This window comes from Kitasatospora sp. NPDC033851 (genome assembly GCF_055576085.1).
The window spans coordinates 42,558-98,993 of record NZ_JBVIRL010000025.1 but is presented as its reverse complement, the minus strand read 5'-3'; the positions used below and the strand labels follow the sequence as shown (position 1 = coordinate 98,993).

At 70.6% G+C, this 56,436-nt stretch carries 55 protein-coding genes and 2 pseudogenes; 45 read left to right on the top strand and 12 right to left on the bottom strand.

Annotated features, from left to right (window positions below; all coding sequences use genetic code 11):
- Nucleotides 1–102 precede the first annotated feature (102 nt).
- The 3 genes from ACZ51D_RS34450 to ACZ51D_RS34440 all read left to right on the top strand — a co-directional run bounded on the left by ACZ51D_RS34450 (nt 103) and on the right by ACZ51D_RS34440 (nt 2,512).
- Nucleotides 103–522 (top strand): hypothetical protein, encoded by a 420-nt coding sequence (locus ACZ51D_RS34450; protein WP_465664503.1) that lies wholly within the window; start codon nt 103–105, stop codon nt 520–522.
- A gap of 158 nt (nt 523–680) precedes the next feature.
- Complete coding sequence (locus ACZ51D_RS34445) at nt 681–1,373, top strand: hypothetical protein (protein WP_465664502.1); 693 nt, start codon at nt 681–683, stop codon at nt 1,371–1,373.
- 83 nt (nt 1,374–1,456) lie between these two features.
- A complete protein-coding gene (locus ACZ51D_RS34440) occupies nt 1,457–2,512 on the top strand; it encodes a hypothetical protein (RefSeq protein ID WP_465664501.1) in 1,056 nt (351 codons plus the stop codon).
- Nucleotides 2,513–2,755: 243 nt separating this feature from the next.
- On the opposite strand, the gene ACZ51D_RS34435 is transcribed toward ACZ51D_RS34440, so the two are convergent.
- Entirely contained in the window at nt 2,756–3,337 is a 582-nt protein-coding gene (locus ACZ51D_RS34435) for a hypothetical protein (protein WP_465664500.1), read from the bottom strand.
- Between the two features lie 168 nt (nt 3,338–3,505).
- On the opposite strand from ACZ51D_RS34435, the gene ACZ51D_RS34430 reads away from it, so the two are divergent.
- The 14 genes from ACZ51D_RS34430 (at nt 3,506) to ACZ51D_RS34365 (ending at nt 14,897) form a co-directional block, all read left to right on the top strand.
- Nucleotides 3,506–3,976, top strand: a complete 471-nt coding sequence (locus tag ACZ51D_RS34430; protein WP_465664499.1) for a hypothetical protein — start codon at nt 3,506–3,508, stop codon at nt 3,974–3,976.
- Between the two features lie 81 nt (nt 3,977–4,057).
- Nucleotides 4,058–4,441: a hypothetical protein gene (locus ACZ51D_RS34425; protein WP_465664498.1), complete on the top strand. Its 384-nt coding sequence runs from the start codon at nt 4,058–4,060 to the stop codon at nt 4,439–4,441.
- A 106-nt stretch (nt 4,442–4,547) separates the two neighbouring features.
- Complete coding sequence (locus tag ACZ51D_RS34420) at nt 4,548–5,078, top strand: hypothetical protein (protein ID WP_465664497.1); 531 nt, start codon at nt 4,548–4,550, stop codon at nt 5,076–5,078.
- A complete protein-coding gene (locus tag ACZ51D_RS34415) occupies nt 5,075–5,578 on the top strand; it encodes a hypothetical protein (protein WP_465664496.1) in 504 nt (167 codons plus the stop codon). Before ACZ51D_RS34420 ends, ACZ51D_RS34415 begins: the two co-directional genes overlap by 4 nt.
- Before the next feature lie 138 nt (nt 5,579–5,716).
- The gene (locus tag ACZ51D_RS34410; RefSeq protein ID WP_465664495.1) at nt 5,717–7,153 is read left to right on the top strand and encodes a DNA cytosine methyltransferase; all 1,437 of its coding nucleotides are present in this window, start codon (nt 5,717–5,719) and stop codon (nt 7,151–7,153) included.
- 141 nt (nt 7,154–7,294) lie between these two features.
- A complete protein-coding gene (locus tag ACZ51D_RS34405) occupies nt 7,295–7,507 on the top strand; it encodes a hypothetical protein (protein WP_465664494.1) in 213 nt (70 codons plus the stop codon).
- A complete protein-coding gene (locus tag ACZ51D_RS34400; RefSeq protein ID WP_465664493.1) occupies nt 7,504–7,932 on the top strand; it encodes a hypothetical protein in 429 nt (142 codons plus the stop codon). Before ACZ51D_RS34405 ends, ACZ51D_RS34400 begins: the two co-directional genes overlap by 4 nt.
- Nucleotides 7,933–8,013: 81 nt before the next feature.
- Nucleotides 8,014–8,832, top strand: a complete 819-nt coding sequence (locus ACZ51D_RS34395) for a hypothetical protein (RefSeq protein ID WP_465664492.1) — start codon at nt 8,014–8,016, stop codon at nt 8,830–8,832.
- A 210-nt stretch (nt 8,833–9,042) separates the two neighbouring features.
- Complete coding sequence (locus tag ACZ51D_RS34390) at nt 9,043–10,458, top strand: hypothetical protein (RefSeq protein WP_465664491.1); 1,416 nt, start codon at nt 9,043–9,045, stop codon at nt 10,456–10,458.
- 312 nt (nt 10,459–10,770) lie between these two features.
- The gene (locus ACZ51D_RS34385) at nt 10,771–11,751 is read left to right on the top strand and encodes a hypothetical protein (protein WP_465664490.1); all 981 of its coding nucleotides are present in this window, start codon (nt 10,771–10,773) and stop codon (nt 11,749–11,751) included.
- A gap of 199 nt (nt 11,752–11,950) precedes the next feature.
- Nucleotides 11,951–12,865, top strand: a complete 915-nt coding sequence (locus tag ACZ51D_RS34380) for a replication-relaxation family protein (protein WP_465664489.1) — start codon at nt 11,951–11,953, stop codon at nt 12,863–12,865.
- 23 nt (nt 12,866–12,888) lie between these two features.
- Entirely contained in the window at nt 12,889–13,131 is a 243-nt protein-coding gene (locus ACZ51D_RS34375) for a hypothetical protein (protein WP_465664488.1), read from the top strand.
- Nucleotides 13,112–13,567 carry a hypothetical protein gene (locus ACZ51D_RS34370; protein ID WP_465664487.1) on the top strand — a complete coding sequence of 152 codons (456 nt, stop codon included), beginning with the start codon at nt 13,112–13,114 and terminating at the stop codon, nt 13,565–13,567. The genes ACZ51D_RS34375 and ACZ51D_RS34370 overlap by 20 nt, the downstream gene beginning before the upstream one ends.
- A 79-nt stretch (nt 13,568–13,646) precedes the next feature.
- On the top strand, nt 13,647–14,897 hold the full coding sequence (locus ACZ51D_RS34365) for an IS701 family transposase (RefSeq protein ID WP_465664486.1): 1,251 nt from the start codon (nt 13,647–13,649) through the stop codon (nt 14,895–14,897).
- A 311-nt stretch (nt 14,898–15,208) separates the two neighbouring features.
- Here the strand turns inward: ACZ51D_RS34365 and ACZ51D_RS34360 are convergent, their stop codons facing one another.
- Together ACZ51D_RS34360 and ACZ51D_RS34355 are read right to left on the bottom strand one after the other, a co-directional pair.
- Complete coding sequence (locus tag ACZ51D_RS34360) at nt 15,209–16,933, bottom strand: hypothetical protein (RefSeq protein ID WP_465664485.1); 1,725 nt, start codon at nt 16,931–16,933, stop codon at nt 15,209–15,211.
- Entirely contained in the window at nt 16,930–17,652 is a 723-nt protein-coding gene (locus tag ACZ51D_RS34355) for a hypothetical protein (RefSeq protein WP_465664484.1), read from the bottom strand. Before ACZ51D_RS34355 ends, ACZ51D_RS34360 begins: the two co-directional genes overlap by 4 nt.
- Before the next feature lie 453 nt (nt 17,653–18,105).
- On the opposite strand from ACZ51D_RS34355, the pseudogene ACZ51D_RS34350 reads away from it, so the two are divergent.
- The 3 genes and pseudogenes from ACZ51D_RS34350 to ACZ51D_RS34340 form a co-directional block, all read left to right on the top strand.
- Nucleotides 18,106–18,393 (top strand): annotated as a pseudogene (locus tag ACZ51D_RS34350) (helix-turn-helix domain-containing protein); the annotation flags it as partial.
- 110 nt (nt 18,394–18,503) lie between these two features.
- Nucleotides 18,504–18,920, top strand: coding sequence for a hypothetical protein (locus ACZ51D_RS34345; protein ID WP_465664483.1), 417 nt, complete (start codon nt 18,504–18,506; stop codon nt 18,918–18,920).
- Nucleotides 18,917–19,621 carry a hypothetical protein gene (locus ACZ51D_RS34340; protein ID WP_465664482.1) on the top strand — a complete coding sequence of 235 codons (705 nt, stop codon included), beginning with the start codon at nt 18,917–18,919 and terminating at the stop codon, nt 19,619–19,621. The genes ACZ51D_RS34345 and ACZ51D_RS34340 overlap by 4 nt, the downstream gene beginning before the upstream one ends.
- Before the next feature lie 234 nt (nt 19,622–19,855).
- On the opposite strand, the gene ACZ51D_RS34335 is transcribed toward ACZ51D_RS34340, so the two are convergent.
- Nucleotides 19,856–20,386, bottom strand: coding sequence for a YrhB domain-containing protein (locus tag ACZ51D_RS34335; RefSeq protein ID WP_465664481.1), 531 nt, complete (start codon nt 20,384–20,386; stop codon nt 19,856–19,858).
- Nucleotides 20,387–20,632: 246 nt separating this feature from the next.
- The gene (locus ACZ51D_RS34330; RefSeq protein WP_465664480.1) at nt 20,633–21,031 is read right to left on the bottom strand and encodes a hypothetical protein; all 399 of its coding nucleotides are present in this window, start codon (nt 21,029–21,031) and stop codon (nt 20,633–20,635) included.
- A gap of 210 nt (nt 21,032–21,241) precedes the next feature.
- On the opposite strand from ACZ51D_RS34330, the gene istA reads away from it, so the two are divergent.
- Nucleotides 21,242–22,882 (top strand): IS21 family transposase, encoded by a 1,641-nt coding sequence (istA, locus tag ACZ51D_RS34325; protein WP_465664525.1) that lies wholly within the window; start codon nt 21,242–21,244, stop codon nt 22,880–22,882.
- Nucleotides 22,883–22,887: 5 nt separating this feature from the next.
- Entirely contained in the window at nt 22,888–23,643 is a 756-nt protein-coding gene (istB, locus tag ACZ51D_RS34320; protein ID WP_465664524.1) for an IS21-like element helper ATPase IstB, read from the top strand.
- On the opposite strand, the gene ACZ51D_RS34315 is transcribed toward istB, so the two are convergent.
- Genes ACZ51D_RS34315 through ACZ51D_RS34300 form a run of 4 tightly spaced genes read right to left on the bottom strand, consistent with a single transcriptional unit; the run spans nt 23,579 to nt 26,996 of the window.
- Nucleotides 23,579–23,959, bottom strand: a complete 381-nt coding sequence (locus ACZ51D_RS34315; RefSeq protein ID WP_465664479.1) for a hypothetical protein — start codon at nt 23,957–23,959, stop codon at nt 23,579–23,581. The two genes, istB and ACZ51D_RS34315, sit on opposite strands and share 65 nt — an antisense overlap.
- A 1-nt stretch (nt 23,960) precedes the next feature.
- Nucleotides 23,961–25,598, bottom strand: a complete 1,638-nt coding sequence (locus ACZ51D_RS34310) for a tyrosine-type recombinase/integrase (RefSeq protein WP_465664478.1) — start codon at nt 25,596–25,598, stop codon at nt 23,961–23,963.
- Between the two features lie 22 nt (nt 25,599–25,620).
- Entirely contained in the window at nt 25,621–25,935 is a 315-nt protein-coding gene (locus ACZ51D_RS34305; protein WP_359225639.1) for a helix-turn-helix domain-containing protein, read from the bottom strand.
- On the bottom strand, nt 25,932–26,996 hold the full coding sequence (locus ACZ51D_RS34300) for a tyrosine-type recombinase/integrase (protein ID WP_465664477.1): 1,065 nt from the start codon (nt 26,994–26,996) through the stop codon (nt 25,932–25,934). Before ACZ51D_RS34300 ends, ACZ51D_RS34305 begins: the two co-directional genes overlap by 4 nt.
- Before the next feature lie 146 nt (nt 26,997–27,142).
- Here ACZ51D_RS34300 and ACZ51D_RS34295 point away from each other — a divergent pair.
- The 23 genes and pseudogenes from ACZ51D_RS34295 to ACZ51D_RS34185 all read left to right on the top strand — a co-directional run.
- A pseudogene (locus tag ACZ51D_RS34295) lies at nt 27,143–27,292 on the top strand (ATP-binding protein); the annotation flags it as partial.
- Between the two features lie 116 nt (nt 27,293–27,408).
- Nucleotides 27,409–27,906 (top strand): hypothetical protein, encoded by a 498-nt coding sequence (locus tag ACZ51D_RS34290; RefSeq protein ID WP_465664476.1) that lies wholly within the window; start codon nt 27,409–27,411, stop codon nt 27,904–27,906.
- A 130-nt stretch (nt 27,907–28,036) separates the two neighbouring features.
- Nucleotides 28,037–28,669 (top strand): hypothetical protein, encoded by a 633-nt coding sequence (locus ACZ51D_RS34285; RefSeq protein ID WP_465664523.1) that lies wholly within the window; start codon nt 28,037–28,039, stop codon nt 28,667–28,669.
- A gap of 1,784 nt (nt 28,670–30,453) precedes the next feature.
- Nucleotides 30,454–31,548: a hypothetical protein gene (locus ACZ51D_RS34280; protein ID WP_465664475.1), complete on the top strand. Its 1,095-nt coding sequence runs from the start codon at nt 30,454–30,456 to the stop codon at nt 31,546–31,548.
- On the top strand, nt 31,548–31,880 hold the full coding sequence (locus ACZ51D_RS34275) for a hypothetical protein (protein ID WP_465664474.1): 333 nt from the start codon (nt 31,548–31,550) through the stop codon (nt 31,878–31,880). Before ACZ51D_RS34280 ends, ACZ51D_RS34275 begins: the two co-directional genes overlap by 1 nt.
- 59 nt (nt 31,881–31,939) lie before the next feature.
- Nucleotides 31,940–32,488, top strand: coding sequence for a hypothetical protein (locus ACZ51D_RS34270; RefSeq protein WP_465664473.1), 549 nt, complete (start codon nt 31,940–31,942; stop codon nt 32,486–32,488).
- Nucleotides 32,485–35,085: an ATP-binding protein gene (locus tag ACZ51D_RS34265; protein WP_465664472.1), complete on the top strand. Its 2,601-nt coding sequence runs from the start codon at nt 32,485–32,487 to the stop codon at nt 35,083–35,085. The genes ACZ51D_RS34270 and ACZ51D_RS34265 overlap by 4 nt, the downstream gene beginning before the upstream one ends.
- Nucleotides 35,082–37,874, top strand: a complete 2,793-nt coding sequence (locus tag ACZ51D_RS34260; RefSeq protein WP_465664471.1) for a hypothetical protein — start codon at nt 35,082–35,084, stop codon at nt 37,872–37,874. The genes ACZ51D_RS34265 and ACZ51D_RS34260 overlap by 4 nt, the downstream gene beginning before the upstream one ends.
- 29 nt (nt 37,875–37,903) lie before the next feature.
- Nucleotides 37,904–38,980 carry a C40 family peptidase gene (locus ACZ51D_RS34255; RefSeq protein WP_465664470.1) on the top strand — a complete coding sequence of 359 codons (1,077 nt, stop codon included), beginning with the start codon at nt 37,904–37,906 and terminating at the stop codon, nt 38,978–38,980.
- Nucleotides 38,981–39,413: 433 nt separating this feature from the next.
- Entirely contained in the window at nt 39,414–39,650 is a 237-nt protein-coding gene (locus ACZ51D_RS34250) for a hypothetical protein (RefSeq protein WP_465664469.1), read from the top strand.
- Nucleotides 39,647–42,535, top strand: coding sequence for a type IV secretory system conjugative DNA transfer family protein (locus tag ACZ51D_RS34245; RefSeq protein ID WP_465664468.1), 2,889 nt, complete (start codon nt 39,647–39,649; stop codon nt 42,533–42,535). Before ACZ51D_RS34250 ends, ACZ51D_RS34245 begins: the two co-directional genes overlap by 4 nt.
- Nucleotides 42,536–43,155: 620 nt before the next feature.
- Nucleotides 43,156–43,680: a hypothetical protein gene (locus tag ACZ51D_RS34240; RefSeq protein WP_465664467.1), complete on the top strand. Its 525-nt coding sequence runs from the start codon at nt 43,156–43,158 to the stop codon at nt 43,678–43,680.
- A gap of 38 nt (nt 43,681–43,718) precedes the next feature.
- Entirely contained in the window at nt 43,719–44,615 is an 897-nt protein-coding gene (locus tag ACZ51D_RS34235; RefSeq protein WP_465664466.1) for a hypothetical protein, read from the top strand.
- Between the two features lie 53 nt (nt 44,616–44,668).
- Nucleotides 44,669–45,361 (top strand): SAF domain-containing protein, encoded by a 693-nt coding sequence (locus ACZ51D_RS34230; protein ID WP_465664465.1) that lies wholly within the window; start codon nt 44,669–44,671, stop codon nt 45,359–45,361.
- An 11-nt stretch (nt 45,362–45,372) separates the two neighbouring features.
- Nucleotides 45,373–46,176: a MinD/ParA family ATP-binding protein gene (locus ACZ51D_RS34225; RefSeq protein WP_465664464.1), complete on the top strand. Its 804-nt coding sequence runs from the start codon at nt 45,373–45,375 to the stop codon at nt 46,174–46,176.
- Entirely contained in the window at nt 46,169–47,746 is a 1,578-nt protein-coding gene (locus ACZ51D_RS34220; RefSeq protein WP_360500848.1) for a CpaF family protein, read from the top strand. Before ACZ51D_RS34225 ends, ACZ51D_RS34220 begins: the two co-directional genes overlap by 8 nt.
- Complete coding sequence (locus ACZ51D_RS34215; RefSeq protein WP_465664463.1) at nt 47,743–48,639, top strand: type II secretion system F family protein; 897 nt, start codon at nt 47,743–47,745, stop codon at nt 48,637–48,639. Before ACZ51D_RS34220 ends, ACZ51D_RS34215 begins: the two co-directional genes overlap by 4 nt.
- Nucleotides 48,636–49,535 (top strand): type II secretion system F family protein, encoded by a 900-nt coding sequence (locus ACZ51D_RS34210; RefSeq protein ID WP_360500853.1) that lies wholly within the window; start codon nt 48,636–48,638, stop codon nt 49,533–49,535. Before ACZ51D_RS34215 ends, ACZ51D_RS34210 begins: the two co-directional genes overlap by 4 nt.
- A 37-nt stretch (nt 49,536–49,572) precedes the next feature.
- Nucleotides 49,573–49,794, top strand: a complete 222-nt coding sequence (locus tag ACZ51D_RS34205; RefSeq protein ID WP_360500856.1) for a hypothetical protein — start codon at nt 49,573–49,575, stop codon at nt 49,792–49,794.
- Between the two features lie 37 nt (nt 49,795–49,831).
- Nucleotides 49,832–50,251, top strand: coding sequence for a TadE family protein (locus ACZ51D_RS34200; RefSeq protein WP_465664462.1), 420 nt, complete (start codon nt 49,832–49,834; stop codon nt 50,249–50,251).
- Nucleotides 50,248–50,709, top strand: a complete 462-nt coding sequence (locus tag ACZ51D_RS34195) for a TadE/TadG family type IV pilus assembly protein (protein WP_465664461.1) — start codon at nt 50,248–50,250, stop codon at nt 50,707–50,709. The genes ACZ51D_RS34200 and ACZ51D_RS34195 overlap by 4 nt, the downstream gene beginning before the upstream one ends.
- Nucleotides 50,706–51,149, top strand: a complete 444-nt coding sequence (locus ACZ51D_RS34190; RefSeq protein WP_465664460.1) for a pilus assembly protein TadG-related protein — start codon at nt 50,706–50,708, stop codon at nt 51,147–51,149. The genes ACZ51D_RS34195 and ACZ51D_RS34190 overlap by 4 nt, the downstream gene beginning before the upstream one ends.
- A 5-nt stretch (nt 51,150–51,154) precedes the next feature.
- Nucleotides 51,155–54,463 (top strand): LysM peptidoglycan-binding domain-containing protein, encoded by a 3,309-nt coding sequence (locus ACZ51D_RS34185; protein WP_465664459.1) that lies wholly within the window; start codon nt 51,155–51,157, stop codon nt 54,461–54,463.
- Nucleotides 54,464–54,622: 159 nt separating this feature from the next.
- Here ACZ51D_RS34185 and ACZ51D_RS34180 read toward each other — a convergent pair whose 3' ends face one another.
- The 3 genes from ACZ51D_RS34180 to ACZ51D_RS34170 all read right to left on the bottom strand — a co-directional run.
- Nucleotides 54,623–54,985 (bottom strand): MucR family transcriptional regulator, encoded by a 363-nt coding sequence (locus ACZ51D_RS34180; protein WP_465664458.1) that lies wholly within the window; start codon nt 54,983–54,985, stop codon nt 54,623–54,625.
- Entirely contained in the window at nt 54,982–55,494 is a 513-nt protein-coding gene (locus ACZ51D_RS34175) for a hypothetical protein (RefSeq protein ID WP_465664457.1), read from the bottom strand. Before ACZ51D_RS34175 ends, ACZ51D_RS34180 begins: the two co-directional genes overlap by 4 nt.
- A gap of 559 nt (nt 55,495–56,053) precedes the next feature.
- Nucleotides 56,054–56,436, bottom strand: a 383-nt coding sequence (locus tag ACZ51D_RS34170; protein WP_465664456.1) for a hypothetical protein, incomplete at its 5' end; no start/stop codon positions are given.

Sequence of the window (56,436 nt, the reverse complement as noted above, 5' to 3'; positions counted from 1 at the left end):
GTGATATAGTTCTCTTGTTGGCGGGCGGAGGGGGCGGCTCCCCCTCCGCCCGCCAACACCCCTTCGAACCAGCAGCGGCCCCGGCCGCAGAACGGAGCCCCCGTGAACCAGCCCATCCCCGCCGAAGCCACCGCGGCCCCCTCCCACCTGAGCGTCTTCCCTCCGAGGATGATCAACGGCTGCGAGGTCATCGCCGTCGTCGCCGGAGCCAGCATCATCGAGCACCCGCAGGGGTTCATGGTGTACCGGGGCTTCCGGATCGGAACCCGCAAGACCATCGAGGGCGCCACCGCGCTGGCGAAGAGGGACGCCCCGGCCGCGACGGCGACGGAGGCCGAGACCCTGGCCTGGTGCCAGCAGCGCGCACACGCGCTGATCACCTATCACCCGCAGCTCGACATGTCGTACTGCCGCTGCGGCAAGCGCCAGGTGCCCGGCGAGCAACCGATGGACTGGCGAGCGAAGCGGGAGGTCTTCCACTCCTGCCCGCCGGACGGGCCGTGCCGCTGCTACCTGACGTGAGACCGGTTCAGCCCCCGGCCGCGCCCCTCCCCGGGGATGCGGCCGGGGGCCGACCACCGGCCACGGACTTTCGTCGACGAAACCGGCCGGGGCACCACCGCCCCACCCCTCCCCCTTCGAACCAGCCGGCGGCCGAGCGGCCCCGGAGAGGAGCACCCATGTCCGAATTCCCGCGCGCCCGGATCGCGGAACTCGTCGCCCTGCTGGGCGCACCGTGGCGAATGGACAACTGTCCGTACAACATGGACGACGAGCGACAGTTCGTCACGGACGGCCGCGGCCGGGGCTTCTGGCTGCGTATCGACCGCAGGCAGCTGGAGCGTGGGCCGGCAAAGCCGCACGGCTACCGCGTGAACGCCTGGGGCCGCTACCCGCAGATCCCGGGCCACTTCTTCACCGACAAGGGTCGCCCCGAGATCGGGTTCGACCTGTCGCGCCCGCTGACGACCCTGGCCAAGGACATGCGGCGGCGGTTCCTGCCGCAGTTCGAGGCGGCGTACTCCCGGGCCGTGGACGAGCTCCACGCCCGGACCTCCGCCGCCGAGAAGCGCGCGGCGGTGGCCAGGGCCCTACTGGACCGCTTCCCGCAAAAGGGCTGGGAGGGGGAGGTGCGCCCCGGCGTGCACCGGGTGTGCGTCGACCTGGAGCCACACCCGGGGGCGAGCGCCGATCTGGAGATCAGGCAGGCCGGCGAGCTGGTGGACGTCCAGCTGCGCAACGTCGACCCGAGAGACCTCGACGTGCTGTGGGCGCTGTTCGAGCGGCGGCAGCAGGCCGAGCGGATCGCCGCGGCGTACGGCTCGCCCGCCTCCGTGGATCTGACCACGCTCGAAATCGTGAGCGCGACATGATATAGTTCTCTTATTGGGCCGGGGGCGGCGGCACCGCCCCCGGCACCACACCCTTCGAGCCAGTCCGATCCGAGGAGCTGACCATGTCGCGCAGCACCGCCTCCGCCGCCGAGCCCACGACCACCCCCGCCGAGAAGGCTCCCGAGCAACCCCGGCCGACGTACGCGGTGCTGAACGCGGTGATCGCCGACGGCGAGGGCGGGGAGGAGGTGCTGCGCCTGGCGATGCCGTCCGAGCCGTTCGGCACCGCCGCCTGGCAGATGTGGACCGTCGGCCTCTACCTCGCCCGCCTGCACCGCCACCAGGTGCAGCCCAGCGCGGCGACCCTGCGCGCCCATTTGACGTCGGATGTGGTGCCGTTCCCCACCCCGACGATCCGCTTCCCGTACGGGCCGATGCACGACTCCCGCCCGACGCTGATCCTCGACCTGGAGCTCGGCCCGCTGGACGCCAGCGGCTGGCCGAAGACCTCCCTGGTCGTGGTCGAGCAGGAGGTCAAGCCCCTCGGTTGGACCCGCGTCCGGCGCTTCCGCACCCTGCGGGCCACCACACAGGCCGTCTGGGAGGAGCTCGACGACGAGTGCTCGCGGCTGGCCGGGCAGAAGGAGCAGCGGGAGCTGTTCGAGCTGGCGTCCCGGCTCTGCGAGCAGGCCGACACGATCCACCGGCGGGCGTTGTTGAACGCCTCCCCAGTACTCCGCGGCGCCGTCCGGGAGGGCATGCACGCCGAAGGGGAGGAACGGGAACGGCTGCTGCTGGAGCTGGAGGAGCTCTGCGGGCAGGACGCCCCGCTGCCCGACGACGCGGCCTCGACGTCCCCGGTGCAGACCGTCACCGGGAACCTTGAGCGGCCCGCGGAGGCGCTGGCGGACGGTACCGCCCGGCTGTACGTCCGGCTGGCCGGAGCGTGCGGCACCGCGTCCTGGCGCGCGGACCGGCCCTCCGTGGTGATCTGCACCGCCCGGGGCGCGGCGGCCCGAGGGGCGCTGGCTCTGAAGCCCCGGACCGCCGTGGTCGTGGTCGGCCGGGCCGGCGCGGCCGTCTACCAACACGAGGGGGACGTCCGGCGCCGGGCCGACACCTTCGAGGTGCTCCACATCGGCGTGGACCTCGCGGCCGACACCCCGACTGGGGCCTGACACCCACCGCCCCACCCGGCCGGTGCGGCACCCACCCGCACCGGCCCTTCTCCGCGCTCCGACCTAGTTTTCTTGTTGGCCGGGCTGGTGACACCGCCCGGCCGCCCACCCCCCAACCGATCCATCCCGGAGGACGCCATGGAAGCGAAACTGATCACCTTCGATTCCTACGCCTACACCCGCCGGCGGGGCGGCTGCGGCTCACTCGCCGCCAGACTGCTCACCGTCACGTTCGCTCTTCCCTCACTTCGTCTCCTCCGTGACCTGGTTGGCGAGCAGGAAGGCACCAGCCCGCCCCACCGCCTCCTCCTTGGTGTCGTACGTCTCCGCGGCCTCGTCCACCTGCCGGTTCGCCGCCGTGGCGATCCACCACCAACCGCTCTCGGTGGCGTGGTAGCTCACCCGGGCCTCCCCGCCAGCCATCTGAAAGTCGATCGGCTCCGGCACCGGCACCATGACCCGGGTAACCCCAGGCCAGCGGCTGCGGGCGGACTGGCGGGTGATCCCCCACGCCTCTCCGAGCTGCACGTAGGTCGCGCCCTGGCTCCCGGCCCGGGCCGCCATGTCGGCCGCGACGGCGTCAGCAGCCGAACCGAACTCCCGCAGCATCCGCAGCACGGCCAGCGTGTAGTCCTGCGTGCTCCGCAGGGCCTCCTGGCTGTGCTTCTTCGCCCCCTCGGGCCACTGGGTCACCCTGCAGGAGATCCGCTCCGCGTGGTTCCACGCCAGCGAGTAGATCTCCTGCCGCAGCTGTTCCAGCTGCTCCTCGTCGGGCTCCACATACGCCGGGCTGATGGGGGCCCAGAACCCCTCGTCGTTCTCCATGCGTTAAGACTACCTGTCGCCGACAGCTTTGCCTGTCGAATAGTGGATCTGTCGACGACAGTTCCATCTGTCACGCATCGACGCACTCGCAGGGTGGACGGCCGCAACGCCCGCAACGGGGGCGGCCGACGTCGCACACAACGCCCACCGACCCGAAACGGGAGCACCGTGAACACCACCGACGCCGTCGACCTCGACGGCCGCGACACCGAGTACCTCGCCGCGTTCTGCTCCGGCGCCCTGATGGAGGCCGTGTGGTGGGAGGCGCTGCCTACCTCCGACGATCCGGACATCCCGGGCCGGGAGTGGGAGGAGGTCGACGCCCTCGACCTCACTCTGGAAAGCCTCCCCGACGAGCAGGGCCGGCAGCTGCTCACCGCCGCCGTCCGGTTCGTCGACACCCACCCCGAACTCGCCGCCCTCGGCCTCGACCCTGTGGACGTCGGCAGCGCGTGGTGGATGGCCCACCGCGGACCCGAGGGCATGCCCGGGCTGGACTTCCGGACCTTCAAGGCCATCCCCCCGGAACTGCGGGACCGCATGAACGACCACGCCCACCGCCACCCGCGCCAGTTCGGCTCGACGAGGCCACCAGCAAGGTGCGCTTCACCTGATCAACACGCTTGCATGCGTGAGTGAGAGCTGATATAGTTCTCTCATTGGGCGGATGGCTCCGCCCGAGCCCTTCGAACCACTACGACCTCCACAGGAGCACTGACCATGTCCGACCAGACCTTCGAGGCCACCCGCGCCTTCATCTCCACCGCCACGACCGAGCAGGTGGAGCTCATCGCGGCGGCGCTCCGCTCGCGGCGCCTCGCTCTGCGCCCCGCCCCCGCCGACGCGGCGGCCACCCGCACGTCGTCCATGGTGGAGATCGCCAGCCCCGGGGACCGGGTGAAGATCGACCGGATTCGTCCGCAGTACCTCTCGGGCCTGACCGGCATGGTGATCAACACCCGCGTGAGCCGCGTGGACATCGAGCTCGACGCCGAGTCCACCCGGAAGCTGGCCCGCACGAAGCAGACCCGCTTCGCGGTCCCGGTGGGTGCGACCTCGTTCGTGATCCACGGCGTCCACCCGAGCACCTACGACATCCTCTGACGGCACGCCGGGCCCGGGCGGATCACGCCCGTGCCCCTTCGCGGGGCGGCGGCCACGCCGCCGCCCCGGGTACCCCGCCAACCACACCGAGAGGAAGCACCCCGCCATGACCACCCCGCCGCCGCCCGACCCGTACGACGAGCCGGCCCGCCACCTCGACATCCGGCGCCGGCTCCACGAACTCCACCCCGGGCCCGACACCCGGGCCGACCTCGCCGACGCCCTGGCGTTCGACGCCGCCTACGTGGTGCGCTCCGTCTGGAGCAATGCCCGCCAGGTCGACATCGTCCTGCGCGACAGCGGCCGGTTCGGCCTCCGGCCCGCCTTCGCCGAGCTCCGCTCCCAAAGCGCGGTGCTGGTCGCCCCGACCCAGCTCCGCTACCTGTGGCCGGAGGACGGGAGGGCACTCGCGGACGCCCTCCAGACGCTGTACGCCGCCGTCGAGCTGGCCGGCCGCGACGAAGGCGTGCCGGAGTCGTGGGCAGCCCGGTTCACCGCCGCCAGCACGGCACCGACCGCCACCGACAGGCCATGGAACATCGCCGCGGTTGCCGACCACCCGGGCCGGTACACCCTGACTCTCCCCCCGCCGCAGCGCCCCGCTGCGGCCGGCCGGACGCCCGGGGGCGCGCCGTGAACACCCTCTCCAGGGAACTGCCCTGGCGCGGCGCCCGGGCGGTCATCTCGGTGCCGCCCGCCGCCGAGCAGCTGGACCGAATCACCGCCTGGTCGACGGTCCACGTGGAGTACCGCATCCCGCTGGTGCTGGAGTTCTCGCACGAGCGGTCGCTGACGGGCGGCGCCTGGTCCGCGGCGTGGGCCCGCAGTCGCGAGGCCGCCCGGGCGGACAGCGCATCGGCCCGCAAGGCGCTCCAGGCGCTGCCGCCGCTGATCGCGGAGGCGCTCGCCGACCCTGAGCTTGCGGACGCCCTGACGCGGATGCGGGAGGCGGCACTGTCCGTCCAGGCCGGCCACGCCTACGGGCGGGTGAAGCGGGCCCGGCAGGAGAGCGCCGAGGCGGCCCGGAAGCTGCGCGAGATGGAGGCGGAGTACCGCGCGTTCGGCCGGACGGAGGCGGAGGGCATCGACCTGCACCTCTCGTACGAGGCGCGCCTGCGGGCTGCGTGGGGCCGGTGACCGGCGGCCCCACGGTGGCAAACCCGCTTTCCATTCGGGCATGACGTCTGATATAGTTCTCTTGTTGGCAGGCGGTAGGGGTGGCTCCCCACCGCCGGGCCGACACCCCTTCGAACCTTCCGACAGGAGACACAGCCCATGACGCTCAAGGTGTTCGACGAGTTCGCCGGTGCTGGCGGTACGAGCCAAGGCGTGCACGCCATCCCCGGGACGGAGCTGATCCTCGCGGCCAACCACAACCCGCAGGCCGTCGCGACGCACGCGGCGAACTTCCCGCACGTGGAGCACTTCGTCGAGGACATCGCCCGCACCGACATCACCAAGTTCCCCTCCGCCGACATCTTCTGCTCCTCCCCCAGCTGCCCGCCGTGGGCCGACGCCCGCGGCAAGCGCCGGGACTTCGACAAGTCGACCCAGGGCGTCCTGTTCGGCGAGAAGGAGCCCGACCCCATGATCAAGCGGGCCCGGGCGCTGATGGAGGAAGTCCCCCGGTACCTGCGGGCGATGAACCTGCGCGGCACCCCGGTCCTGGTCGGCATGGTCGAGAACGTGATCGAGGTCCGCAAGTGGGCCGAGTGGGACCGCTGGATCAGCGAGATCAAGGCCGAGGGCTACGAGGTGAAGGTGATCGCCTTCAACTCCTCGCACGCCCGGCCGGTGCGCTGCCTGCCCGCCCCACAGTCCCGCGACCGGGCCTACGTCGCCTACTGGCACAAGAAGCTCGGCCGCCGTCCCGACTGGGACAAGTGGCTGCGCCCCCGCGCCTACTGCCGCGCCTGCGACAAGATGGTCGACGCCCTGCAGGTCTTCAAGAAGCCCGACGACGACATGGGCAGCTACGGCCGCCACGGCCAGTACTGGTACCGCTGCCCCAGCTCGGCCTGCCGCCACAGCATCGTCGAGCCGGAGGTCCTGGGCGCCGACAGCATCATCGACTGGAACACCCCCGGCACCCGGGTCGGCGACCGCTCCGAACCCCTCGCCGACGCGACCCTGGCCCGCATCCTGGCCGGACTGCGCAAGTACCGGCCCCAGCCGGCCGCCGCGGCCGAGGACGCACTGCTCGCCGCTCCGGCCGGCCCCGCGCAGCCGGAGCTGGGCTGGGAGCCGTTCATCGTCCCGCTGCGCGGCGGCGGCGACAAGGGGCGCTTCCGGCCGGTGACGGTGCCGCTGACCACGGTGACCGCGAGCGGCAACCACCACGGCCTGGTCACCGCCCCGAACGAGCAGATCCAGCGGCTGCTGGTGCCGTACTACACCAACGGCCGGGCACGGCCCGTCACCGACCCGGTGGGCACCATCACCACCAAGGACCGGTGGTCGCTGATCACCCACCAGCTCCTGGACGGCCGCGAGATCGACCTCGACGACGTCCTGTTCAGGATGCTGACGCCCCGGGAGATCGGCCGGGCCATGGCGTTCGGCCACGACTACATCGTCCTGGGCACCGCCAAGGACCAGGTCCGCCAGTACGGCAACGCGGTCACCCCGCCCGTCGCCGAGCTCATCATCTCGGCCCTGGTCGAAGCCATCACCGGCGAGCCGCTCCAGCGCGACCTCGCGCTCGCAGCCTGACCCGCACCACCCCGGCCGGGGGCGAAGGGCCACAACCGCCCTTCACCCCCGGCCCACCGGCCAGCAGCACCGACCACTCACCCCCGCCGGGACGGCCCACAGCGCCGCCCCGGCCCCGCCCCACAGAACGGAGCCCCCGCCATGACCCAGCACACCCCCGAGGCGGTCGACCCGACCGCCGCCATCGCCCTACTCCACTCCCGGCTCTCCGGCATGCAGGCCGCGGAGGGATACCTCAACGGCGGCGACACCGCGAACATCGTCGACGAGTGGTTCACCGAGATCGGGATGCCCCTGCCCGACGCCAGAGAGGCTCGCGGAGACGAGGACGACGTCGAGCCGGAGGACCGGTGACCCGGCGCCGGGCCGCCGCCCGGCGAAGGGCGGCGTCCGGCCCGCCCCCGGCCACCGAGCGGGCGGTCGCCGCCGTCCTGGCCTCCAAGGGATGGCAGCCGGCACCGGCGGCCGAGGACTGCGGCCCGGACGACGAAGGCGACTTCGCACTGCGCGAAGAGCCTGCCACCGGGGAGCGGCCGTACGACAGCGTCGTGCTGTGGTGCCTCACCGACAACTACGTCAGCACCCTGGCCGCGATGACCGGGGTGCTGGAGGAGTCCGGCTACACCGCCGAGGACGCCCCGGACGTCGACAGCGTCCGCATTCGGACCGCCAGCGCCGGCGAGACGAGCGAACGCGAGGCACTGGCCCGCGAGCGACTCGCCCCCCTGGCCGCCCTGCTGCTCCCCGAGCCGCCCGCGGGCCCCGACACCCTGTTCTGAGTAACACCCCGCGCCGTGCCGACGGCTGGCCCTGTCGGCACGGCCCCCTTCGAACCAAGATCACACCGAGGAGACATAGTCATGCGCCTGACAACTCAGTTCCGCGCCGCCGAGGAGCTCGCCGCCGCCACCGCCGGACACCTGCCTGCCCGGGCGGGCAGGGCCTGGCACCCGGCGCCGGGTACCGCGCTGGACGGCCTGGCCGCGGCCGGACTGACCGACGGCACCCGCACCCTGCTGCTCACCACCGGCACCTGCGGCACGGTCAAGATGGCGGCCTGGCCCGCCGGCGGCGCCCCGCTGAAGGCCTCCGCCGTTCCCGGCCGCCGCGTCCACCCGCGCCATCTCGCCGCAGCCGCGGCCCGCCACCACCTGCCCGCCGCCGACCGGGCGGCGCTCGCCGCCGGGCCGGGCACTGACAGCTTCGCCCGCCGGCGGGAGCTCCGGTACGAGCTGTGCTCCAGCCCCCTCGCCCCCGAGCGCCGCGCCACCATCGACACCGAGGCCGGCGGCTTCAAGGTCTGCTGGAACCTGGACGGCACCCGGATCACCGCGGCCCCCTCCGGCGACCACGCCGTCGTCGTCCGCGCCGAGCGCCTCCGGCTGCCCTACGCCGAGCGCCTGCTGCGCCTGGCCCTGGACGGCCGGTCCGCCGACGACCCCGCCACCGGAGTCGCCGGGGCCGCCGCCCGGCGCCTGGCCGCGGCGTGGCCGCTGCAACCCACCAACACCCAGGCCACGGGCACGACCCGGCTCACCTCCCGCCCCGGCCTGCCCGACGCGCCGCACGTGGAGATCACGCTCGCCCCGGGCCTGGGCGGCGCCGACTGCGCACGGGTCGACCTGCGCCTGCGCGGCGGCACCGATTTCGCCCTGCTCGCGCTGGCCGCGCTGCGCTGAGCACGGGGCGGCGGCCAGCCGGTGCCGCCGCATCGCACCTGCGGACGTGGGGAATCCATGCAGGTCAGAGGGCAAATCCCCTACCAGCAATGCCCACAAGTTGATATACTTCTCTTGTTGGTTCGGTTGGCGCCGGACCTCCCCCTTCGAACCGGCCGGGCACCTCGGCGGCAGCCGCCGCCCGGAGTCCCCTCACCGCATGGAGCGCCGATGCCCACCAGTCAGCTCACGCTGTTCGCCCCCGAGAACGCCTTCCCTGAACCCGCTCCCTGCGACCAGACCGTCCTGTGCTGGGGTCTCGGCGCGGATTCCACCGCGATCTTGGTCCGCATCCTGGAGGACCCGGTCGCCTTCGGGCTCCGCCCCGACCTCTCGGACCTGATCGTGATCAACGCCGTCACGGGCATGGAGTGGTCCGACAGCGTCGAGCTGGCCGAGCGGTACATCCTCCCGCTGCTGCGCGCCAAGCGCGTCCGGCTGGTCCAGATCGCCCGCGGTGGCCACTCGATCGCCAAGGACGGCATCGAGATCCTCACCGACACCCGCACCCCGACCACGATCCGCACCAGCGGGGAGTGGAGCCTGCTGCTCGACCTGCAGCTCTCCGGCACCATCCCGATGCGCGGGGGCGCCAGGCTGTGCTCCGTGCACAGTAAGGGAGAGCCACTGGACCTGTGGTTCGAGCTGTACCTCACCGGCAGCTACCGCCACATCATCGGTTTCGAGGCCGGCGAGACCGGCCGCGCCCGCGTCGACACGTCCTACGGCAAGACCGGCCGCAACCCCTGGTACCCGCTGATCAACTGGGGCTGGGATCGGCCGAAACTGCTGTCCTACCTGCAGGAACGCTTCGGAGTGGTGTGGCCCAAGAGCTACTGCTGGGCCTGCCCGTACCCGACGTCCGCCGGATCGCTGCCCGACCACATGGCCCGCGCCGCGCGCTTCCCCGAGCAGATCGTGGAGGCCGCGCTGCTGGAGTACACCGCCCAGGCCCTGAACCCACTGTTCACGCTCTACGCCAACTCCTCGCTGCGCCACCAGCTCCACCTGGCCGGCAACACCCGCGCGCTCGACCTCTTGGCCGCCCGCCTGGATGCCGAGCCGTGGAGCGTCTACGAGGTCCGGCGCGTGCTCACCCCGGGCCGCTCCGCATGGTGCCGGAGCTGGCACGGGCCGCGCTGCGCGGCCTGCCTCGCCTACGAGCAGCAGCACGGCGAGCCGCGCCCGCGGTGCAAGGCCTGCCGCGGCCTGCCCAAGCAGTCGTGCACCCGCCGGGTGCACGACTGCTACGACCCCGAGAAGAAGGGCACGGTGTGGCGCTCGGTCCGCCGCGTCGGGATGCTCCCCCGCCACCACGCGGCAGCCTCGCTCCACCGCTTCGCCGCCGCTCCCGGCCGGGAGCTGGCGCACACCGCGAGCGTCGTCGACGGCTACGCCTTCGGCTTCGACCGGGTGGTCACGCTCCAGCGGGGTGAGCGCTACCCCGCGGTCGAGCAGCAGTTCGTCGCCGCTCCGGCCAGCGTGCCCACCAAGGCGCGCGATGGCTTCGAGACGGCTTGGCGGTCGGCGCGGGCCGCCGCGCTGTCGGCGCCGGCGCCGGGGGCGGCGCTGCTGCCGGTCGCCTGAACCGGCATCGGGCCGGGCGGCTGCTTCAGCCGTCCGGCCCGATGCTGTTCGCCAACTCTCGCTCAGGTCGCCATTCACCGCGACACTTTCGAGGGCAGTCTCAGGAGAAGCGGGACAGCTGCCCGGCCTGCGGTTTTCGCTGGTCACCGGCCTGCGCGAGGCAGGCGGGGCGTGCCGGTTCGCACCCGGGAGCGACTGGCAGGGCAGAGGCGGACTGCACAACCGGTACCGATCATGGTTTTAGTGCGATACGGTTGTCTTGTTGCCAGCCGGTCGGGCCGGCCCCACCCGCTACTCCCCAAGGACTCCGCCATGATCCCCGCCAACCGCACCACCGCCGACACGACCCGGGCCGCCTCCCTGCTCGGGATCAGCACGGGCACCTTCACCAACACCCGCCGCTGGGAGAAGCTCCGCGCCCAGCCGATCAGTCGGCCCGGCGCCAAGACCCGCTTCTGGGACGAGGAGCAGCTGCTCGCCGCGGTCGAGGAGCGGGAGATCCCGCTGATCACGCCGGCGAACCCCGACGAGGTGTACAACCTGGCGGTCGAGGACGAGTCGGTGCTGGAGCTGCTGCGCGACTTCCTCTCCGGCTACTTCACCGGTGCGGACAGCTCGGCCCCGGTGGCCGACGGCGCCCGGATCGCGCCGGCCGCGGACTCGGGCTTCGACCGGGTCGAGGTGTTCAGCGTGTTCGCCGCCGACGAGGCGCCAGAGGCCGCAGAGGATGCGGTCGTCGACGTGAACGTGAAGCTGGTGGCGTACAACGAGAAGGGCGCCTGGCCGCTGAACGCCCAGCTGCGCCTGGAGTTCACCGGCGGCCGCTGGGTCGTCGCCGCCCTGGCGCGCGAGGACGAGGACGACCTGTTCGACCTTGAGGAGGCCCACCTCCTGGTGCCGGAGGACCGCCGGCCCACCATCTCGACCTGGCGGACCTACGCCACCTCCACCAACCGGAAGAGCGCGAAGCTCACCTCCATCCCGGAGCACGACACGGTGGTCCACGGCGTGAAGCACTGGAAGCGCTCGACCATCGTCAACTGGGACCAGAACGACCGGTTCCTGCAGGGCGAGGCGAAGGCCGGCGGCCGACCGGTGGGTGTCGTGGAGTCCACGCCCCGACCGCGGACCGCGCCCCGGCACGTGCTGGCGGCCGAGCGTCGGGCCAAGGTGCAGCAGATGTTGGGCGAGGACCCGGCGGTGACGCCCGCGGCGATCGGCGAGGCGCTCGGAGTCAGCGCCGAGCGGGGCCGCCAGCTGCTCAACGAGGTCAAGGCCGGCTCGGTCCAGTGATTCCTTGATGCACCGTCAAGGCCGGACATCAAGGAATCGCCGCTGCCAACAGGCCGTCAAGGTACCGCCATCCATACCTTGACGTGCAGTGTTATCGAATCGTGCTCCAGGCCCGTACCCCCATCAAGGGTTGTGTCAAGGAGTCCGGGGTTGTCTGTGCCGACCGCACACGCGCCTGAGATTCGAGAAGGGGCCCGGCGTGATCGCCACCACCGACAGCCACAACGGACACAGCTTCGACCGGCAGGCACTGGCCCTGCTCTTCCAGCACCGCCTGGTCACATCGGAGCAGCTACGGGAGCTGCTCGGCCCGTTCAAGAACCCGAACTGGGCCAACAAGCGCCTGGCCGGCCTGCACAGCAAGGGCCTGACCGCCTACGTCACCAAGCCGGTCTTCGGAGGCGGCCGACCCCGGACCTGGTACCTGACGGACGCCGGCAGGGAGGTCGCGGGCGAGTTCAAGGAGCTGAGGAGCATGAGCAGTCCGCCGCCGAAGCTCGACGCGGACCGGGCGCTGCTCAACGCCGACCACACGATGGACGTCGTCAGGACGCACGTGGAGTTCGTCCGGGACGCCCGGCGCCGCGGCGACGAGTACGGACCGCGCGACTGGGTGCCGGAGGTCTATCACCGGCTCTCCGAGGCGCGGCGGGACGCCCTGATGCCGGATGCCGTGATGCGCTACACCGCCACCACGGACGACGGCCGGGTTCACCTGCGCGCGTTCGTCGAGCTGGACCGGTGCACGGAGGTCAGCGAGCAGCTGACCTCGAAGCTCACCGCCTACGCCCGCTTCTACGAGCTCACCCCGATCCCGCTGCGCCTGCGCGGCACCACCGAGGCCCAAGGCGCGCCGCCGGCCTGGCAGGACTCCTACCCTCTCTTCCCCCGGCTGCTGTTCGTCCTGACCAACGGCTCGGAGACCACGATGCGCAACCGGATCGAGGACCTGCAGCTGGCCGCCGGGGACAACGCCCGGGTCGTCAACCTGCTGCGCAACGTCCCGGCCGGGGCGGCGACGCTCCGGGACATCGAGGAGCACGGTCCGTCGGCGCCCATCTGGAGCCCGCTGGCCGACGCCGAGCGCCCTCGGTGCGGCTGGGCCGACCTGTAACCACGAGGACAAAGGAGACCTCCATGCCGCTGCCTGGCACGATCGGTCACGCCAGCATGACGATGTCCGATGGCAGGATCCGCTACTACCGGGTTCACGAGGTGCAAGGGAATGCACTCATGGTGTCCCCAGACGACGTGGACAGCAGCCAGCTGTGGGCGCTTCCGCACCCGGTCGACCGGAGCGAATTCACGACCATCACTGTCCGTGCGACCGCGGCCGGACGACCCGAGGGAGACGAGGAAGATGTTCGCCCTGCAGATTGACCCGCTCGGGAGGGTGGAGAGGATCGACCTGCCCGATGAGCCGGCGCTTCGGCAGCGGGCCGTTGTCAGCCGCCTCAGTGGCAACCCCGACCAAGGGGTGTACCACCGGCGGGCGGTGATGTGGGTGCACGGCAACGGCGCGACGGAAGGGATGCCGGTGAACTTGGTGGCTACCGCTCTCGCCAGCGCCTGGCGCGGACTGGACATCGGCGCCTCCTACTTCCTGCATGGCCGAGTTCTCGTCACCGGCGCAGTGAACAGCGACGTGGCTCCGCTGGACGATGATCTCGTCGGCCAGGCGTACGACGTCGCCGAGGTGATCGCCGGATGCCTCACGGCCTGGCGGTCCTCTCCGCCAGCGTCCAACCAGGCCGCGTGGGCCGAGATCATCCAGCGCACTTTCGACGCCGTCTCCGCCGGCCGACGCCCGGCCTAGTAGGGCTTGGTCAGGTCCGTCTTGGTGTGGCGTGTCCGTTGGCGGGTTGCGTCGTTGAGGGTGTGTGACACCTGGGGAGATGGCTGAGGTCCGGGAGGACCTGGAGGCGTTCACGGCGGAGCTGTTCGAGGCGTTTACCCGCAACGATCAGCGCCGTTGGGGACAGGTCTATGTGCGTGGGCTGCTGTTGGACGGCGGGCGCAAGTCGGTGGAGCCGATGGCGGCCCGGCTGGGCGAGGACGGCAACCGGCAGGCGCTCGCGCATTTCGTGACCAGTAGTCCGTGGGATCCGGCGCATGTGCGGGCCCGGCTGGCGTGGAGGATGCAGACCGAGTTGAAGCCGACGGCGTTGATCATCGACGACACCGGATTCCTCAAGGACGGCGACGCTTCCGCGTGTGTGTCGAGGCAGTACACCGGCACCGCCGGCAAGGTCACCAACTGCCAGGTAGGCGTCTCGCTGCACCTGGCCACCGACCGTGCCTCAACCGCGATCGACTGGCGGCTGTTCCTCCCCAAGTCCTGGGACCCGACCTCCGAGAAGGCCGAGCCCGCGAAGGTGGCCCGTCGCGAGCGCTGCCAGATCCCCGCGGACCTGGGCCATGTGGAGAAGTGGCAACTCGCCCTGGACATGGTCGATGAGACCCGCTCCTGGGGCGTTCACGTCCCACTCGTCGTCGCGGACGCCGGCTACGGCGACGCGGTGGCGTTTCGCCTGGGCCTGGGCGAACGCGGTCTGAACTACGTGGTGGGGATCTCCACCACCCTCAGTGCCCAGCCGGGCTCCGCGCGGCCGTTCACCCCGCCCTACAGCGGGACCGGCCGCCCGCCGGTCGCCCGGTATCCCGATCCGGCGAAGAGCGTGAAGGCCCTGGTGACGGAGGCGGGCCGGAAGGCGGCCAGGCCGGTGTCCTGGCGCGAGGGCTCCCGTCCGGGCAAGGGCCGCACCGGGTTCAAGCGGATGTACTCGCGGTTCGTCGCACTGCGGATCCGCCCTGCCGGACGCGAGATCCGCGACGCCACCGACGGCGTCGAGCTACCTGAGTGCTGGCTGCTGGCCGAGTGGCCGGCCACAGAGCCCGAACCGGTGCAGTTCTGGCTCTCCGACCTGCCCGCCGACACCCCGCTGACCACCCTGGTCCGCCTGGCCAAGCTCCGCTGGCGCATCGAACACGACTACCGCGAGATGAAGCAGGCCCTGGGACTGGCCCACTTCGAGGGCCGCACCTTCCCCGGCTGGCACCACCACGTCACCCTCGTCGCCCTCGCCCACGCCTTCTGCACCCTGCGGAGGCTGGCCCGGGCCCCAAAAGGAACGGCAGCGGCCTGAGCCTCTACCAGGTCGTCCGCGAGCTGCAGTTGGTCCTCGCCACCTGGGCCGGCCACTGCCCGACCTGCCACCGCGACATACCCACACCCATACGAACCTGACCAAGCCCTACTAGGGATTCGGCACACAATTGGAGGCCCGTGCGGCTCCCCAACTGGGGAGCCGCACGGGCCTCTCGCTCTCTCCCCACAAGCCTTTGGCGGTCGATCCTGCCCGAAGCACTACATCCCGATGCGGCGCGCAGGGCCTTCGACTTCCTGACAACTGCCTCTGCCCTGGTCGCCCGGCACTGCCCTGCTCCGCGCTACGCGTTACCGGCAAGCCACAGCGCGGTTCAGCGATTCCAGACAGTCTGGGCACATCAGCAGGGCAGGCGGAACCCCGGTACCCGGTCGGCCGCAGCTCGGGCCGCCGAAGCCGTCAGGGCCGGGAGCCTCGCACCTCCAGGTCACCACCACCGCCGCCGACGACATGGCGGACAGTACTGGCCGCGATTCCAGACGTCGGGCGGCAGGCTGCCCATTGACCTGGTCGAGTTCGCCCGTCCCCTGCTCCAGGAACTCGCGGGCGCGGCCGGCCTGGCGCTCGGCCTGGCGCAGCCCGCACGCCCGGCACTCCTCGCCGGTGCCGAGGATCTCACCGCGCTCGCAGTCCGGGCGTTCACAGTTCTGGGCGGACAGGATCGAGGCGAGATAGCCGACTGGCCCGCGGATCTCCCGCCGGGCGATCCGCTCCGGGGCACCGGCCCGCCACCATCCGGCGTTGATCCGTTCCTGGGCGTGCTCCGGCGTGCGGTCGGCCGACAGCAGGTCGCGCACCGCGCGGCGTAGCGGGGGGACCTTGATGGCCGGGTGCTTGCTGACGCCGAGAGCGTCGATCATGCGGAACACCTGCTCTTCTCCTGGTACCGGCCGAGAGCCGGTGGTGCGGATCGTCTTGGTGCGGGGCTTGGGGGTCTTGGCCGCGGCGGAGCCGCTGTTCGGGTTGGGCTGGGTGCCCGCACCTGTGGGGCGGGGTGCACGGCTCTTACCACCTGTACTTGCCCTACGGGCGTCCGGAAGGGGCTCGCGTCCACTTCTAGAACTACTTCTCTTAATGTCGTCCGCGTGGTGCACAGACCCTGGTCCGTCTGGTGCACAGACCCCGGTCCGCGTGGTGCACACACCCCCGTCCGCGTGGTGCACAGACCCCCCGGTGAAGGAGTGCAGTTCGCCGGCTTCCCGGGCGGCGGCTCGCGCACGCCAGAGCCGGGCGTCGAGCAGGAAGTAGGACGAGGCGATCTTGCCGCCGCCCTCGGAGGCGGGCAGGTAGTTGTCCTTGGTGGCCAGCAGGCCGTCCTTGCGCATCTGCGCCAGTACCTTGGTGACGGCGGTACGGCCCAGGCCGGTGCAGGCCATCAGTTCCCGGAGGGTCGGCGGCCGGTCGGTGACGGCGCGGCTGTTGATGTTGGTGAAGGACGCGACCGCGGCGTAGACGGCCTTGTAGTTCGGGGAGCGGTCGCCGATGCAGACGATCCGGGCGTCGAGCTTCACGTAGTCGATGCCCGGGGTGCGCAGTACTCGCGGCAGCGGCTGGCCGTCCGGTCCGAGGATCTGTGCAGGCGTCCGGTTCTGTGCCCGCTCCAGGAGCTGGCGGGCCCAGCGCTCGCGGTCCGTCAACTGGTAGAGGTTGGCATCCGAGACCGCCGGGTTGTCGGGGGACCCTTGTGGGGTGACGAGGAGGAACTGGCGGTCGACCAGGTCGTCGACCGCCCGGTCAAACGTCCAGACCGAGCGGCCCATGCAGGCCGCGATCGTCTTGCGGTACGGCAGTAGCCGCTGCCGTACCTCCGCCGACCAGCCGGCCGCCGCCTCGGTGGTGAGGGTGGTGTGGTGCTCGATGTCGGCGAACGCGGCGAGGGCCATATAGGCGGCCTTCGTGGTGGTCGGGCAGGAGCCGTCGCGGGCGATCCGGATGTCGAACTCGATGTGGTCCAGCCCCGTGCACACCAGCCGCCCGTCGGGCCTGGTGGACAGCGATGTGAGGAAGTCGGTCACCGGGCCACCACCGCGGGGCGGTTGTCGGTGAAGGCGTACACGCTGTCGCATTCCGGGTCCCACGCGCTCAGCTGGTGGGCGTGGGGGAAGAGGAAGTAGCCGTAGGGATCGTCGACCGGCTGGGCGTCGGGCGCCGGGGGCGCGGTGCGGATCTCGGCGAGTGCGGTCCGGACGGTGCTGGCGACGAGCAGCCAGCCCTCGTAGGTGTAGGGGTGGGCGGGGCCGAACTCGATGGTGGCGTCGTCGGCCAGGTTCCCCGCCCAGATCCGGGCGATGGAGGTGCGGCCTTCGACGAGCGCGGTCTGGACTGCCGCGTACGACTCGCGGTACCAGCGCGGCGGCACAGGCGGGTGCGCGGGCCGGGACGGTCGCGGCGCCGCCGCGACCGCGACCGCATCCGAAGTGCGCGTGGCGGGGACGGAGGCGAGTGGTTGGATCCGCAGCGGCGTGGCGGCCGCCCGGCGCCGGCGGCGCAGTGAGCCGACGGCCCGGGCGACGAGGACCAGGGGCCAGAGGAACACGAGCGCAAGCCAGGCAGCGCCCGCAGCGAGGACGAAGGCGGGGGCGGGAACGTGTCGCCGCAGAAGCCAGGCGTCGTCCACTCCGGTCAGCGCGAGGTAGAAGGCGCCCGCCGGAAGGTAGGCGGTGCCGGCTACCGCAGCGAGGTATCCGGGGTGGCCGGAGCCGAGGCAGGGCAGCAGGTTCGGCAGCAGGTCCATTGGGCTCCTCGGGCGGTGGTGATCGACGCCCGAGGTAACCCCGCACTTCTGGACGGATCTCTTGACGATCAAGGCCCGCTTGATAACGACTTCGCAACGCCGCTCATCAAGGTGCGCCCCGCACACCTGGATGGTCCGTGATCTGTGACAGCGAAGGTGGACGGCATGCCACTGAAGTTGGACCAGTGGTCATTCGTGCCATCCAAGATGGATCACTATGTGGTTTGGGACAGCGAAGTTGGACCGACCTCGTGACTTGAGTGGGGTTGCGTGGTCACTTGGCCCCAGTCGACCTTGATGGCGCTCTCTGAACCTGGCTCTGCCCGGAGCCGCCTGAACGCTCCTGAGATCGTTGCTAGTGCTGTCACCGGCGACGTTCACCGGGTCGGCGGCGACAGAGAGTCCGAACCGATTGGACGGGGGTAACCATCCGATCCGGTGCGGGGAGGCACGGTGGCGGAGCCGGTCAAGATCCGGAGACTGACTGACCAGGACAGGCGGCAGTTACAGCGGATCGTGCGCCGAGGCAGCACCAGCGCGGCGCGCTACAGGCGGGCGATGATGATGCTGGCCTCTGCTGGCGGCAACTGGGTTCCGGTGATCGCCCAGCTCCTGCAGGCCGACGAGGACACGGTGCGAGACGTGCTCCACCGGTTCAACGGGATCGGCCTGGCCTGCCTGGACCCTCGCTGGGCGGGAGGCCGCCCCCACCTGCTCAGTCCTGACGACGAGGACGGGGTGGGAGTGGCGCGCCACTCCCACGCACAACTCCTCGTTGATGCTTGCTAGTTCTCGCTAGGATCTCCGTCCATCGGCCTACGCTGGCCGGTGACCAGGCTGGAGGAGGACTAGTGGGTGGAATCGACGCATCCCAGTTGGCAGTATCCGCCGCGCAGGCACTCATCGCGTCCATGACGACCGACTTGTGGGCGAGCACGCGCGATCGCTTCGCGCGTCTGCTGTCCCGACGTCCTGACGCCACTGAGGACGTATCTGAAGAGCTGGACGAGTCCCGGCAGCAGCTGCTTGACGCCGGGGCAACAGATGAGGCCCGCGAAGAGACCTCAACCGAGTGGGTCAGTCGTTTCCGCAGGGCTCTGACCCGGGACCCCGCACTCCTGGATGAACTCCGTGCTCTCATTGCCGAACATGGGCTGGAGACTCCAACCAGCACCGGTGGTGTCACGCAGAATGTCAGCGCCACAGGGGGCGGCATCGTCTTCAACCAGGGCACTGGCACCCAGACGAACCAGGTTCAGGCGAAATGACTTCCCCTGAAGAGAACCCACAGAACATCCGACAGGACATCCACGCGGATGACTCTGGCGTGGCCTTCGTTCAAGGAACAGGCGCCCAACACAACAATGTGACACAGAACTACTACGGGTCGACGGGACTGCCCGCAACGCCGGAGAATCTGTATCGGCAGGGCAAAATTAAGCTGAAGGCGGGCGACGAGGAGGGCGAGCTATTCATTGAGGCCGCCGCAGAAGCAGGTCACGTCGAAGCCGTCAAGGAAATGCGCAAGATGGCCTCCGTCAGATGGGCATACCTTAGCGAGGAGCGAGACCGCTGGAACCTGAAGCTCATCGAACTAGGCGTGCCCGATGGGTACTCAGACCTTGCCGCCTGCCACAAACTCAGAATGCGTCACGCTGATACGACGGATGAGCGGATGGAGCTACTAGAGGAAGCCATCTCCTGTTACAAAAAGGCCATTGATGGTGGCCTGGAGGGCGACACAGAAGATCTCGGTATGCTTCTCCATGAGGAGGGTATGCATGAAGAGGCGATCCCTTATCTGGAGCGAGCCATCGTATACATCAAGGATGAGGGAGATTTTCCCTGGGATGACGTAGAAGCAGCCCTCAGATCGGCACGGAAGACACTAAAGAGTCAGCAGCGGAGCGCTGGGCTAGAGTCACCGAGGGAAAGCGGTGCGCGGAGATGGTGGCGCCGAAACAGTTGACTCCTGCTGGACCGACGGTGGCCGGTGCGCTGGCTGCTGCAGCGCACCGGCTCGCTGGCGTTCGCCGATCTCCGGCCAGCGGGGCTCAACGGCTTCGTTGAGACGGGACACCGGCCCCGTGTGACCGGAAGCAATACCTGGCCACCGGCAGTGCCAGTTGGCCACAGCCCCACGTGAAGCGGAGCCCCAACCAAGGGGGCCCTGCCCGGGGGACCCGGCCGTGCAGCCGGGCTGCTACCGGACCGGGCCGGCCAGCGTCTCGATCGGGCCCAGGTCCGGATTGGGCTTGCGGGTGAGGCTCGCCAGTTCCTCGGGCGGTTCACTTCCGTCCCTGACGATCGTCACGTAGGCCCTGGCCTCCCGCAGGCCCATCCGCGGGGCCTGCTTGCGCAGGTGCTGCATGGCGGCGGCGGTCCCGACGGAGTCCGCGAGGCGGCGGACGTTCGCAGCGAGGGGGTCGGGCGCCCTGATGCCCTTGACCTGCCAGAGGTAGCCCTCCTCCCAGTCATCGGTCCAGCGGGTGCCGGGAACGAAGTGGATGCTCCCGTCCGCCCGGTCGACCAGTAGAGGGCCGCCGAGCAGGTTCCCGCGCAGAGCAGGGTTGCGGGCGCCCTCCGCCGAAGTCCAGTAGGCGAGCCACCCGACCGACCACTCCTCGACGGCGTAGACGGCCAGCTCCGGGAGCAGCCTCGTCCCTGCCCAGTTCGGCCGCTCCCGCGCCAGCAGGGACTCGACCAGCTCGACCGCTCGTTCCTTGGAAATCACGGTCCCATCCTTCACTCCGGCTCAACCGGATTTCCGCGCACCCCGTCGTCGATCCGGTGCCGTCCGGCGCGCGGCGCGGGAGGCCAACCATCGCTGCCGAGACTGGCCAACTACTGTGTCGCGGCACGCTACTTGTCGCCAACGGTGGCACTCGACGTGCGGTTCTCTGGTCAGGTCAGCACGACAACTGTCGCTCAATCAGCAAGGTATCTGACGGCTGGTGATCGGTCAGCATGCGAGCGGTCGTTACCTTGGTGACGCTTGTCGCGGCCGGCCGGCGAGCACGAAGTCGCGGTACTCGTCCTGAGCCATTCCCTCATTGACCCAGCGGCCACGAACGGCTCCAGTCCGGTGCTCCGCGAGGGCGAGGGCGTCATGTGCCGCTGTTGCCGTGGCGATCTCCAGGCCGAACTCGTCGTCCTCGTTCCCGGGGTCCAGCGACGGGAACTCGACGAGGTCGCAGAAGTTCTCACTCCCGACGTCTGCCGACGTGTGGAGAACGACCTTGAACTGAGAGCCGGCCGGAACAACCTCGACCCAACGGATCCCAGGAGCATGGGCATCACCGGCAGGGCCGAGGAACTGCTCGACCGATCGACCGTGGTTCAGGGCACCGACAGCGAAGGACTCGACTGGGTAGCGCACCCGGGCAGCCTAGATGCCGAGGGGGACGTCACGCTTCAGCTGGGCCCGTGGGTGGATGGCTTTAATCACGAATCGTGACGTCAGTTGTTCACGGGTTTGGGAGTCACCTCGAACCACGGACGGGTGATGTTCACGAGTTTTGACGTCACCGGGGTACTTGCCAGGGCAGCATCGGGGTGCTCCTGGTGAAAGGCCCTGGTCATGCCGCAGATGTCGAAGGTCGAGCTGTACGCCGCGATCCGGCGCGACCACCGCGACGGCATGAAGCTTCGGGAGATCGAGCGCAAGTACAACGTGTCGTGGCGGACGATCAGGAAGGCCGTGGACTCCGTCTGGCCGGAGCCGCGGAAGAAGCTCCCGCCGCGGCCGACTGGGCTGGACCCGTACAAGGCCGTGATCGATGGGATCCTGCGGGCGGACCTGGACGCGCCGCGCAAGCAGCGGCACACGGTCACGCGGATCTTCCACCGCCTGGTCGAGGAGCATGGCGCCGACATCTCCTATCAGCAGGTCCGCCGCTACGTCGCCGACCGCAAGCCACAGATCCTGGTGGCGTCCGGCAAGGCCCCGATCGAGGCGTTCGTCCCGCAGACCCACCAGCCCGGCATGGAGGCCGAGGTCGACTTCGGCGACGTGACGGTACGGCTCGCCGGCGAGCTGGTGACCTGCTACCTGTTCTCCTTCCGGCTGTCCTACTCGGGCAAGGCCGTCCACCGCGTCTTCGCGTCCTGCGGGCAGGAGGCGTTCTTCGAGGGCCACGTCCACGCACTGCGGACGCTGGGCGGGGTTCCGCGGAGCAAGGTCCGCTACGACAACCTGAAGGCCGCCGTCGCCCGGGTGCTGGGGCTGAGCCGGGCGCGGGTGGAGGCCGACCGGTGGATCGCCTTCAGGTCGCACTTCGGGATCGAGAGCTTCTACTGCCGGCCCGGCATCGAGGGCGCCCACGAGAAGGGCGGCGTCGAGGGTCAGATCGGCTACTTCCGCCGCAACCACTTCGTGCCGGTGCCGGAGGTCGAATCGCTGGCGGAGCTGAACGAGCTGGTCGAACAGTGGGACCGGCACGACGGCCGGCGCCGGATCGACTCCAGGGCCCGGACGGTCGACGAGTGCTTCGAGGACGAGCGCCCGCGCCTGCTGCCACTGCCCGAAGACCCGTTCGAGACGGGGCGGGTGTTCACTCCCCGGGTCGACCGCTACGGTCAGATCGCGGTCCGCACCAACCGCTACTCGGTGCCGGTCCGCCTGATCGGCAAGCGCGTCCGGGTGCTGCTGCACGCCTCCCACCTGGTGGTCTACGACAGGAACGTGGAGGTGGCCCGGCACGAACGGCTGATCGCCAAGGGCAGCTGCCGACTGGAGCTGGACCACTACTTGGAGGCCCTGGTCCGCAAGCCGGGTGCCTTCCCCGGCGCGACCGCGCTCGACCAGGCCCGCTCCGCCGGGAAGTTCACCCCGGTCCACGACGCCTGGTGGGCCGCAGCTGTCAAGGCGCACGGCGACGCCGAGGGCACCCGGGCACTGATCGAGGTGCTGCTGCTGGGCCGCCACCTCCCGCACGAGCACATCGTCGCGGGCCTGGCCACCGCCCTGCGGGCCGGAGCACTGACCGCGGACGCGGTCGCGCTGGAGGCCCGCAAGGCCGCCCAGACGGAGGACGAGCCCGCGATCGAGGTTCCCGCACCGCAGCCGGCTGTCGGCCCGGAAGCGGGGACGGTGACGTTCCTGCACGAGTGGAAGCTCAACCACCTTCCGCCGGACACCAGGCCGCTGCCCTCGGTGACCCACTACGACCAGTTGCTCCGACACCGCCGCACCGGCGGCGGTGACCTGCGAGAGGGAGAAGCGCCATGACCGCCATGCTGCCCCGCCAGCGGAACCTGACCGAGCAGGCCGCGACCACGGCCATCGACACCGCCTGCAGGCTCCTGAGGCTGCCGTCGATCCGCAACGAGTTCGCCGAAATCGCCGACCGGGCGGCAAAGGACCAAATGACCTACCGCGGCTTCCTCGCCGAGCTGCTGATGGCCGAGTGCGACGACCGGGCCCGCCGCCGCTCCGAGCGGCGGATCAAGGCCGCCGGATTCCCCCGAGACAAGTCGCTGCGGACCTTCGACTTCGACGCCAACCCCAACATCGACCCCGCCGTGATCAACACCCTCGCCAGCTGCGAGTGGATCAAGAAGAGCCGACCGCTCTGCCTGATCGGCGACTCCGGCACCGGCAAGTCACACATGCTGATCGCCCTGGGCACCGAGGCCGCGATGCAGGGCTACCGGGTCCGCTACACCCTCGCCACCAAGCTGGTGAACGAGCTGGTAGAGGCAGCCGACGAGAAGCAGCTGAACAAGACCATCGCCCGCTACGGCCGCGTCGACCTGCTCTGCATCGACGAACTCGGCTACATGGAACTCGACCGCCGCGGCGCCGAACTGCTCTTCCAGGTCCTCACCGAGCGCGAGGAGAAGAACAGTGTCGCCATCGCCTCCAACGAGTCGTTCGGCAAAGCGCACACGTTCCGGCGAACCCGTGCGAGGTGCCGCCGAAACTTCACGGGTTCGATCTGCGGGTGGTTCGGAAGTCTTGGTACTCGTCGCAGACGATTCCCTGGTTGACCCAGCGTTCGGGGTCCGCGGCGAGTTCATGTTCTGCCAGGTGCAGGGCTTCTTCGGGAGTGGGCAGGACGGCGACCTCCCGGCCCCACGTCTCCTCGTCGGGGTCCAAGGGCGGGAACTCGGTGATGTCGAGGAAGGTGTCGGTGCCGACGTCCTCGACATCGCTCACGTAGATGGTGACGCCCGTCGGGCCGGGGCCGAGGGCGATCCAGCGGAGCCCGGGCTGGCCGTCGATTTCGATGGCGCCGAGGAACTGCTCGATCTGCTGCCCGCGGCGGAGGGCACCGAGGGCGAAGGCGGGGGTGAGGTGCCGCATGTCAGTTCCTTTGCTGGTGCTGGTCGGGCAGGCGTCCCGGGTCGACGTGGTCGGCGAGGTAGATCATGACGCCTTCGGGGTCCATGCCGAGGGCTGCGGCGACGAGCTTGGGGTCAAGGGTGTTCACCAGCTCGGCGAGCCGGGTGCTCCGCAGGGTCCGTGGTGGGACGCCACAGGGGTCGAGGACGTGGCTGACATAGGCGGTCGAGGCTGGTGTCTGGCCGGATTTGGTGATCTTGGTGACGATCACGTGGGGGTTGTCGGTGCGCTGGCTCTCGCGGTGGGCCAGGCATCGTTGAAGCACCGACCAGCTGGCCGGGTCCATGGGTACTGGATGCGGCCGTTTGCCCAAGCGGATGCTGCGGTTGGTTGGGTCGAGCTCGTCCACGCGCATGAGCCGGACCTCACTGCTGGTAGCCGCGTGGATGAGGGCCAGGATTCCGAGCAGTGCCTCGTGCGGGTGTGCGTCGCTGTCGGCGGTCCAGCGGCGGAACAGCTGCCGCTGCTGGTCGACTGCGACGATGGTGCCGCTGAACCCTGACGGGCCCTTGGCCTTCACTCCCCGGGTGGGATCGATGAGCACGATCTTGCGGGAGCGCGCGAAGCGGAAGAACTGCCGCAGCACGGTCAGTCTGCGCTGGCGGGCCTTGGGCATGGTCGCCAGGAACGCTTCGAGGTCGTGGACGTCGGTCAGGGCCCAGTCCTGCTTGTTGCGCGTGCCGGCCAGGAAGCGGGCGAGGTCACGGACGATGGCCAGGGCCGCCTCGATGGTGCTGTCGGTGCGGGGCAGGGTGCCGGCCTTGAGGGCGCGCTCGCGTGCTCGCAGCATGGACTCGGCGAACGCCTGCACCTGCGGCCGAAGCGGCAGCGGGGTCGCGTCGATGCGGCGTTGGCGGCGTCCGGCGGCGAGCCGTTGCGCTTGGTCGGTTGGGAGCGCGAGGCCGCGCTGGGTGAAGAAGCCTTCGAGAGCGCGGGCGAGGGATCCCATCGACCGGCCGGGCCGGCGGGCCCGATTCAGCAAGGCCTGGGGGTGGTTGGGCTGTTCGTCGTCCAGAAGTCGGCCCAGGGCGCTGATCATGGTGCAGGCACGGCTCGCGCAGTGCCGTTCGGCGAGATGACCGGCGAAGTCACCCAGCCAGGGCACGGGCTCGGCGAGGCGGGAGGCCAGATTCTCGGCGGCGACGAAGGGTCGGTCGGGGTGCTTCTGCCAGCAGGCCGAACAGAGTCCGAGTCCGGCGTGGCGCCGCACCTGGCCGCAGCCGGTGCACTGCCGGGGTGGCTGCTTGCTCTGCCGTCGGCGCGAGCAGTGGCCGCACCATCCGGTGCCGGTCTGCAGGAAGCCGGGCCGCTGGCAGCGCGGACAGAGCTGCTTCGCGGCCTGCCGGTCGGCTTCGCGCCGACAGATCCCGCAGTGGCTGGCGGTCGGTGAGCGGACCTGGCGGCCGCAGCCCGTGCAGGTCCGCGAGCAGTTGATGCACCGTCCGGTGTCGGCCTGCAGGACGCGCGGCCTCCCGCAGGCAGGGCAGGACGCGCGGACGGCTTCGTCCTTGATCCGGGCCGTGCAGCGGCAGCAGTGCTGCCGGTCGATGAAGCCAACCGGCGCCCCGCATCCGACGCAGTCCCGCTGCCTCTTGCCCATGTTCCGAGCGCACCTCCTTCGGTCAGATCGGCGGCATGGACCGGCCCCGGGCCGAGGCAACCCGAGGCAGATCGGCTGCCGGCCGAGGAGGGGCCGCGGGGCGTTCGACGGGAGTGGTGTCGACCTCGATCAGGTCGTTGGGGGTGCACTCCAGAGCGGTGCACAACGCTGCGAGCGTGGACATCTTCACCTGGGAGGGTTCCTTGGTGAACAGGGCCGACACCGAGGCGGAGGACAGTTCCAGGCCGGCCCTCTCGGCCAAGAGGCGCCGCAGCTGGGCGCCGGTCCAGACCTCGCGCTGGGCGGCCGCCATCCGCAGCTTCCACTTGATGTTCACGGCGTGGGTTCCTCTCCGCTGAGCTCGCCGAGCGTGGTGGTCACGGCGCGTCGATAGGCGTCCTCGATGAACGTGGCCGAGGGCCTGACGTATCTCATGGTCGAACTGACTGTCCAGTGACCGAGTAGCTGCTGGATGGCCACCAGGTCGACTCCGCGCTCGTAGTTGTGGGTCGCGCAGGCCCTCCGCAGGGCATGAGGGCTGAACCGGTCGGCGGCCGGTCGGCCCTCCAGTTCCATCAGATAGCGCAGGCGGTTGCGGACGGTGCCCTGGTGTAGGTGGCCGCCCGACTCGTCGGCGAACAGCGCGGCCGAGTCGGGGAACTTGCCGCGGACGTCGTCGAGGAACCAGCGCAGGACCAGGTCCAGCTGGTCGAGCATGGGCACCCAGCGCGGACGGGGCCCAGAAGTGTGGGCGCCCTTACCGAAGCGTACGTGCAGTTTGCCGAACGGGCCGCGGCCGAAGTGGACGTCCTGGCGGTCCAGGAGCGAGGCTTCCTCGGAGCGCAGGCCGGCGTGATACAGCGTCCGGAACAGTGCGTAGTCACGGGCGGCGGGTGCGTACTTGCGGGCAGTGGCGATCCGGGCCTTGAGGAAGTCGAAGAACTCCTCGACCCGCTCCGCAGTCGGTGGCGGCAGCAGGGCCGGCGAGTCGTCGCCGACATGCCGCGAGGCGTTGAACTCGTCCACCGGGCAGACCAGCCGGACCCCGAACGCTGCCTCTATCTCGATGGCCTTGCGGGCCTGAAGGAACCGGTGGAAGCCCTTGAAGATCTGGACGTATCCGCGGCGCGTGGACGGCGCCCTTCCCTCCACGGCCAGGCCGCCGACCACGCGGTCGATGTCGTCCGGTGTGACATCCCACGCCGGCCGACCCAGGGCCTTCAACGTCCGCTCCAGCAGGCCGATGTCGTTGTCGACCGTCACGGGGCTGAACCCCCGGGCCCGCCATGAGGCCACGAACGCCTCCACGCATAGGGCCTGGAACTCCCACGGATCCCAGGCAACGGGCACCTCGGGCACCGTCCGGCCCTCGATCACCCGCAGACGCGACTCCACCATCCGGCACACCTTCCTCGCACCTGACGAATGAAGGTAGCGCCTACAAAACCGCGCTGTCAGCAAGACAATCAAAGAGACGCCCAGACCCCTGAAACGGCCAGGTCGCAGGGCACTCTCGCCCAGAGGAACAAGTGCCAGCCCCAGTTGGCTGGACCAAGACCTTCACAGACCCCCGGCTCTGCGCGGCCATCGTCGACCGCCTGACCTTCAACGGCACCATCATCGAGACCGGCACCGACTCCTACCGCCTTGCCTCGACCCGGGCGCGGACCGAGGAACCGGCAAAGGCCGGCTGACCGTTGCAGGCACCTACTCGATGGTCCTCCGCCCTCCGGGCGCAGGACCATCCTTGCCTTCCGATATGTTCCTCCGGACCCGTACTGGCGGGTCACACGCGCATTTGAGGGGAAACATGCCAGCTGAGCGGCTTGACGCGGAGTGGGTCCGATCCTGGTGGGAGCAGGCCGATGGGGCGCTGACGAAGCTGACGCAGTCGTTTCTCCCGACGCACGGCTTCCCTCCCGGCCACAACGCCGTGATGCTCGCGACCGCCGACAGCCACCAGGCGACGAGCGCACTCATGGACCTGACGCCGATCCCCTCCGACCTGACCACGCTCTACGAGGTGATCAGCGAAGCTTCCCTGCCCGATGTCGACAGCGGGTACTTCATCCACTCACCCGCGACGGTCGCGGGACACTTCCGCGAGTACGGCCCCGCACCGATCGACGGCGAATGGATCGCACCGGTATTCGCCAGCGACGGCGGGGGCCGCCTCTTCGCGATCGGTGGCGGTGGGCAGGTCTGGAAGTCCACCACAGCTTCCTGGTTTGACGACTTCGACCTCGCTGCGGCCAGCTTGCAGGAGTTCCTCGAACAGCTCAGCCAACGGATCGCGAACCAGCTCTGATCATCAGTCGAGGCGCAAAACAAGCATCCCGTCGTCGGGTACACCCGTATCCGCTCGGACGGTACAGGGGCTCGACCTAATCGGGAGGCGACATGAGCGAGGATGCGAAACACTTCGCCGAGTGATCGCAATGCAGCCAGTCCTGGAGATCTGCACCCCTGACGGCTTCGACCTCTGGCCTGTCGCCGAGATCGAGCCGTTCGACTTCCTGCCTCTCAGCGGTGGGCTCTCACCCGCTGAGGTCGGGACGGCGGTGATGCGCATCGCGGGCTGCAATGACATCGACCCCGACGACGACCGCCCGCCCCGCCCGGCTGACGCACTCGGCTCCTTCCTCCACGGACTGCTGACCTTCGACTACCCCTTCGCCGCCGGCGGCCTGCGGGTCACCGACAACTCCACAGGCGTCACCTTCCTGCCCGGCTGCTGCGACGGCCTGGAGGACTGGCGTGAGTGGCACCGGTTCGTCGACGAGGGCAGCCTGCTTGGCTTCGGTCACGAGCCCGTGTCACCGCTTGCGGAGCGCTTTGGCGCCACCGTCCGACTCACCGTCAACAACGAGCAGAGCGACAGCCCGGTGATCGAGCTGTCCGCTACCGAGCTCCGCCACCTGCTCGCCGGCGCCGAGCACGACCTGACCGACTTTCTCGCACTGGCAACCGACTGGGCCTCCAGACACCTGCCCGGCCACTGCGTTCCCGTCACAGCTGCCCTCGCCCGCGTTCTCGACCTCCTCGTGCCGGCCGGACCGCCGGAGTCGTAGGACGACCGCGATCATCGGGTGACGTCATTTCTGGTGAACATCCGCAGCACTCAAGATCGCCAACTGCTGCCCAAACCGCTGACCAATCGCTGCTACTTCACGTGAACGGAGCCAGGTGGACGACAGGTTCCGTGCTAACGCGACAGTTAGCCTGCTGAGTCACAACTACTACCCGACCCGGAGCACCACCTGCACAAGGCCGTCGGACCAGTGGCCAACCACCGGTTCCGGTCACACCCCGCAAAGCTCTGGGTCCTTTGCGGGGTCGCGAGGCTTGCGTTTGCGGGCCCGCTTGCATCTGCGGGGAGCGGCCTTGCGGTGCGGGACGGGCCGGTTAGCCCCGCACCGCAAAGGGCGGCCGCGTCCCTCTTCCAGTCGCTGCCCTACGCGCCGGGGCCCGCACCGCTTCGGTACGGCTCCGCATGGCATGGTGGCCGCGCACGGCTTGCAGGCGGACGTCTGCGTGGGCCCTGCGTGACGGCACACCCGGCATCGCCGGCGCGGTCGATGGACGGCCGGGGATGTGGCGCTCTCACTCCGCCCGGGTCCGCGGCACTCGGCTGCGGGGGCGCCACGCCGGTCGATTCCCGGGCCATCAAGGTGACCGGGGCCGCTCCCTGACCGGGCATCAAGGAGTCCGCTGGACAAGACCGGGTCATCAGGGTGTTTGGGCTGGGCATCAAGGTGTGGCTGACCGTCCTGTGCTGGGATCCGGCCGCTCACCTTGATGCCCTCTACGAACGCCCCGCGAATACCTTGATGCTCCATCAAGGTATTCATCGCATTCCTTGATGCCCGACCAAAGCAGCAGGTCAGAGCGTGATCATCAAGGAGTCCGCGGTTTCCTCCTTCGACAGCATCGGCTGGCGGTCTTGGGGTCCCTGGCGGGTCCTCGCCCTCCCAGCGCGATCTGCCCAGGGCGCCTTTCCCCCCGGTCTCCTTCGGCACCGGGCTGCAGCGCTCCTGCGAGGAGGCATCTGGGCGGCCCTGGCCGCGGGCCCGGTGCTGCTCGCCGCCGCAGTTGCCGTCCCTCGGGTGGCGGGCAGCTCGCACACCGACCCGGCCGCATGGCCGGTCGTGATCGCACGGCCGACAGGCCTTGCGGATCGCTCGTCGAACTATGGCTGTGCTCGGGCGGCACCGCAGTCGAGAAGACGTTGCGGTGCGCGCACGCCGCCGGGCGGGCGCACCTGGCGGGTCGCGGTTGCGGGCCGCGCCCGTGCTGTCGCCCGCTTCCCCGCAAGGCGGGACGTCTCCGCAAGCCGATCCGCAACGCTTCCCGCGAGCGTCCGTGCGGAAGCGCGACGTCGTCTCCGCAAGCGGCGGACGACGGTGTGCGGGCGGTGCGGTACTCGCGGTGCCGGTGTCGATGGTGCGCTCGGCCGGGTCGGGCGGGGCGCGGGATTCGCCGGTGGTCAGACGGTGCTGGAAGGTACAGGCCGACGGCCTGGCAAGGCCCGCGCTGGGAAGTGGCCGCTGGAGTACCCGCTGCGGCTGACCGCCCCGGCCCGATACGGCCTCAAGGTGCGCCCTGTGAAGGCCATCAAGGAGTCGCAGCCGGGCCCGGCACTGCCATCAAGGCGTCGTCCATACCTTGATGGCCCACCGTGGTCGCCTTGATGGCCAGCCAAGCTCACCTTGATGACGCGACAACGTGCAGGTCAGAGCCTTGACGGCCGCCGTTGCAAAGGCGTTATCCAATGAGCCTTGATCATCAAGGAGTACGTCAAGGAGTGCGGGGTTCCCTCGGTCGACAGCTGATCCACTGACCCTGGAGCCTCCCCGTGAGTCCATTGTTCTCCCGGCGCGACCGCGCGCCGGCCCCTGCCACCGCTGCCTCGGACGGGGACCTGCGACGCGCCCAGCGCCGCACCCTCGCGATCCGAACCGGCGTATGGGCGGCGCTGGCGGCCAGCCCCATCGCCCTGGGACTGTCCTTCGCCGCGCTCCGTGGCGCGGCGGCCGCGCCGATGGCCCCGGCCGTCGCTGCGCCGCCCGCGGTCTCCCCGCCGAGCGGCTACGCCGAGCAGTTCATCGACCTCTGGTTGCGCAGCTCCCAGGACGGTCCGCAGTTGGACGCTCTGCGCACCATGGCGCCGAGCGTGGAGCTGCCGCGGCCCGCCTCGGGTGTGCAGGCGACCGTTGAGCGTGTGGTGGCGGTGCGCAGTGCTCCGCTTGGAGTGCGCACCTGGCAGGTGACGGTGGCGGCGACGATGCTCCTGCCGGCAGCGGGCGCGAAGAGCGGTTCCGGCGCGGCGAGCTCTATGCAGCCGACCGGTTCGGCGCAGAGTCCGGGTTCTGCGCAGGGCGGGGAGGACGCGCAGAACCGGGTGCGGACGGTGCGGTACTTCGCGGTGCCGGTGGAGGTGGTGCGGTCCTCTGGTTCGGGCGGAGCGCCGGACGCGCTGGCGGTCACTGCGGCGCCGGCTCAGGTGGCTGCTCCGGCCGCGCTGTCCGGGGACCCGTCCGCTCCGGTGTACGGGTCGGTCATTAGCGACGGCCCTCTCCAGCAGGCGGTGGCCGGGTACCTGACGGCCTATCTCACGGGGACCGGCGACGCCAGCCGGTACCTGGCCCCCGGGGCGAAGGTCCTCGCACCTGCGGCCTCGTACTCGAAGGTTTCGCTGGCGTCGCTGGGGTCCAGCGGGCCGGTGCCGTCCGTGCCGGCCGACGGCACGGTGATCAGTGTCCAGGCTCAGGTCCTCGCGACCGACACCGCGGGCGCGTGGCCGCTGACCTACCCGCTGCGTCTGCGGGCGCGCGCCGGGCGGTGGGAGGTCGCTTCCCTCGCCCCGGTCCTCTCCTCTCCTTCCTCTTCTTCTTCCGGCTCGGGTACCTCGCCCTCGCCGGCTCCTTCGACTACGGCGGGGGCGCGGTGATGGCTGCTCACGACACGGTTGTGGCCGGTGCGGTCCAGAACTTCGGCAACAGCTGGAGCAGCACTTTGCTGGACTGGGTGGCGAACGGTCTGATGATCACTCTCGGCGGGATCCTGATCATCCACGCGATCCGCAAGATGTCGATCAAGAGCGCGATCGGTGGGGCTGTCGGACTGGTCATCTGCTGGAGCATCTTCGCGGGTCGGTTCGTGATCAGCGACATGTTCCAGACCGAGTACAAGGACCCGGGCAAGACCTCGGTGCAGATCCCCGGTGACCCGAGCATCGGTGCTCCCCCGCTTCCGACAGTTGCCTTCCAGGGCGCGTTGTGAGCGGGGCCGCGCGTCCCAGGATCGGCCGTTCGTACACCCGCGCGCGGAGGCACCCGTGGGTGTTGGGCAAGCTCGGGGACTGGCGGATCCCGATGGGTCCGTACACCCCGCCCCAGCTCGCGGTCGCGGCGATCGGCGCCTTCCTGCTGATCAAGACGGCCACCTGGTGGGCGCCGGTCCTGGGACCGGTTCCGGTCGTGGCCTGGGGGTTCGGCATCTGGGCCGCGCGGCACTCACGGATCGCCGGCCGCTCCCCGGTCGCTGCCCTGGCCGATGCACTGTCCATGGCCGCCGCCCCCAAGCGCGGGCGGATCAACGGCCGGGCCGTGCGCAGCTTTCGCCCGGTGGTCATGACCGGCGCTTTCGGCATCCGGGAAGACGACGACGTCGCACCGCAGAGCGAGTCGGCCGGGGCTCCGGCCGAGAGCAGGCCGCCGTCACCGGCCACGCAGCCATCCCCCGCCCCGGCCCGCCGGGCAAGCCCGGCGTCGCAGCCCGCCGCGGCCCGGCCGGGGACGGCGATGACACCCCTTCAGCAGATGCTCGCCGCCGCAGCGGCGCGTACCGACACCACGTCCACGACGTCCACGAGGGAGGACCGGCCATGAGGGTCGCGATCAGGCACATCCACAACAACCTTGTGTGGGCCGTGTCCGGCACGGTGTGGGCGGTGTGGCGCATCGAGCCGATCGGCAGCCGCTACGCCTCGGCGCTGGAGCGCCAGGAGGTTCTCTCCCGGGTCACCGCCCTGGTCCGTTCCCTGAGCGGGACGGCGCGCCTGTACTCGCTGTGCGCGCGGGTCGAGCCGTGGGAGGTCGCTGCGCGGATGACGGCCGGGGTGGACCTGGACGCCCACCCGGAGGCGGAGGAGATCGCCCGTATCTCGCAGGCGATGCTGGAGGGCAGCGAGATGCACCGGCGGACGCTGTGGCTGGCGGTGCCGCTGAAGGCTCCGGGCCGGGCGGCGCAGTGGGCGCAGGCCCGGGGTGCGATGTGGACCGCGGTCGAGGAGCAGGCCGGGCTTGCGGCCGCTCCGGTGCCCGAGAGCGAGGTGACCCTATATAGGGGAGTGGCCCGGCAGCTGGAGACCGGCTTCGGTGGCGGCCTGCAGATCCGGCCCGCCCGGCCCGCCGAGATCGTGTGGATGCACCAGCACGCGGTGCACCGCGGGCAGGCCGAGCCGCTGCTGGCCGACGCCGAGGTCAGCCGCCAGCGCGGCGGAAAGCTCGTCGGCGCGCAGCTGCGCAGCCCCAGCTACGCGAGCCTGGGCCAGGTCCGGGTGCTGGAGGGCGGCGACGCGGCCGCCCAGGCCGAGGGGCGGGAGCAGGGCGAAGGCCTGTGGGTGGGCGTCCGGCGGTGGCTGGCGAGCCGGTTCGACGGCAGCGCGCTGAGCCAGCTGTGGCTGGAGGTCGAGACCGAGGACGGAACCGGCTACCAGTCGCACATGGGGCTGGAGGAGATCCCGGAGGCAGTGATCGAGTCCAGCGCGGACATCCTCGCGCAGCTGGAGAGGCTGGAGTACCCGGTCGACGCGGTGATCGACCTGACGATCGTGGATTCGGCCAAGGCCCGCCGGCAGATCGCCCGGAAAAAGAAGGAGCTGGTCGACCAGGCCGATCAGTGGGCGGCGCACCCGACCGGCGCGCCCGACACCATCTACGGGGCGGTCGAGACGCTCGGCGAGCAGGAGGCCCGGCTGGGCCGCACCAGCGTGGAGCGCGAGGTGCAGTCCCGCACGGTGCTCACCGTGTGGGGCCCGACCCCGCAGGAGTGCGACGAGCGCGCCCGTAATTTCAAGGCCCGGCTGACCGGCGCGGACTACGGCGTCATCCGGCCGCGGGGCGGCCAGGAGAGACTGTTCGCGCTCGGCCTGCCCGGCGCCGCCCCGGCGTGGCGGGCCAGGGAGTGCACCCAGTACCAGCTCAGCGAGGACTTCGCGTTGTCGGGCCCTTTGACGAGCGGTGAGATCGGCGACGGCACCGGCAGCATGATCGCCCAGAGCTTGGACGTCGGCACCACCCGGCCGGTGCTGCTCGACCTGGCCAGCGCGCCGCTGCGCGACGCCGCCGCGAGCCTGGCGGTGATCGGCGATCTCGGATCCGGCAAGTCGGTGCTGCTGAAGCGGCTGACGGCCGACGTCGTCGACCGCGGGCACCGGGCCATCGTCATCGACCGAACCCCTCAGCGCGAATGGGCGGACTTCGCCCGCACCGCTGCTCCCGGGCGCAGCCAGGTGATCGACGCCGCGCGCGCCGAGGTCAGCATCGACCCGCTGCGCGTCCTTCCGCCGGCGCAGGGCGAGGCCGCGGCGCTGTCCTACCTGAACCTCCAGCTGTGCCTGGAGCCGATGAGTTTGCAGGGCGCGGCGGTCAGCCGGGCCGTCAAGGCCGCCGCGGCCGCGCCCCGCCCGTACATGGGTCTGGTCCTGGCCGAGCTGGAGGCCATCTCTCAGGAGAGCGGCCCGAGGGGGGACGCGGCCGCCGAGGTGCTGGACCTGCTGCACACCGTCTCGGACCGCCCGCTCGCGGCCATGCTGTTCGATCCGTCCCTGCCTGCTCTGGACCTGGGCAACCTCGCCGGGGACCTGGTCGTCTTCACGACCTCCGGGTTGACGCTGCCTCCGCGCGAGGCCCTGGCCCGGCCGGAGGTGCTGCGCACCCAGCCGCTGGAGGCCCTGATCGGCCGCGCGGTCCTGTACGTGATCGCCGCGATCTCCCGTCACGTGGCGTTCTCCGACCGCACCCGGTTCTGCCCGGTCGTCATGGACGAGTGCTACTGGCTCACCAGCAGCACGGAGGGCCACGCGTTGGTCAAGGAGCTCGCGCACGACGGCCGAAAGCACTGGGCGGGCATGTACTTGGGCGGTCACGACGCGCTCGACCTCGGGGACGAGACCATCCAGGGCCTGATCACCTACCGGCTACTCGCCCGCACCGGCGATGAGGCGATGGCACGGCGCGGCCTGGCGTTCCTGAACCTGCCCAGCGAGGACGAGTCGCTGGTCCAGCTGGTCACCGGCCTGTCCCCGACCGGCAACCGGCGGCGGGTCGGCGAGATGCTCCTGCACGACGGCCGCGGCCGGATCGGTCAGATCCAGGTGATCGTCCCGCGGATCGCGCGTTACGCGGGGATCTTCACCACCCCGGGCAAGGACACCTCGCTGGCCGGACGCGGCAAGGTGCTGGAGACGGCGGGTGCCCGATGACCCGCGCAACCAGGTGGGCGGACGCGGTCCGCCGGGCTCAGGCCCTGTCTGGCGCGGTCCGGCGGCGGGCGCGCACGGCGGGCGGCTGGCTGGCCGCGTACTGGCCGGGCCGCCGGACGGTCCTGATGACCATCGGGATGACGGTGCTGTTCATGCTCGCCGGTGCCGAGCTCGCGGGGGCCGACGACGGTACCCCCGAGACCGGCGGCATCCTCGCCCCGCTCAACGTCGAGTCCTCCGAAGGCGCTCCGCTCGACTCCTACGACCTGAAGTCAGATCCCGGCGGGGCCACGGACATCCGATCGCACGTGTGCAACCTGCTGATCGGCGGTGGCTTCGCGATCGTGCGGCTGCTGGTCGGCCTGATGTGCTGGACGAGCCACTGGGTGTTCAATTTCCCGGTCGTGTCCACGCTGGTCGAGACCGCCCAGCGGCTCAGCAAGGCGTTCTACAGCCTCATGGGCAACGACCTGCGGCTCTACACCCTCTTCCTCTCGGCCGGCTTCGCCGTCGGCCTGATCCTGGTGATGCGGGGAAAGATCGGCCGCGGCTTCGGCGAGATCGCTCTCACCCTGCTCTTCGCCACGACCGTCACCCTGCCCGCGCTCTCCCCCCACTCGATCCTGGGCCCCCAGGGCCCGCTCGCGCAGAGCCAGCTGGCCGCGCACGAAGTCGGCCAGATGACAGCCAACATCAACGGCACCGACCCGGGATGCAGCTCGGACAAGGACAAGGACGACCCGTCGTGCCCGATGCGGGTGATCATGACTCGCACCTTGGTCGTGCAGCCGTTCGAGTTGTTGCAGTACGGCCAGATCCCGCAGAAGGGCAGCTGGCTGGCCGGAACTCACGACCGCTACATCCACGGGCAGATGGCCACCAAGGGCAACTGCGACGACGTGCTGCCGCTTCCCGGCTCGGACGTGGCCTGCGACCACGGGTCCAACGGGTGGGACGCATTGAAGAAGGACTTGAAGGACGGCCACGGCCAGGAAGGCAAGGACGTCTACAACTTCGCGGTCAATTCCGACTGGGACCGAACCGCCGGAGTGGCCTTGGTACTGCTGGCCGTGCTGATCGTGGCGATCGTCGTGCTGAGCATGGCGCTGGTCCACCTGGGCTGCCAGTTCGCCGACGTGATCGCCGCCACCATGACGCCCGTGGCCCTGATCTGGGCGATGCTGCCCGGCGGCAACAGGAGGGCGGCCTGGCAGTGGAGCGGCGTCTTCATGACCGGAATCGTCACCGAGTTCGCTGTCTCCACGATGCTCCCGATGTTCGCCCTGGGCGCCGACGGCATCCTCAACTCCCCGCAGCAGACCGTCATGATCCAAAGATTGCTGATCCTGGACGGCTTCGCGCTCGTGGTCCTGGTATCCCACCGCAGGATCTTGGCGGCGGCCGGCCGCGTGGGCGAGCGCTTCGCGACCCGCATGCGCTACGCCAGGATCGGCGGCTCCTCCATGTCCGGCGAGGACGCCCGGCTGGGCCTGGCGATGTCCCAGGCCATGGGCGGGCTCGCGCCCGGCGGCTACGGCGGCGCAGCGGGAGGCCTCGGACTCGGAGTCGGCGGCGGCATGTTCGGCGGCGGCTCCCCCGCGCACGCCGCCCTGATGCGCAAAGCCGGTATCGCCCAGGGGCTCGGCGCGCTCGCCGACCCCGGCCTCGGCCCCATGAGCGCCGGCACGATGCTCGCCGGTACGGCAGGCGAGCTGCGCCGCGGCATGTCGGCCCTCGCGCTGCCCGGCCGTATGGCCCACCAGCTGGTCGTCGGCAACCCGTTGCCGCCGGACAAGCTCGCCAGGCGGATGAAGCCCGAGGGTGGCAAGGGCCCCATGGTCGTGGACGAGAACGGCCAGATCCTGCACGATCCGCGCAATGAGGTCACTCCGTTCGGTCACGTCCTGCATAACCGGCTGCTGGGCACCCGGGTCGGCCGCCTGGCCATCCGGGGCGGCCAGGCCGGGAAGTTGGGCTTCGATCTCACTGTCGGCCTGCCCGCGACCTGGGAGCGCGTCAACCGCGCCAATGACCGGATGTGGAACAAGGTCGACGACCAGGTCGCCCACTACACCCAGGTAGCGAAGAGCTGGTGGGGCGACGAGAAGGCGGGCCTCAAGGACTGGTCCAAGGACGTCGTGACAGCCGGGAAGATCGCCAAGGGCGGCTACAACGCCGTCAAGACCGGCTACAACTACGCCTACTACGCCGCAGCGATCGCCGGACGAGTCCACGCTCCCGGTCTCGCCGCCGCCCCGCTGGTCGCCGCCGCCCACCTGCTGCACGGCCAGGACGTCACCGACACCGCTGCCGCGTTTCCCGAACGTCCCCGGCACACCCGCGCCGGCGAGCCCTGGGAGCACGCCCGCGGCCGCGGCGACGACTACCCCTTCTACGAGGCCGGCTCCAACCCCAGTGGAACCGTGCTGCACGCTGGCCGACCGGCAGCCCCGCAGCCTGCCGACGACCCCGCCGCCGACGCGCAGGACTTCAGTTCCGCCGCGGTCGACACCGGTCCGTCCGACCTGCGAGGCGCACTGGGCCCCGGTGCTTTCCCCACGCCCGCTGTGGTGGTGGACGGGACATTGCTGGTGGACACATCCACGGGCGAAATCCTCGACGGGCTGTCGGCGGGAATGGACCCTGCGGTCTTTCGCCGGGTCAGCCCGGAAGTACTGCGCGAACCGAGCGGGACCTCACTGGAGGCACTGCGCCGCCGCATCGGCTACTCGGAGCCCGGCACGGCCGGGGGACCTGCCAACGACAGGGAAGGCGGGACCGAGCGGTGAAGTCCTTCCGCAAGGCAGGGTGCCTGGGGATGCTGCTGCTGTCGCTGGTCGTCGTGGTGCCCGCGCTTGCCCTGGTCAGCGAGGTGGACCCGGCCGACCCGGGCTCCACCGCGCCGGTGGCGTCGGTCGGGGGGATCCCCGCCCGCATGATGACCGCCTACGTCCGGGCGGCCGGAATGATGTCCACGCTGGTCCCGGGCTGCAGGGGCATGGCCTGGCAGGTGATCGCAGGGATAGGCAAGGTCGAGTCGGACCATGCCGACGGCCACAAGATCGCTGACGACGGACTCATCACGCCGCCGATCATCGGCCTGCGGCTGGACGGCTCGGGCAAGGGCGGGAACACGACGCCAGTTCGCGATTCGGACGGCGGCAAGTGGGATGGCGACACCGAGTTCGACCACGCGGTCGGCCCGATGCAGTTCCTCCCCGCAACCTTCGCCGGGTACGCAGACCGGGTACGCCCCGGCGGCGGCGCCAACCCAAATAACGCGGACGACGAGAGCCTTGCGACTGCCCTCTACCTGTGCGGCGACGGCCGAGACCTGACCGACATCGAGCAGCTCAAGAAGGCCATCTACTCCTACAACTACTCGTCCGCGTATGTGGACGAGGTGATCGGCTGGATCCACCAGTACACCAGCCTCGGCAGCAGCGTCCCGACCGGCGACGTCTCCGACACGGTCAAGCAGGTCATCAACGCCGCTGCCAGCCAGATCGGCGTCGACTACTCCTGGGGCGGCGGTAACGAGCAGGGAAAGTCGTACGGCGTCTGCTGCTCGAAGGGCGGTCAGGACGGCTCCAAGGTCCTGGGGTTCGACTGCTCCGGCCTGATGTTGTTCGCGTTCGGCAAGGTCGGCGTGCACCTGCCGCGCACAGCGGACCAGCAGGCCGGTATCGGCCAGCGGATCCCCGTCTCCGCCGGCATCGCCGCCCTTCAACCAGGCGACATGGTCTTCTTCGGCAACGGCTCGGAGGGGATCTACCACGTCGGCCTCTACATAGGCGGCGGCCAGATGATCAACGCCCCCAAGCCCGGTGACCACGTGAAGCAAGCCGCGGTCTGGAGCTACGACTACGCCGGCGGAGCCCGGGTCATCCAGTGAAGGAATCACCTCAAATCATGTCAAAACACCCTGTCTTCCTGCCTGCTCTGGGCGCCGCCCTGCTGCTGGTGACGGGTCTGGCCCTGCTGGTCCCTGGAGCGCTCACCCCGCCCCCGGCTGCCGCCCCCGCGACGACAGCGCCGGCCGCCAAGGAGCCCGCACCGCCCGTCACCGCCGGCAGGGAGCAGTCGCCGACAGCGGCACCTTCTCCAGCCACCGCAACACCAGCTCCTGCTCCTGCTCCGGCCGTCGTCTCCGCGAGCACGCCGTCGGCGAGCATCCAGCCCCCAGCCGCTTCCATGCCCTCGGGAATCGCTGCTGCCGGCGACGGCCCCGAGGGGGACGCGGCCATCCAGGCCGCGTTCACCCGCGACCGCCCCAGCGACCTCCCCGCCGCCGACGCCGCCCAGCTCACACACCTGGCCGGCGAGGTATGGATGGAAGCCGCTGGCCCGGCTACTTCCCCGCCGAACAGAGCCCCGCCGCCTCCTTCTACTACAGCAACGTGCGCATCCAGGCCACCGCCGCCCACACCGAGCAGGACAGGCCGGACCGGGTCCAGGTGGATCTGCTGTGGGTGGGCACCACCCCCGCCGGCTCCTATGGCGACCACCGCCCCGCAACCGTCCACCTCACCCGCACCGCCAGCACCTGGGAGCCGGTCCGATGAACCACCCCGCCCCCGCGAAGCACGACAACACCATCCTGCTCACCGCCCTGCACGCCGCACAGTCGGTGCTCTCCTGGCTGGCCGACGCGGCCGCCTGGTGCGGGGACCACTCCGGGCTGCTCCTGGCGATCCTGGTTCTTCCGGCTATCGCCGCGAGGCTGCTCCACCAGTTCCTCACCCGCCGTGCGCTCGCGCTGCGCAGCCGATTCGTCCTGACGCCCAGTCGGAGGTTCGACCCGAGCGCCGAGGACATCTGGCGGCAGACGGCGCTGCTGATGCGCGCGGCCGGCAAGGGCCCGTGGTGGGCGCCGAGAGGGGCCCGCCGGGTCCGCCTCCACCTGCGCGCCGACGGCACTGTCCCCCTGGAGTACGCGATCGAGGGACCGAAGGCCGCCGCGACCCTGCTCAGCGACAGCCGCTTCCAGGAGGTGAACGTCGCTGAAGCCGAGGCCCCGCCGGACCCCGTGGCCGAGCAGGCAGCGAAGGACCTGCGAGACAACAAGGACAAGGCGCTGCGGAAGCGGCTCAAGGCCGAGGCCAAGCAGCGGCGCGCCGAAGCCAAAGCCGCCAAGGCCCAGGGCCAAAAGGTCAACCTGGCGAAGCCGGAGCCGGACGAACGTCTGCACGCCGTACGCGCCGAGTTCATCCTCAAGGGACGTCCCTCCGCCGCGCTGCGCGAGGTCCCCTTGAACCCGGACCCCCTGCAGCCGCTGATCGACGCCGTCGCCGACATCCGCTCCGAGAAGGGCGACCTCGCCGAAGTCGTCCTCGACATCCAGTCCATTCCCGCCTGGCAGATGAAGCTGCGCCGCTGGAGGCTGATGCACGAGGCGCACGAGAACAGCCGCAAGGCCGCCCGCAAGGCCGCCCGCAACGCGGCGATCGTCGCCGCCGACGCCGAGGACTCGCTGCGCTACCAGCTCCTCAGCCTCCTCGACCCGAAGGCGAAGTCACCGTCGGCGCGGATGCCCACCCCGCGGCCGCGGGCCGTCGAGCCGGCCGAGGCGCTGGGCCGTCTCCACAGCGACACGGGCCTGGTGCGCATCCAGCTGCTGGTGCGCTGCGCCTCGCAGAGCGAGGGTCGGGCCCGGCAGCTGCTGGAGCGCCTCAGCGCGGGACTCGACGTGTTCGGCCAGGACAGTCGACTCGGCGTGGACGGCCGGTCGTTCCTGAAGTGGAGTTGGGGCGCGAACAGCTGGCACCGGCGGGCCTCCTTCGACCGGAGGTGGACGAGCGGGCAGGTGGCCCCCCGGAAGCCGAACTGGCTGCACGTCGGCGAGTTGGCCGGGCTTCTCAAGCCCCCGACCGCCCACGCGGTCATGCCGATCCTCGCCTCCGAGCTGCCCGACTACGTCCCGGGTGAGCCGCTCGTGCCGCACGGTCGGCTCATCAACTCCGACGGCAGCAGCCGGGTGATCGCCACCCGCGAGGAGGAGTTCCTCTTCTCCATGGCGCTGGGAAAGTCCAACTACGGCAAGACCGAGACCGCGCTCACCCGGGCGATCGCTCTGGCCGCCGCCGGGTTCGGCGTGATGTTCGTGGACCCGCACGGCGACAGCTGGACCACGGCGGCGCCCTACCTGGCGCACCCCGTGTTCGCCGACCGCGTGCGCCGGGTCGACCTGGCGCGCGCGGAGCAGCCCGGGGCGGTACTGCCGTGCTGGAACATCCTGGCGATGGAGCCGGGGCGCAGCGTGAACCGGGTGGTGACGGCGGCGGTGGACGCGTTGGCGACGTCGTTGAGCTGGAGTGATGCGGCGGCGCCGCGTGCGTTGACCATTGTGACGAAGGCGGTGGAGGCGTTGGTGGTGCACAACCAGCGGGCCATCGAGGCTGGTCGGCCGGACGCTCAGGCGACGTTGCTGCAGGTCCGGACACTGTTGACGGATAAGGAGTGGCGGGACGCGCTGATCAAGCACTTGAGCCCGGAGCAGCGGAAGTGGTGGCGGTCGACGTTCGCGGCCTACCAGGTGGCGGAGGTACTGGGTCCGGTGCTGAACCCGATCGACCGGTTGGCGGCGAACGAGGTGACGCGGGCGTTTCTGGGGTCGCCGGTGGGGACGTACGACCTGCGGGAGGCCATGGACGGGGGGCACATCGTGTGGTTGTGCCTGGAGGGCACCGGGCCGTCGGACCGGCTGCTGGTCAGCATGATCATGCAGGACCTGCTGCGCGCGGGTCTGTCGCGGCGGGACCTGGAGGAGGACGCGCGTCGGCCGTTCCATGCGTTCGCCGACGAGTTGATCTCGCTGGACCCGGCGGGTGGGCCGACCTTCGCGGCCATCTCCGAGCAGTTGAGGAAGTTCAAGGGCCGCTTGCACGTGATGGCGCAGCTGCTCGGCCGGATCAGCCAGACGACGCGGGAGTCGGTGATGCAGAACTCCAGCGTGGTGAGCACGACGTCGGGCTCGATGTCGGCGGTGCGCGCGGTGGCCGACGAGTGGCACGGCGCGGTGTCGCCCGGTCAGATCGCTGATCTTCCCCGGTTCTGGCACTACGTGCAGGTGACCGCGGATGGCAACCGGGTGGGTCCGCTGCGGGTGCAGGGTGTTCAGGTCTCCGAGCTGTTCTCGACGTACTACCGCCCGAAGAAGGTGGCGGGGATGGTCGAGGCGGCGGACGAGCGGATGGGTTCGCGCAGCCTCCGGGAGCTGTTGGACAGGGCGGCGGCTCAGGATGACGTGGTGCTCCAGTTCACGGGCCCCGAGCCGCTCATTGCTGCGGACGGGACACAGCTGCAGGCGGATCGGAAGCAGCCTGCGGACGCGTCGGCGAAGAAGCCTGCGGCGCCTGACGGCGGTGCGCAGAGCGCACCGGTCGCGGCCGGGGCTGGCCGGGCGGGTCGGCAGGGCCGGCGTGGGGCGGGCAGGCCCCAGCGCAAGTAGTCCTGGACGGCCTGCAGGGTGGGCTGAATAGGTGATTTTGGAGACAGTCCTGGGGTCGGGCCGCGTGCGGTTCCAGCCGTCCTTGGGTCGGCCTGAGCATGCGGTTCGACGGTCCCTGGCCGCACGTTGTCGGGGGCATGGTCCGGTGTCCGCTCTGTTCTGAGTACGTGTACTCAGGACAGAGCGGCTGCTTCAAGCCACGATGGTTGGCTGTCGAAGGGCACGGCGCCCCGAGGTCGGCTACGGCAGAAGCGGGCGCGCTTGAGACAAATGCCGCAACCTTCCTGCCAGCTACAGGAGATGTCGTCTGCCTCGGTCAGCACACACGCAAAATAGCTCTGGGATCTTGGCCGAAACTGGCTTATTGTGACGGAGCGGTACCACTGTGAAGTCAGCGACTTCTCCGTCCCCAGGGGGCCGGCAGGCCGCCTTCACCGCCGCCGGCCGAGCCCGCGAGGGTGACGCCACAGGGGGCCGCGGGGTTAGGGGATGGGGGGCCACTCCACTTGACGAGCGGTCCGCTCGAGATTGGTCCGAGACCGAACAACATCGAGGGGGTTCACGTGGCACGTGCGCTACGACGCAAGGGTCTGGTGTGCATCGCCCTGGTCGCAGGATCCGTGGCGCTGACGGCCTGTTCATCGTCACCGCACAAGGAGGCGGCACCGTCGAGCCCTTCGACCGCAGCAGCCCCGCCCTCTCCGGCGCCCACGCCTACGGCCGACCCGACGGCTGACGCGAAGACCGCCGCGCTGGTGGCCTACCAGGGCATGTGGGACGTAACGGTCAAGGCGTACAACGCTGGCTCACTCGACGGGGTCGACAACCTGGAGACGTACACCCGGGACAAGGCGCTCGCCAACATCAAGATCGCCGTGGCCTACTACACCAAGAACAACCTCGTGGTGAAGGGCCAGCCCAAACTGAACCCGCAGGTTCAGGCTGTGGATCTGGCCTCCATGCCTCCCCGTGTCACGATCCGCGACTGCATCGACAGCACGGACTTCCTGCCTGCCAACAAGACCACCGGCAAGCCCAGCGAGACGGACGGCGTCCACCGGCACGTCTACAACTCCGTGGCGCAGCGCATCGACGGCCAGTGGCTGATTGGCGAGTCGGCGATCGACCGGGAGCAGTCGTGCTGAGACCCGCCCGGGCGGCGGTGGCCGCCGGGGTCCTGTCGGTGGCCGCCGTGATGCTGCCGGCCTCGGCGGCATGGGCTGACGCCGGTACGGGCTGCCCGCCCAACGTGCTCGACTGTGATCTCCACGCGGGTGACGGAACGACGAAGCCCGGCAGCGGAGGAGGCGGTCCGAGCGGCGGTGGCGGAGGCGGCGGAGGCGGAGGAGGCGCACGGTGCGTCATCGACGGCGCCGAGGTCGCCTGCTCCGTCGACAAGTACGGGTGGTTCAACCCGAACGACAGCTGCTACTGGAAGGCCCTGGACCCTCAGCCTCCGGCGGACAGCATCCGTTGGAAGATCGCGGCCGGCACCCCGGCCGACTGGCAGCCCGGCCAGGGGGCGCTGTACAGCCGCACGTGCCTGGCCAAGGGTGCTGAGCTGATGAGCGGTGACATCTACAGCGCCACTCCCCCTCCCGGCTTGGGCGGCATGGTCGACCCGGCTCAGCTGGCGCAGCAGGCCGTCGAGAGCATGCGCCTGACGGGGGCGGAAATCGGCATCGCCCCGAAACCGGGCTCGACGAGCCTGGTCGGGCTGCCAGTGTGGCTGTGGACCGCTGTCAAAGACACGACTTGGGGCCCGAAGGTGGCCTCGGTGTCAGCAGGTGGCATTACGGTGACCGCGACCGCGCACGTGGACCGCATCATCTGGACCACCGGCGACGGCGCGACAGAAACCTGCCGCAGCCCTGGCAAGCCCTACCTGCCCGAGTACGGCGCCGCGCAGCCCGAGTGCGGCCACACCTACACCAAGGCCGGCCAGTACGCGATCAACGCGACGAGCAAATGGGTCGTGGACTGGACGGCGACCACGGGCCAGGGCGGGCGGATCACCACCGACCGCCAGTCGGCGACTGCGGTGACGATCGCCGAGGCCCAGGCACTGAACACGCAGTAGGCGCGCGCGGCACCGCTACGTCGTCAACTCATCTGACACTTGAAGGTTTTCGAATGGCTTCAACATTGACCAGGCCGCGGCGCGCCCCGGCCGGTGACGCCGCCAAGGACAAGCAGTCCGGGCCGCTGCCCGTGGCAGACCCGGGGCCGCGCCGGAGCCGTCGGCCGGCGCTCATCGCGCTGGGCGTGACCCTGGTCGCCGTCGGCGGCCTGTCCTCCGCCTATGTGAACCTCAAGGCCGCCCACCGGGTGGAGGTGATCGCCGTGGCGCACCCCATCCCGGCAGGGAAGGTCATCGCGGCCGACGACCTCAGGTCGGCCTTCGTCATCGCGGACCCCGCCTTGCACCCGGTTCCGGTCTCCCGCGCCCACGACATCCTCGGGAAGGCCGCGGCCGCGGACCTTCCGGCCGGCACGCTCGTCACTGACGCCTCGGTGCGCTCCGGCCAGCCGCTGCGGGCCGGAAAGGACACCGTCGGAGTCCTCACGAAGGCCGGCCAGTCGCCTGCCCAATCTCTGCAGGCCGGCGACGAGGTCCAGGTCGTGTCCACTCCTGGGCCGCAGGACGACAAGGGCGCCCCGACCGCACGCCCGTCCACGATCGGCGCCGTCGTGCTGCAGGTCGGTGAACCGGACGCCAACGGGGCACGCGTCGTCGACCTCGCCGTCAGCCCGGTGGACAGTCCGGTCGTCGCGTCGTGGGCGGCAACGGGCCGCATCGCCCTCGTCTTGAAGGCGAGGCCCTGATGCTCGCCGCCATGGTTTCCGCGAAGTCGTGCGGAGTCACCACCACCGCGCTGGCTCTGGCGCTTTCAAGCCCGAAACGGACGCTGCTGGCCGAGTGCGACCCGGCCGGCGGGACCATCCGAACGGGATACCTTCAGGGGCACCCCACTGCCGCGACCGGCCTGCACCGCCTGGCAACCGCCCAGCGGGACGGCACCCTCGCCGAGGTCTTCGAGCAGCACCTCGTGCCGCTCGACCAGGCAGGTCAGCGGCTGCTGCTGCCCGGTCTGACCGATCCGACCCAGACCCCGTCCCTGGCCGGCACCTGGGATCCGCTGCACCGCCTTCTGCGGGTGATGGAGGAGGACGGCTACGACGTCCTGGTCGACGCCGGCCGCGTGGTCGTCGAGTCAGCCACGAGTATCAGCTCCACCTACTCCCCCGCGCCGCTGCTGCGCCGCGCTGACCTGGTCCTGCTCGTGGTCCGCGCCAGCACCCAGTCGGTGGCGACGGCCGCCCCCGTGATCCGGGTGCTGCGCGAGGACCTCGACCGGCAGGGCGCCGGTTCCGGTGCACTGCGGCTCGTGGTGATCGAGGACGGCCCGCTCAAGGCCAGCCAGATCGCAAATGCCTTGAACGTCCCGGTGGTGGCGACCCTTCCTCATGACCTCGCGACTGCCACGGCGCTCGACTCGGGCGGCTCGGTGCGGGGCCGGTTCGAGCTGGCGCCGCTGATCCGAGCTTCGCGCACCGCTCACGAGCAGCTCACCCTCGATGCCACCCGCCGCCGAGTGCAGCTGGCTCCGAGGCCGGCCCAGGAGGTGGCGCGTGTCTGACCTCATCACTCCCTCCGCTGATGTGGAGGAAGGCGGCTCCCGCACGGCCCGGTTCCGCGACGCACTCCTGGCGGGGCAGGCAGGACAGGGCTGGCGCGTCGTCAGCCCGGCCGCCCCGCAGCAGGCGCCTTCCGCTGCCCCGGTCCGCCCGGGTCCGGTCACTCCCGAGATCCGGCCAGGGCCAGTGGTCGTCACGGACGCCGACGCGCTACCCGTGCCGTACGGGGAGATCGCGAAGCTGAGGTCCCTCGTCGCCGAGCGGCTGGCCGCCGCCACCGCCGAGTCCCCCGGCATGTCCCGGGACGACCGGCTCCAGCTGGGCCAGTCACTGGTCACCAGCGTCGTCAGCGTATGGGCCACCGACTACGCCGCCACCGCGGCCGCCCTCACCACAGCCGGGGAACAGGCCGTCCGCAAGGCAGTCCTCCAGGAGCTCTTCCAGGCCGGACGCCTGCAGCCCCTGCTGGAGGACCCGGACGTCGAGAACATCCTGATCCGCGGCACCGAGGTCCGCGTCGACTACCGCAACCGTGCCTCCCGCGAGGTCGGCCCCGTCGCGGAGTCCGAGGCGGAGCTCATCTCCCTGATCAACCAGGTCGTACGCACGCAGGGGCAGGGCGAGCGCACCCTCACGTCAGCTACTCCCATGCTCAACTCCCGGCTCGCGGACGGCTCCCGGCTCGCGGCGACCGCCTTCATCAGCGACACAACCCACGTCGCGATCCGGCGTCACCGCACCCGCTCCCAGCGGCTGGCCGACCTGCGGGCCTGGGGCACGCTCGACTCCACGCTGGAAGCCTTCCTCGCCGCCACAGTCAGGGCCCGCAAGAACGTGATCATCGCGGGCAGCATGGGCGCGGGCAAGACCAGCCTGATGCGCGCCATGGCGTTGGAAATCCCCCGGAGCGAGCGGATCGGCACCCTGGAGGACAGCTTCGAGCTGTGGCTGCACGAGGATCCCAACGCTCCCGAGGTCGTGGCCCTGGAAGCCCGACTGGGCAACGGAGAGCGCGGCCCCGACGGCCGTCCTATCGGCGAGGTGGCCCTGACCGACCTGTTCGTGCAGTCGCTGCGCATGTCGCTGCGCCGGGTCCTCGTCGGTGAGGTCCGTGGTGCGGAGGCGCTGCCGATGCTGAAGGCCTTCAACAGCGGCGACGGCGGGTCAATGGCGACCATCCACGCAAAGTCGGCGGAGATGACGATCGAGCGGCTGGTCGAGCTCGTCGAGGAGGCCGGTCTCAGCGCCGAGTCCGGTTACCGGAAGATCGCGCTGTCCGTGGACTTCGTCGTCTTCATCCGCCTGGTCGACGAGACAGCCATCGGCGGCAGCCGGCACCGGTTCGTCTCCCACATCGTCGAGATCACCGGGGTCGGCGAACGCGGAATCCCGTCCCGCCAGACGATCTTCGGCCCCCGCTACGAGCCGTCCGGCCGCCGGGAGCCCCGGGCCGTGCCGCACATGCTCCCGCAGTGCATCGGCGACCTGGAGCGGGCGGGTCTCGACCGCCGCATCATGCAGCAGCCGTGGGGGGCCTGGGAGAAGTCGCTGCGGACGGTGGCAGAGCTGTGATCATCACCCCTGATGTCCTGGTCGCGGCCGTCGGCGGAACGGTCGCCGTGCTGGGGATCGTGGTGGCCGTGGCAGGTGCAGTGGGCACGAACGCACCCCCCGTGGCCCGCCCCGATGGCCCGCTGAAGCGGCGCCTGGCCGCTGCGTCGGCCGGGCTGCGCGGCCGCGGCCGCCTCGTTCTCGCCGCGGCCGCAGTCGCCGGGCTGGCCGTGTGGTTGGTGTCCTCCTGGATGCTCGGTGGCCTGCTGACCGCCGCCGCGGTCATCGGCATGCCGTGGATCCTGCAGCCCGGACGCGGCAGCACCGAGCAGATCAAACGCCTGAAGGCTCTTGAGGAGTGGGTCCGGCGGCTCAGCAACATTCACACCGCCGGCACCAGCCTCGAAGCCGCGGTCACGGCGAGTCTGCGCAGTACCCCGCCGAAGCTGGTCTCCGAGATTTCGCGGCTGACAGCCCGGCTCGGGGCCGGATGGCGGCCGCAGGAGGCCTACCGGGCGCTCGCCGACGAGCTGAACGACGCGACTGCCGACGCCGTCGCCGCGCTGATGATCGGTCATGTCGAGGACCGGGGCGCAGGCCTGGGCCGGGCACTGGAGAAGCTGGCGGACCAGGTGGCCGAGGAAGTACGGATGCGCGAGACCGTGGAAGCCGACCGGGAGAAGCCGAGGGCCAACGCACGGTGGATCGCCCTGATCTGCCTGGGTGTCTTCGGACTGAGCGTCGTCTCCGGCAAGTACGTCGAGCCCTACAGCACGGCCACCGGGCATGTCTTCCTGCTCGCCCTGACAACAGCGTTCGTCCTGGTCCTGATCTGGATGCGCCGCATGTCCCTGGCCAAGCCGGCACCCCGGATCCTCGCGCCCGCAGCCGACCGAGAGGGTGATCACCGGTGATCGCCAACGCACCCGCCATCGCCGCAGGCGCGGTCACCGGCCTGGGCGTGGCCGTCACCGTGGCAGGAGCAACCCGGGCGCGCCCCGATCTCGGGGACGTCCTGCGCCGTATGGACGCGCGCCGCCTGGAGCACCTCGACCCGAAGCCGGTCCGAGCTGCAAGCTCCCTGCTGGAGCGCCTCGGAGGACGCCTGCTCGGCCAGGTCGGCGAGGGCCCCTTCCGAATGCCCCGCCGGGACCTGGAGCTTCTGGGCCGAACCCCTGCGTACCACCTCGGCCAGAAGATCGGCTTCGCCCTGATCGGCCTGCTGTTCCCGGCTCTGGTGCCCGCCGTGATCTCCCTGGCCGGCAGCAGCCTGCCGTTCACGGTGCCCGCTCTGGTCTCGCTCGGGCTCGCGCCGCTGCTGTGGATGGTGCCCGACATGAACGTGAAGGAGGAGGCCGGCGAGGCCCGCCGCCAGTTCAGATACGGGATCGCCTCCTACCTGGAACTCGTGTGTCTCGAACGCGCCGCTGACGCCGGACCGTCAGAAGCCCTGCACAAGGCGGCAGCGATCGGCGACGGTTGGGTCTTCGTCCGCCTGAGGGATGCCCTCACCCGCTCCGAGCTGGGCGGCTTCTCCCCCTGGGAGGGCCTGCGCCAGCTCAGCGACGAACTCGGCGTCCCCGAACTCGGCGCACCCGCGGACATCATGGCCATCGCCGGCGAGGAAGGCGCGTCCGTCTACACCACCCTGGCCGCCCAGGCCGCGAGCCTGCGCGGCACCCTGCTCGCCGAGGAGCAGACCCGCGCGAACATCGTCTCCGAAAAGATGATCGTCCCCGTGACGGCCCTCGTCCTGATCATGGGGCTGTACATCGCCTTCCCCGCCATCACCCAGATCATGGCCGCCTGACCGCGGCCCTCACCCTGCCCTCGAAAGGACCTTCGTCATGCCCGAGTTCTCCGACCCCGTCGCCCAGGCCTTCCAGGTGAAGATGCGCCACCAGTTCTACCGGCTGCGTGCCGCCCGCTCCGCCCGCGCCCGCGGAAGCGACTACGGAGGCATGTCCATCGAGCTCGCGCTGCTCATCGGCGGACTCGTCCTGGCCGCGATCGGCCTGGCCGCCTACATCGGCACGAAGCTGACCGAGAAGGAAGCCGCGATCAAGTAGTCCACCGACCCTTCACCGGTTCCCGCAGGAGAAGTCCATGCTCACACCACGCCCGGCCCCCTGGGCCCGCCGAAAGCCGCGACGCCGCAGGCCCGGCGGGGACCGCGGCGCGGTCAGCCTCGAAGTCGCCATCGTCTTCCCGATCGTCATGCTGGCGATCTTCACGATCATCCAGACCGGTCTCTGGTACCACGCCCGAAGTGTCGCCCTGTCCGCCGCACAGCGCGGTGTCGAACGCGCGCGTATCCAGGGCGGGACTGTCGGTCAGGGCACCGCCGCCGCCCAGGATTTCCTGTCCCGGGCCGGTTCCTCCATCAGCGACCGGTCCGTGACCGGCAGCGACGGCCCGACCGTGCGCATCGAGGTGAGCGGGACCGTCAGCACTTGGATTCCCGGGCTCAGCCTGCCGGTCCGCCAGCACGCCTCCGCCGCCCGCGAACGGGTGACCGCCCCATGACGCTCACCCAGAGGCTGCTCGCGGCCATGCGACGGCGCGGTGACCGGGGCAGCGCCAGCCTGGAGCTGGCCATCCTCGCCCCCGTGATCTTCGGGATGCTGCTCATCATCGTGGCCGCAGGCCGTGTCCACCTCGCCCACAACGTCGTCGACGACGCCGCGCGCAACGCGGCGCGCGCCGCTTCCCTGGAGCGTGACGGGACGTCCGCCCGTGCCGCGGCCGTGCGCGTGGCCCAGCAGACCTTCCAGGAACAGGGCCTCACCTGTGCCGGTCTCGCGGTCACCGTTCCCACCACCGGGTTCGCGGCGCCCCTCGGCACGCCCTCCTCCGTTACGGTGAGCGTCCGCTGCACCGTGGCCCTGTCCGATGTCGCGTTCCCAGGCCTGCCGGGCAGCACCACGGCCACCGGCAGCTTCACGTCGTCGATCGACGCCTACCGCGGAAGGCCCGCAGCATGACGCCCCCGTCCTGGAAACTGCTGTTGCGGCGGATCCTTGCGCGGCGCCGCCCCGCAGGCGACCGGGGCAGCATCTCCCTGTTCGTCGCGATCGTGAGCGTCGTCATCATGCTGCTGATCGCCCTGGTGATCGATGGTGCCGGCAAGCTCCGGGCGCTGAACCACGCCGAAGCCGGCGCCCAGGAGGCGGCCCGTACCGGAGCGCAGGCCGTCGACGCCGGCAAGGTGATCTCCGGCGGCGGTGTCAGCATCGACCGCAACGCCGCGCAAAGCGCAGCCGTCGCCTACCTCCGCAGCGCCGGCGTCGCCGGCACAGTGAGCTGGGGTGCCGACGGGTCGATCAACGTCACCGTCACCGAGACCTACCACCCCTTCTTCTGGCCCGGCGACATGACCGTCACCGGGCACGGCAGCGCCAAACTGATCGTCCAGGGAGGCTAACCCCCATGCCCCGCCGAACCGTCTCCCGCCTCACCGCCGCCCTGCGGGGCGTGCTCTCGCTCGCGGCCCTGGTCGCGTTGCTCGTCGCCGTACCGGTCCTGCTGTGGCAAACCGGCGCGCTGCCTCACCAGGTTCCGAGCTGGGCCGACGTCACCAATGCGCTGACCAGCCCGGACAACGGCAGCCTCTTCATGGGCGCGCTCACCCTGATCGGCTGGGCCGGCTGGCTGTCCTTCGCCTGCTCCACCATCGTCGAGATCACCGCACTCCTGCGGCACCGGCGGGCCCCCCGTGTGCGGGCCCTCGGCGCCACACAGCGCCTTGCGGCGGGACTGGTGGCCGGAGTCGCGATGCTCCTGCCCGCCGGTGCCGCGTTCGCCTCACCCCAGCCGGCTTCCGCCGCGCCCGTCGTCGCCACCTCACCTGCCGCCACCACGGCCCCTGCCTCCGTTCCGGCCCCGACGGCGGCTCCGGACGCCTGGGCTGGTCCGGTCCACCACGTCGTCGCCGGCGACACCCTGTGGGACCTCGCCCAGCACTACCTGACGAACGGCGCCCGGTGGCAAGAGATCGCCGACCTCAACCCGCAGGTCAACACGGCCGACCTTCTGCAGCCCGGCATGGTCCTTCGCCTGCCCGCCGATGCGAAGGTGCCCCACCTGGCGCCTGCCGCACCAGCCGTGGATTCCCAGGTTGGCCAGAGCGAGCACACGGTCACGGTCCACAAAGGCGAGACGCTCTCCGGGATCGCCGAACGCGAGCTCGGCGACGCAGGCGCCTACCCACAGATGTTCGAGGCGACTCGCACGACCGTGCAACCCGACGGCCGCCATCTGTCCGATCCCAACGAGCTGGAGCCCGGGGATGTCATCGTGATCCCGGCCCCCGCCTCGGCGACCGCCACACCCACTGTCCCCGCGCCGGTGTCCGCACCGATGCCCGCCCCGGCACCGGTTGAGACTGCCCCTCCCCCCGTCGCTCCGACACCGCCACCGAGCACGCCGTCCCCTGCCCCGAGCCAGCCCGCAGCGGCCGCCCCCGAGGCCATCTCCCCGGCAGCACCCACCCCCGCCCCCGAACCGCCTGCGGTCACCCGGGCCTCGAATAAGGACACCACCCAGTCGCCGATCTCCGTTCAGCAGGGCATCGGCGGGATCGCCGCCCTTCTCGGCGCAGGCGCCCTGGCCGTCCTCGCCCTCCGCCGCCGCGCCCAGCAGCGTGACCGGCGCCCCGGCGAGCAGATCGCCATGCCGCAGGAAACGAGCCAGGCCGAGATGGTGCTCGACCGCACTTCCTCCCCCGTCCTGGTCGACCTGCTGGACCGCGCGCTGCGCACCCTCGCCCACCAGCACCCGCAGGACCTTCCGCAGATCATCGGCGCACGAGTCCAGCAGGACAGGGTGGAGATCCTGGTCGAGGACACCGACGCGCAGGCCCTGTCCCCGTTCACCGACCGGCCCGGCGGCTGGTGGGGAATGCGCGGTGACCGGGCCGTTCTGCTGAGCCCCGACGAAGCCCGCACCATCCCCGCCCCCTACCCGAGCCTGGCCACCATCGGCACCGCTGAGGACGGCACCCTGCTGCTGTCCGACCTGTGCCACGCCCGTGTGCTACTCCTGGACGGCGATGAACAGCACGTGCGCGAAGTCGCGCGCGCAATCGCGATGGAGGCCGGCACTGCTCTGTGGGCCGACCACATCGAGATCATGACCGCGGGCTTCGGGCTCGAGCTGCAACAGCTCCTCCCCCAGTGCCGAAGCATGTTCGTCCCGCGCCTGGCCGCCGCCACCGCGGATCTGGCCCGGGTGATGGTCGAGGTGCACCAGGCCGAGCACGAGGGCGGCGAGCAGCCGCAACCGTGGATGGTGGTGTGCTCCAGCATCCCGTCGCCAGACGAGCTGTACGAGTTCGCGGACGTCATCGGCAAGGTCCCCGCCGGGGTGCGCGTTGCGGCGGTCCTGCCCGCAGCTGGCCAGGCGCGGGACCTGTTCCCGGACGCCGAGGTCCTGGACGCGAACCTCGTGACACAGCTTCAGTCGCTTGAGTCGCTGGACGCCGAGGTCGTGCTCCAGCGCGTCAGCGATGAGGTCTACCGGCAGCTGACCGCCGGCCTGACCACCGCCGCGCAGGCGGCAACCCCAGCCGAGGGAGCCTGGGCCACGGTCCCGGACCCCGACCGCAAGGTCTTCGGCCCCGCCTCCCTCCAGAAGGGCGGCGCTGCTCTCCGCAGCCACCTGTCCCTGCCGGACGCCCCTGCCGAGGCGAAGACGACGTCCGAGGACGAGCAACAAGAGAAGAACATGGCGCAGACAGCCGAGGAGAAGGTGCCCGTTGCCACCGTCCCGGTCCAGGCCGACACCGAGCCCCTGGTCCCGGAGACCGCCGAGCCGGTCAAGCCGAACGCCGCCGAGCGGGACGAGGAGAGCATGCCAGCCCAAGCCGAAGGCCCGGTGGAGACCCCCGAGGCCCCTGCGGGCGAGGCTCCCGCCGCCGCCGCTGCCCCCCAGCTCACGAAGGTTCCGCCGCGAGTGGGCGTAGTCCGCGACGTTCCCGCTCCGGCCGAGGGCTCCGCTCCGCAGGTGCAGGTACTGGGGCCCCTACGCATCACCGGGATCGGCGATGCGCCGATCCAGCCGAAGCTGGTGTTGCTCGCAGCGCTGCTGCTCTTCAAGTCCGACCGGGGCTACAGCGCGATCGCCAACAACATGGACCCGGTATCGCCGTGGACCCAGTCGACGATGGATACCCACATGTCCCGCCTCCGGCGCCGGCTGGGCGTCGACTCCAACAGCGAGCCGTACCTGCGGCCCAAGCCGAAAGGCGTCGAGCAGTACGCCCTGTCGCCCGAGGTGACCTGCGACTACGCCACCTTCAGCTACCTCGCGCAGCGCGGACTTCCGCACGGGGCGGCCGGAGTCCTGGACCTGGAGGCCGCGCTCGATCTCGTCCGCGGCCGCCCGTTCGGCGGGGCTGGCGCCCACACCTGGGCGGCGCCGCTCGTACAGACGATGGTCAGCCAGATCGTAGACACCGCCCACGCCGCGGCCACACTGCGCATCCAGGACGAGGTCCTCGACATCGAGGCGGCCCGCCGGGCAGTCGCCGTCGGACTCGACGTCGAGCCCGCCGCCGAGATGCTCTACCGGAGCTGGATGCGCATCGAGCACCGGGCAGGCAACCAAGCCGGAGTGCGCAAGGTCATCGACCAGGTCCGGCAGATGACCCTCGACATGGGATGGGACGGAATGCTCCAGGACGAGACGGAACAGCTGATCGCCCGGCTCACCTCCAAGCCCGCCGCCCGGGTCCGCTGACCCACTCACCATCTGGGGCCCGGCCGGTGACCACCGGCCGGGCCCTGTTGCCTCCGCTGGTTCAAGAAGAGCGATGAACCACTCCCCCGCCGTTCTGGTCCAAGCCCGCCCTGGGGGCTCGCAGCCGGCCGCTCATCGTTCGCCCGCTGGTGTTCGCGTTCACCGTTTCCGAGGGATGGCGCCGCACCTGCCCGCACTGCGACGCGCCCGTGACCGGGACGGCCGCCCACTGGGACCCCGCACTGCGCCGCCGGTGCCGGGGGGGGTGCCGCCGGGCCGGCCGTCGGCCATCGCCGCGCGGATGTCCTCTCGGGCGGCGTACCGGGCACGGCCCTGTTCGCGGGCGCGGTCTGCCAAGTCCCGGCCGCGCAGGCCGAGCTTGCGGGGCAGCTGATGGGCCTCGCGGTACTCGGCACTGGTCATGTGGTGGGCCGCGGCCAGGTGCGGGGCCAGCAGCCGGTACCAGCTCCCGCACTCCAGGCACTCCAGCCGGCCATCCTCCTCCGGCTGAACACCAGTCACGCGTTCGCCGACCGGGCCGCGGCCGCCTTCTTCACCAGCTTGTTGACGGTGGACTGGTCGAGACCGAGGTGCCGGGCGGCCTCCGACTGGTTGCCGGCGGCGAAACCAACCACCTCGGCGACGGCCCGGGCGCGTTCGAGGGCCAGGCGGTTGGTCTCCTTCTCGGAGTCGGCCCAAGCCTTGCCGGCTGCGGCAGCCTTGGCGACACGGCCGGGCAGGATGCCGTCCGCGGTGATGATCCCCGCCATCTCCTCGGCCACGGCGGGGTCCAGCTCGCCGCGGTCGTTGAGCGCGTCCGGGAACCAGTCGCTGGCCTCGATGACCTCCCGCGCCAACAGCATCTGCACCTCGATGCCCTCCAGAGTGCGGATGAAGGGGTACGAGCCCGCGTCGGGACCGTCCAGGCCGTCGCGGTCGAGGAAGGTGAACTCTCCGCTCTCGGTGAGAACCAGCAGGTCGCAGCCGCTCTCGTAGAAGTCGACAACGACGGTACCCGTGATGGCGTTCATGGCTGCCCTTCGGTCCCCGGGTGGCACGTCCACCCGACACCACGACTATGGCACCCCTACCATTGGCAAGTCAATGGCAGGGGCGCCATAGCTACACCTGCCTTACGTGCCTGAAGTCAGGGAATAGACCCTGGCCTGCACCGATCCAAGCTCAGCACTAGATAACGGCCGCCCCCGCCGCCCGGCCGATCGGGCCGGCGGCCGGAGTGCCCGACGGGCCGCGAGTCTGGCCGCCGTCCTGGCCACTCAGGGTTGGGCGGCGTTGTACTGGGGTCTCGTTGCCCAGATTGGCATCGGCATTGCGATGGCCGCGGTCAGGTTCCTGCTGACCAAGGGCCGTGAGGTGGCACTGGGCCCTGGCTTGATCGTCGGTGCCCTGTTGGTGTCCGCCGCCGGCCGATCAGATTTCCCGGCTCGTCGCGGCAGCCACCGTCGTTGCCCGTTGCACTGTCCCGGTTCAGTGCGACGTCGAGTGCCGGCCCCTGGCTTCCGCCCGCCGGTCTCATCGACCGAGGCGGCGACCAGGCGTCACCGAGCCGGAGGAGGCGTCCTTCCCCGCTCAGATGATCGGCTCCGAGCCGTTCCGGCGCCCCAAGCCGAGGTCGTTCGGTTCCAGGGAGAGGAATACGACGGCCGCATCGTGGGGGGCTCCGAGGTTATCCCGCGCATCCCGGATCACGTCCTGGGTCAGCTGCTCACGGTCCGACCCCGGGTCCACGCTGACACGGGCGGAGGAGGTGACCTGCATCAGCTGGCGAGACAGGTGACCGTCCGGGCCCGGAGCCTCCTCGAACCAGGCGAGCGTGACGGTGCGGAGGTAGTCGACCGGGTCGGACCCCGAGAGTCCGAGGTCGTTCGGTTCCAGGGAGAGGAATACGACGGCCGCATCGTGGGGGGCTCCGAGGTTATCCCGCGCATCCCGGATCACGTCCTGGGTCAGCT

Excerpts from the sequence above, each read along its gene's own strand:
- ACZ51D_RS34405 (WP_465664494.1), top strand. The coding sequence starts at position 7,295 with ATGACCCAGCACACCCCCGAGGCGGTCGACCCGACCGCCGCCATCGCC.
- ACZ51D_RS34205 (WP_360500856.1), top strand. The coding sequence starts at position 49,573 with ATGCCCGAGTTCTCCGACCCCGTCGCCCAGGCCTTCCAGGTGAAGATG.
- ACZ51D_RS34250 (WP_465664469.1), top strand. The coding sequence starts at position 39,414 with ATGGATGGAAGCCGCTGGCCCGGCTACTTCCCCGCCGAACAGAGCCCC.
- ACZ51D_RS34190 (WP_465664460.1), top strand. The coding sequence starts at position 50,706 with ATGACGCCCCCGTCCTGGAAACTGCTGTTGCGGCGGATCCTTGCGCGG.
- ACZ51D_RS34355 (WP_465664484.1), bottom strand. The coding sequence starts at position 17,652 with ATGGACCTGCTGCCGAACCTGCTGCCCTGCCTCGGCTCCGGCCACCCC.
- ACZ51D_RS34300 (WP_465664477.1), bottom strand. The coding sequence starts at position 26,996 with ATGGTGGAGTCGCGTCTGCGGGTGATCGAGGGCCGGACGGTGCCCGAG.
- ACZ51D_RS34245 (WP_465664468.1), top strand. The coding sequence starts at position 39,647 with ATGAACCACCCCGCCCCCGCGAAGCACGACAACACCATCCTGCTCACC.
- ACZ51D_RS34425 (WP_465664498.1), top strand. The coding sequence starts at position 4,058 with ATGTCCGACCAGACCTTCGAGGCCACCCGCGCCTTCATCTCCACCGCC.
- ACZ51D_RS34290 (WP_465664476.1), top strand. The coding sequence starts at position 27,409 with ATGCCAGCTGAGCGGCTTGACGCGGAGTGGGTCCGATCCTGGTGGGAG.
- ACZ51D_RS34200 (WP_465664462.1), top strand. The coding sequence starts at position 49,832 with ATGCTCACACCACGCCCGGCCCCCTGGGCCCGCCGAAAGCCGCGACGC.
- ACZ51D_RS34445 (WP_465664502.1), top strand. The coding sequence starts at position 681 with ATGTCCGAATTCCCGCGCGCCCGGATCGCGGAACTCGTCGCCCTGCTG.
- ACZ51D_RS34365 (WP_465664486.1), top strand. The coding sequence starts at position 13,647 with ATGGCTGAGGTCCGGGAGGACCTGGAGGCGTTCACGGCGGAGCTGTTC.
- ACZ51D_RS34390 (WP_465664491.1), top strand. The coding sequence starts at position 9,043 with ATGCCCACCAGTCAGCTCACGCTGTTCGCCCCCGAGAACGCCTTCCCT.
- ACZ51D_RS34420 (WP_465664497.1), top strand. The coding sequence starts at position 4,548 with ATGACCACCCCGCCGCCGCCCGACCCGTACGACGAGCCGGCCCGCCAC.
- ACZ51D_RS34435 (WP_465664500.1), bottom strand. The coding sequence starts at position 3,337 with ATGGAGAACGACGAGGGGTTCTGGGCCCCCATCAGCCCGGCGTATGTG.
- ACZ51D_RS34175 (WP_465664457.1), bottom strand. The coding sequence starts at position 55,494 with ATGAACGCCATCACGGGTACCGTCGTTGTCGACTTCTACGAGAGCGGC.
- istB (WP_465664524.1), top strand. The coding sequence starts at position 22,888 with ATGCTGCCCCGCCAGCGGAACCTGACCGAGCAGGCCGCGACCACGGCC.
- ACZ51D_RS34185 (WP_465664459.1), top strand. The coding sequence starts at position 51,155 with ATGCCCCGCCGAACCGTCTCCCGCCTCACCGCCGCCCTGCGGGGCGTG.
- ACZ51D_RS34265 (WP_465664472.1), top strand. The coding sequence starts at position 32,485 with ATGAGGGTCGCGATCAGGCACATCCACAACAACCTTGTGTGGGCCGTG.
- ACZ51D_RS34225 (WP_465664464.1), top strand. The coding sequence starts at position 45,373 with ATGGTTTCCGCGAAGTCGTGCGGAGTCACCACCACCGCGCTGGCTCTG.
- ACZ51D_RS34260 (WP_465664471.1), top strand. The coding sequence starts at position 35,082 with ATGACCCGCGCAACCAGGTGGGCGGACGCGGTCCGCCGGGCTCAGGCC.
- ACZ51D_RS34440 (WP_465664501.1), top strand. The coding sequence starts at position 1,457 with ATGTCGCGCAGCACCGCCTCCGCCGCCGAGCCCACGACCACCCCCGCC.
- ACZ51D_RS34255 (WP_465664470.1), top strand. The coding sequence starts at position 37,904 with ATGCTGCTGCTGTCGCTGGTCGTCGTGGTGCCCGCGCTTGCCCTGGTC.
- ACZ51D_RS34195 (WP_465664461.1), top strand. The coding sequence starts at position 50,248 with ATGACGCTCACCCAGAGGCTGCTCGCGGCCATGCGACGGCGCGGTGAC.
- ACZ51D_RS34230 (WP_465664465.1), top strand. The coding sequence starts at position 44,669 with ATGGCTTCAACATTGACCAGGCCGCGGCGCGCCCCGGCCGGTGACGCC.
- ACZ51D_RS34310 (WP_465664478.1), bottom strand. The coding sequence starts at position 25,598 with ATGGGCAAGAGGCAGCGGGACTGCGTCGGATGCGGGGCGCCGGTTGGC.
- ACZ51D_RS34370 (WP_465664487.1), top strand. The coding sequence starts at position 13,112 with ATGTTCGCCCTGCAGATTGACCCGCTCGGGAGGGTGGAGAGGATCGAC.
- ACZ51D_RS34385 (WP_465664490.1), top strand. The coding sequence starts at position 10,771 with ATGATCCCCGCCAACCGCACCACCGCCGACACGACCCGGGCCGCCTCC.
- ACZ51D_RS34375 (WP_465664488.1), top strand. The coding sequence starts at position 12,889 with ATGCCGCTGCCTGGCACGATCGGTCACGCCAGCATGACGATGTCCGAT.
- ACZ51D_RS34395 (WP_465664492.1), top strand. The coding sequence starts at position 8,014 with ATGCGCCTGACAACTCAGTTCCGCGCCGCCGAGGAGCTCGCCGCCGCC.
- ACZ51D_RS34340 (WP_465664482.1), top strand. The coding sequence starts at position 18,917 with ATGACTTCCCCTGAAGAGAACCCACAGAACATCCGACAGGACATCCAC.
- istA (WP_465664525.1), top strand. The coding sequence starts at position 21,242 with ATGTCGAAGGTCGAGCTGTACGCCGCGATCCGGCGCGACCACCGCGAC.
- ACZ51D_RS34285 (WP_465664523.1), top strand. The coding sequence starts at position 28,037 with ATGCAGCCAGTCCTGGAGATCTGCACCCCTGACGGCTTCGACCTCTGG.
- ACZ51D_RS34275 (WP_465664474.1), top strand. The coding sequence starts at position 31,548 with ATGGCTGCTCACGACACGGTTGTGGCCGGTGCGGTCCAGAACTTCGGC.
- ACZ51D_RS34315 (WP_465664479.1), bottom strand. The coding sequence starts at position 23,959 with ATGCGGCACCTCACCCCCGCCTTCGCCCTCGGTGCCCTCCGCCGCGGG.
- ACZ51D_RS34410 (WP_465664495.1), top strand. The coding sequence starts at position 5,717 with ATGACGCTCAAGGTGTTCGACGAGTTCGCCGGTGCTGGCGGTACGAGC.